Below are 57,671 nucleotides of genomic sequence, written 5' to 3' on the forward strand. Positions count from 1 at the left end.
ATGAGAAAAAAATGCAAAAAGCTTAACTTAATGACATTGCCCGTAGGGACTACACTTTATTAACTAGCAACTTGAATTAATTAGTTTACGATTTAACCAAAATAAAATACGCATTAATATATTAACTCAAATAGAATAATCATGAAAATTAGTTATTTGTTTATTATAAGTTTACTATCTTTTTTTAGTGTAAACGCACAGCAATATTCTTATAAGAATCCTGCTCTTAGTTCATCAGAACGTGCAAAAGATTTAATTTCCAGATTAACGCTTGAAGAAAAAACGGCGTTAATGTGCGACCAGAGTGATCCGATACCCAGACTTGGCATTAAAAAATTCAATTGGTGGAGCGAAGCCCTGCACGGTTACGCGAACAATGATAATGTTACCGTTTTTCCGGAACCTATTGGTATGGCAGCCTCTTTTGATGATCAGTTGGTTTATAATGTTTTTGATGCAGTTTCTGATGAAGCCCGTGCAAAATACAACCAATGGATTAAGGGCGGCAATGAAAACAAACGATTTTTAAGCTTATCGGTTTGGACACCAAACGTCAATATTTTCAGGGATCCGCGTTGGGGACGCGGTCAGGAAACGTATGGAGAAGATCCGTATTTAACTTCCCGAATGGGAATTTCTGTGGTAAAAGGATTGCAAGGTCCTGCCGATGCCAAATACCGCAAACTTTTGGCCTGCGCCAAACATTTTGCCGTGCATTCTGGTCCGGAATGGAGCCGACATGAACTGAATTTGAATAATATAAATCCCCGTGAATTATACGAAACCTATTTGCCTGCCTTTAAGGCATTGGTACAAGATGCCGATGTGCGTCAGGTGATGTGTGCGTATCAGCGTCTGGATGATGAACCTTGCTGCAGTAACACACGTTTATTACAGCGAATTTTGCGTGACGAATGGGGTTTTAAATATCTTGTAGTTTCAGATTGCGGTGCTGTTACCGATTTTTATACCACGCATAAAGTTTCTTCAGATGCAACACACGCTGCCTCAAAAGCCGTTTTGGCAGGAACGGATGTTGAATGTGTTTGGGAGAAATATCCGTTTAAAAACCTTCCGGAAGCCGTTGAGAAAGATTTAATTAAAGAATCTGATATTGATAAAAGTCTGCTTCGTGTTTTAACGGGCCGTTTTGATCTGGGCGAAATGGATGATGATGCCATCGTACCGTGGGCCCAAATTCCGGCTTCTGTACTTAACAGTAAGAAACATCAGCAATTAGCGCTCGAAATGGCGCAAAAATCGATGACTCTTTTACAAAATAAAAACAATATTTTGCCTTTAAATAAAGCCATCAACAAAGTGGCAGTAATTGGCCCGAATGCAGATAATGAACCGATGTTATGGGGAAATTACAATGGAACCCCCGTTAAAACCATCACTATTAAAAGCGGTATAGAATCAAAAGTTGCACAAAATAAAATCGTGTACGACAAAGGCTGCGATTTAGTCGAAGATAAAGTCAACCAAAGTTATTTTGACCAGATTTCATTTGAAGGCAAAAAAGGAATGAAAGCCACTTATTGGAACAATCCAAACAGAGAAGGGAATAGTGTGGCAACGCAGCAAATTATAAATCCGATAAAAATGACTACTGCCGGACAGCATGAATTTGCTTCGGGTGTTAAACTGGAAGGATTTTCTGCCAGATACGAAACGGAATTTCTGGCGAAAGAAAAGGATAGTCTTGTTTTTAAAACCGGAGCTACCGGAGCTTTTGAATTATTGGTTAATGGAAAATCTATAGCAAAATATACCAATTGGCGCACTGTTCCCGGAAAAATTGCTTTTGGAGTTGAGGCGGGCAAAAAATATAAAATCGAAATTCTATATGCGCAATCCAACAATTGGCAGGCAAATCTTGAATTTGATTTTGGGAAAGAACACGATATCAATTTCGCGGCATTAATTCAAAAATTAAAAGACATCGATACTGTAATTTTCGTGGGCGGACTTTCTACACTTCTTGAAGGGGAGGAGATGCCGGTTTCTTTTCCAGGTTTTAAAGGGGGCGACAGAACCAATATTGAACTTCCCGCCGTTCAGAGAAAATGTTTGCAGGAGCTTAAAGCTGCCGGTAAAAAAGTAGTTTTTGTAAACTGCTCCGGTTCTGCCATTGCTTTTGCACCAGAAACAGCCAGTTGTGATGCTATTCTGCAAGCGTGGTATCCGGGCGAATCAGGTGGTCAGGCTGTCGCCGATGTGCTGTTTGGAGATTATAACCCTGCGGGAAAACTGCCGGTTTCTTTTTATAAAAATTCAGACATTTTAGGCGATTTTGAAGATTATTCAATGAAAGGGCGTACGTATAGATATACTACAAATGTTTTGTTTCCGTTTGGTTTTGGTTTAAGTTATTCAAAGTTTCAAATTGGTACGGCAAATCTCAGTAAGACAAAAATAAAATCAAATGAAAATACACAATTGAATTTTTCAATAAAGAACATCAGTAAAAGAGAAGGAACAGAGATTGTGCAGGTATATGTTCGAAAAGTGAATGATAAAGATGGTCCTTTAAAAACATTGAAAGCTTTTAAAAGAATCAATTTAAAAGCCGGCGAAAAGCAGGATGTCACTATTGATTTACCTGCTGCTTCATTTGAATTTTATGACGAAAGTACGAGAGGAATAAATGTAACTTCGGGTCAATATGAAGTGTATTACGGTACGAGTTCAGATGGAAAAGATTTAAAAACGACAAAACTATTTGTACAATAAGATTTCATCTTTATAATTAAAAAATAAACAAGTAATCAAAATCTGTTTTATTCATTGAAAATCAAATGATAAGTTTCGGTTAAAAGAGCATATATTTATTTTAATTTACTAACCATTTTATAATGTCCCAAAAAAAATATTTTAGAGCCCTTGTTATCTTATTTTTTGCAATTAATAGTCTGTTTTCTCAAAATACATTTGAAGACTATCAATTTCGGTTATTAAATAAGGAGACCTCAAAAAGTGGTATATATACCATTACCCAGGATCAGTCCGGGTTTTTGTGGATTGGGACTAATGGCGCGGGTTTATTTAAATATGATGGGATAAATTATGTTGCATATGAGCAAAACTCTAAACTTAGTAATGCTATCAATAGTAATCTTATATATGTTACTTATGTAGATACTCACAATAGGCTGTGGGTAGGAACAGATGAAGGATTATGTCTGTATAACAGGAATTTAAATACCTTTGAAAGTATTGATATTCAAAAAAAGATTAAAAAAGAAACGGTAATTTCTGTAAAAAGTATCATCGAAGACAATAATGGAAATCTTTTTCTGGGAACATTTAATAGTGATTTGCTGAAATTAAATATTAAAACCCGCGAAATAACCAAGATTAAAACGAATGTTTCAAATACAGAAAATTACCTGATCAATTGTTTGGTAAAGGATAAAAAAGGGACTATTTATCTGGGGACTAATTTTGGTTTAAAAGCAGTTGACCCGATAAAAAATGAGATTAAAAAAGTAAACATTGGAAAAAATAATGAAAAGCTCTCCTTAAATATTATTTCCATGTTTATAGACCGCACACAAAACCTCTGGATTGGCAATGGATTTAAGGGACTTGTAAAGGTTGATTTAAATTCTAAAACGAAAGAAGCCGCTTACTATCCTATTACCAGAAAAAGAATCATGTCAATATTGGCAACAGATCCTAAAACAATTCTTTGTGCGACAGAAAATGATGGTTTAATCATTGTTAACGATCAGGGTATTGTTCAAAAAAAATATGCAAACAGTAAATACAATAATCGCAGTTTAGGTTCCAATTCTGTCTGGTCGTTATTTTTAGATAAAGAAAATAGAATTTGGCTGGGTTATTACAATAAAGGTTTAGGTGTTTTTGATAAAATAAACAGCAAAGTAAGTATCATCGAAAGTTTGCCCGGAAATTTACAGTCTTTACAAACCAATTGTGTTACCGGTATTGCAAAAGACCAGCAAGATCAGTTGTGGATTTCTATGGAAGGCGGAGGAGTGGATGTTTACAATACGATTACTAAAAGTTTTAAACATATTACCAAATCTGATCGAAGTTTTTATTCTGGATTAACCAATGATAATATAACGAATGTATTTATTGATAAAAAGCAAAACATTTGGTTATCAAGCTGGAATGAAGGGGTTTTTGTTTTAAAAAAGGGAAGCAATAAATTTATTAACTATAGCACAAAAAACACTCCCGGTTTTGCATCAGACAATATCATGAGTATTGCCGAAGATTCCAGAGGTGTAATCTGGATTGGAACTTTTTCAAAAGGACTGCATTATTATACTCCATCGGATGGTCAATTTCATCATTGTAATTCTAAACCGTTTTACACCAGTGGAATAATAAATTCAGACATCAGGAAAATAATAGTAGATTCAGATGATGCCGTTTGGGTGGGTTCGACAACAGGTTTGTACAGGGTTAATACAAATGATTTAGTTTCTTTTACAGTAACTTCTTTTAGGGATAAAATGTCTGAAAAGCTTAGAAATCATAAAAGTACCCATACTATTAATACTTTATACGAAGCCAAAAACAAAGAAATTTGGATTGGTACTGATGGAGCCGGATTATTTAGCTATGATAAAAAAAAAGGCAATATAAAATGGTATATCAACTTTAAAGGGCTGAACGAAAAATCAATATCGTCTATTGTAGAATCAAATGACGGGAGTATTTGGTTAAGCGGAAAAAAAGGAATTACAAAACTGGATTTAAAAAACAATACTACCGCTAATTATTCGATCTATGACGGTTTATTGGGAAATGATTTTAATAATAACGCTGTCCTGAAAGACGAAAAAGGATTGCTATATTTTGGAAGTTATGAAGGCTTAAATTATTTTAATCCTGCCAGCTTGGTTAAAAGCAAAAAACAGCTGCCGGTTTACTTAACAGATCTGAAACTTTTTAATAAATCAGTAGGTCCGCTCGAAAAAAACTCACCCTTAATAAAAGTAATATCGCAGACAAAAAAGATCATTCTTAAGCACGATCAGTCTGTATTTACAATTGATTTTATTGCTGTAAATTATTCTTTTCCAGCCAGAAATGAATTCGCTTATTATTTAGAAGGATTTGAAGATTCATGGAATTATGTTGGCAGTAAACGCTCGGCCACCTATACAAACTTAGCGCCGGGAAAGTATATTTTTAAGGTAAAAGCGTCAGAAAAAAATGGAGTCTGGAATCAAAATCCGCTGGAATTACAAATTGAAATTTTGCCGCCCTGGTGGAAAACACCTTTTGCGTATTTATTTTATTCCTTATTACTATTAGCTGCAATTTATTTTACCAACCAATACTATCAAAATCGTTTTAAACAAAAACAAATGATAGAATTTGAACAGAAAAAAGCAATTCAGATTGAAAAATTAAATAATAAAAAACTACAATTTTTTACCAATATCTCGCATGAATTCAGAACGCCGCTTACTTTAATTTTAAATCCGTTAGGAGATATAATGAAGAACCATAACCTGGATTTACCGCAAAGTGTGTTGAGTAAATTACAGACTATTCAAAAAAGTTCCGACAGGCTTTCAAGATTAATCAATGAGCTGATGGACTTCAATCAGCTGCAATTTAATAAAATGCCGCTAAAAGTGCAGTTTGTTGAATTAGTTGGTTTTACAAAGGAAATTGCCAGTTATTTTGATGAAGAAGCGTTAAGTCGGGGAATTGAATTGCATTATGAATCCAATAAAAAAACATTTAAAGATTGGATAGATCCAAAGATGTTCGAAAAAATTATTTTTAACGTTATTTCAAATGCCTTTAAAGTAACTCCTGATAATGGAAAAATAATAATAAAAATATTGGTTAACGAAGAATTAGTTCATTTTCCTTTGATAAATTCAACCAACGCCACTCCTTGTTTTGAAGTTATTATTGAAGACACAGGTTCAGGATTAGATAAAAAAGATATTAAGAAAATTTTTGACCGTTTCTATCAGGTTAATAATTTGAATAAAGCGTATTACGGAAGCACAGGAATCGGACTGGAGGTTGTTCGCGGATTTGTAGAGTTGCATAAAGGAAAGATCGAAGTAGAAAGTAAATTAGGGTTTGGTACCACTTTTAGATTACTATTTCCACTCGGAAAGGAATTCTTTAATGAAAACGAAGTGATGCTGGAGGAATTTAAAAAAGAGAAAAAAATAAGTTTCACACCCATTGCCGAAGAAACTGCCATTCCATCAGCAGATGCTCAGGATAAACAAGAACGAATTTACACCATTTTGATTGTTGAAGATAATGCCGAATTACGAAATTATTTAAAAAACGAACTCAAAAAGGAGTACAAAGTTTTAACAGCAGAAAATGGTCAGGTTGGTTTAGAATTAGCGCTGCAAAAACTGCCTGATTTGATTTTAACAGATGTCATTATGCCGGTTATGAATGGTTTAGAATTGTGTGCAAGTATTAAAGCAGATTTGACAACCAGCCATATTCCGTTGATGATGCTGTCTGCAAAAGCATTGATTAAGGACAGGTTAGAAGGTATTGATTCCGGTGCCGATATTTATTTGAGCAAACCTTTTGATATGGATATTCTGCGTTCCAGTTTAATTCAGCTTATCAAAAGCAGACAGATTATGTTTAATAAATTTTACAACGGAATTACTCCAAAAGCAAAAGAAAAAACAACTACTCTGGATAATGAATTTATAAAAAATGTACTGAATTACATCAATCAAAATATTAGTGAATACGAATTGAGTGTCGAGGTTCTGGCCTCAAAAGTGTTTTTAAGCAGAAGCCAATTGTATCGAAAAATAAAAACATTAACAGGTGTAACAGTAAATGAATTTATACGTAATGTTCGTTTAGAAAAAGCAAAAGAACTTATAGAGCTGGGTAATGATAATATGTCTGAGATTAGTATCAAGGTTGGTTTTAGTTCCCCTTCTTATTTTACAAAATGTTATAAAGAAAAATTTGGCTATCTGCCAACACACAATAAGAAGCAATAATAGTATTGAAGTAAAAAAAAGTTTCAAAACACCATTTAAAAAATTGAATATTTAATTGCCGTTTTGATTAAAGTCCGGATAAAAAAGATGAGAAGCTGTGTCACTTATTTGTGAGACAGCTTTTTTGCTTTAACAAAAAACCGATTTCAATTTATGAGCAGGCATTATAATCAATTTGTTTAAGACGTAATGAATTAACATGAAACATAAATTTTAGATAATTATTAAAAACACTTAAATAATGTTTAATTTTTATTTCATACTCAAAAAAAAGATTACAATATTATGAATACCTTATTCTTGCTGTTTTATAGTTAAATATTTGATAAATAGGGCATTGTGTGTTTTTTGAAGGTTTCGTGCTACAAATTTGATAGTTTTTGCAACATTTTTAATATGTGAAATTTATGTTAACCTTATATTTTTGGGTTCTAATAAAACCAAATATTCAAAGAAGTAAGTATTAACATTTTTTAAAAAATTACAGTATGAAATGAAATCAAGAATTATTTATTGTAAGACTTTTTTTTATTCAATTAAAGGATCGAAAATAGTTACAAGCTAATTTGATGATCAAAACAATAAATAAACTTTACAACCAAACAACTATTTAAACTAATCAAAAAAACCACTAAAAATGATTTTAAAATTTAGAATTGCAATAATCACATTGCTAATAATCGGCAGTCAGAATTTGATTGCACAATCAAAGACGGTACAGGGGATAATTACCGATCCTTCAGGATTTCCTTTGCCTGGAGCCAGTGTGAATGTAGAGGGATCAAAAAATAGCGCATCAACAGATTTTGATGGTAAATACTCCTTAAGTGACGTGAACCCTACAGATAAGATCACTTATTCCTTTGTAGGCTTGATTTCGCAAACCATAACAGTGGGTACGAGAACCAGAATTGATGTTGTATTAGCACTATCGACACAAAACTTAAATGAAGTGATAGTAGGTTACGGTAGTCAAAAGAGAACTAAAGTTACCGGAGCCATTTCGACAGTAAGTTCAAAAGATATTGTGGCCGTGCCTATTACTAATGCAGAGTCAGCTTTACAGGGTAGGGCTGCAGGTGTTACCGTTGTAAATGGTGCTCCTGGTTCTAATCCTACAGTGACCATTAGAGGTTTGGCCACCATGGGAAATAGTGCTCCATTATATGTAATTGATGGTGTTCTAACAGGAAACTTATCAGGATTAAGCCCTAATGACATAGAATCGATGTCGGTTCTAAAAGATGCTTCGACAACAGCTTTATATGGTTCAAAAGCTTTTAATGGAGTAATTATGGTTACTACTAAAAAAGGAAAAAAAGGACCGGGCCAATTGAATTTTAGTACTTACGCCGGTTTTCAGACTATTACAAAAAGATATGATGTTTTAAATACACAACAATATCTTCAATACGCTAAAGATCTGGGTAGTGATTTGACGGCAAGAGCTGCTGAGTTTGGAAATATAAATACCAATTGGCAGGATCAGATTTTTCAAAGCGGTGTGATGCAGGATTATAATTTAAGTTTCTCAAATGGTACAGAAACATCTACTTCCCGCTATTCTGCTGAATATTTAAAACAGGAAGGAGCCGTTATTAATACTGGGTTTGAGCGTTACTCTTTTAGAGCCAATAACACACAGGATATTGGAAAACTTAAAGTAGGCAGTAACATCGGGATTTCTTTTAGTACAATCAATCCGGAGCGTAGTGCAGGAGGAAGAACATTATTGGAACACGCTATTAAAATGGCACCTTACTTACCTATTTATAATAATAGTGAAACAAGTGTAGGCGGCTATCAGGGACCTAGTGCTATAGACGGTAATGATGCCGAGAATCCTGTACGTGTGGCAAATTTAGGCTATCAAAAAATTAATAATTTATCTATAATAGGAAATATCTACGCTGAATTGGAAATCTTTAAGGGCTTAAAATTCAGATCACAAGTTTCATTAGATTACTATACTGGTAAAGATCATACTTTTGTTCCCAGCTACAGTGATGGTTCTGCTCATAATCAGGCATTTTCTACCACAAATGAAACAAACACTCAGGGACAAACCATTGTTTTTGATAATAGTTTAACCTATAAAACGACTATTGCTGCCAAACACAACATTGAAGTTTTAGGTGTTATAACGAAAATTGACGGAAAATCACAAAATTTAATCGCAGGAAGCCGTTATAATATTTCAAATGATATAGATCAGCTGAGATATAATGAGGGAAATTTAAGCTCTGCTAATTATGTAGAGAAAAATATTGGATATATTGCCCGTATCAACTACGATTATGATGATAAATACATCTTCGCTGCTTCTGGCCGTAGGGATGCTTCTTCACGCTTTGGAGCTAATAATCGCTGGGGTAATTTCTACTCATTTGCTTTGGGTTGGAATATAGCCAAAGAAAGTTTTATGGCAAATTCTGTTTTTAGTACCTTAAAACTTAGAGCAAGTACGGGAACAACAGGAAATGACAGAATAGACAATTATCAGTATGCTGCTACATTACTTGCTGATTACAATTATCCTATTAATGGAGGAAATGCACAAGGAGTTTCCAGTGGAGTAGCTTCTAATCCTGACTTGAAATGGGAGTCTAAAAAAGACAGAAATATAGGTTTGGATTTTGGTTTCTTTGATGAAAAATTTACAGGATCTGTTGAGTATTTCAACAATAAAAGCAGTGACATTCTTTTTGCTGTTCCATTAGCAGCTTCTGTAGGATCTGCCGGCGGAGGAACTCAACTTCAAAATGTTGCCGATGTAAAAGTATCAGGTTACGAAATATCATTAGGTTATAATGATCGAAAAGGAGATTTTACATGGTCAGCCTTAGCTAATCTAGGAACAAGTAAAAATGAAGTGACAGGTTTAGCGCCGGGACTTACCAGCGTATTGGGCGGCCCATCGGCAAGAGCTGGTTTAGAAAATTTCTCAAGACTGGAAGTAGGCCAGCCATTATTCTACTTTTACGGTTATGAAACCAATGGAATTTATCAAAATCAAGCAGAAGTAGACGCTGTTTTTGGACCAGGGCAAACGATCATAAAACCGGGTGATATTAGAATTATAGATCGTGACGGTAACAAAATCATTAATTCAAATGATAAAACAAATATTGGAAATCCTTATCCGGATTTTACATACGGTTTAAACCTTACAGCAGCGTATAAAAAGTTCGATTTTAACTGTTTCATTACAGGAGTTCAAGGGAATGATATTTATAATGCAAATACTTTTGATTTAACAGGAATGAATCGTTTGTTTAATGCCAGTACGGACGTTTTAGGCAGAGCAAATGTTGTAAACGGTGTTGTTACGAATCCATCAGCTACTTTACCAAGAGCTCAGGGTGCAGATATAAACTGGTCTTCAGCTAATCAGCGTTATATAGAAGATGGTTCTTATACCCGATTGAAAAATGTTACTTTAGGATATACGCTTTCTGGAGAAACGTTTGGCAGTTATTTTTCTAATATAAGATTCTATGTAAGCGGACAAAACCTTATTACGATTACGAAATATTCCGGTTTAGATCCTGAAATTGCCCGTACAGATGGTAATGCCAATTCTGCAGGTATTGACTTGGGAAGATACCCACAGCCTAAATCAGTAATTTTTGGACTTGATGTTAAATTTTAATTTATAAGATGATGAAAAAAATAAAATATATAGTTGCAGTAACGTTGGGAATTTTAACCCTAAATTCATGTGACACCGCAGATTTAGAATTGACAAACCCAAACACGCTATCGCCGGACACTTTCTTTACGACAGCAGCGCAGGTCGAATCTTCTGTAAATGCTGCCTATGCCAATTTGCAGACAAGAGGATTATATGCCAGAAATTTTGCCTTTGCAATGGATCTAATGGGGCAGGATGCTGCAGGAAACCCACAATTAGAAGGAAATAAAAAACCTTTTCAGGATTTTTCTTTTAATGCAGGAAACGATATTATTCAGTATTATTGGGAATCCTGTTATTTAGGTATATCCAGAGCTAATTTTGTTTTAGATAATGAAGCAAAAATTAATGCTTTACCAACTCTTATTTTATCACAAGAACAAAAAAATAAATTTTTAGGCGAAGCCCACTTTTTAAGAGCCTATTATTATTTTCTTTTAGTGAAACGTTTTGGTGATTTACCAATTTATAAAACAGGAACTATCATAGGTGTTGCAAGAAGTCCTAAAGCAGAAGTTTATGACTTGATTAGAACAGACATGGAATTTGCTTCTCAAAATTTATTATCAAAAAGCGTCGAAGTAACAGGTCGTGCTACCAAAGAAGCCGCTTACGCATACTTGGGTAAAATACTATTATACCAAAAAAAGTATGATGAAGCTTTAGTTGCATTTAATGGGGTTACAGGATTTAGTCTTGAAGACAAAGGCAATTTCTATAATAACTTTATGGAGGAAACCGAACATGGTAAAGAATCCATTTTTGAAATTGAATTTAATGAAAATAACGGAACAGGTAATAAATGGGATGATGCCGGTAACAGCGGCGGAACTGGTTTTGCTGAGTCGACTCTTAGAGGTCAGGAATATGGTAATTTAAGTTGGTATAATGTTTATCCGCCAGACAATCTTTTAAATTCTTTTGAGGCAGGAGATTTGCGTTTTGGAGACACCTTTTATGTACCGGGCTCAAAATATTTAAACGGAAAAGCTACTATGACAGCGCAAAACTTTAATACCTCAGCAGGTCTTAGAAATGCAGGCTGGAAAAAATACCAAAACTATTACAAAAAAGCAGATGAAGCGACGCAGTCCAGTATAAATTTCAAAGTTATGCGTTATTCAGATATACTGCTTATGAAAGCAGAATGTGAAAACCAAAGAGATGGAGGTTCTCAAACAACTGCCATAGCGTATATCAAAGAAGTTAGAGACAGAGCAGGTTTAACCACTACAATTGCTGCAACAAAAGACGATGTTTTTAAAGCAATTATTCATGAACGCAAAGTAGAGTTTGCCGGTGAACAAAGCCGATTTGATGATATTATAAGATGGGGTATTGCGAGTACAGAATTAGCTGGTACTGGTTTTCAGGCTGGAAAAAATGAATTATGGCCAATACCAAACAGAGAAACATCTTCAAATCCTAATATAAAACCAAGTGATAATAATCCTGGTTACTAAAAAGACAAATTTTGGTAGTTTGAGTTGAGTTAGTATTTGGCAAACAGCGCATTTTTTAATGCGCTGTTTGTTGTTTTATATGTACCGCTTTTTTCTGCTTTACAATCTTTTTATAGACTAAATGTATCTGTGGGAATGAAACTTTAATTAAGGAGTAGTCAAAAAGAGTGCTATAACTGTTTTGATTATGGTATGTTCTCAATTAAACAGCAATATAGAACAAACTATGTGCTTCATTTTATGTAAAAAAAGAGTTAAATAGAATTATAACACTTGCGTATAATGCTTATTTAAAATGCCTAAGATGAGGTTTATAAAAGTGATTTTTGCCCTGATAAAGGGAATCAGAAAAGACAAATATTTTTAGCATTCTCTTCTTTCTTTTAAATCTGTTTCAATCTGGATTTCCGTTTTTTTATCTATGTTGTAAAAACACAATAAGACCGCACTCAAAATGAAAATAAAGCCAGGATAGATACTTACTGAAAGTTTAATACCTTCTACTGCCGCCGGTATCTGATTGACTTCTTCGGCTATGTAACCGTATTTAGATAAAAAAGCCGCACCTAATGCGCCGCCAATACTTATGCCAATTTTTAGCCCGAAAATCATTACCGAAAAAACAGTTGCAGTCGCTCTTCGGTTGTTTATCCATTCACTGTAATCGGCCACATCAGCAATCATGGTCCACAATAAAGGAATTGTTATTCCGTAAATAAAGCCATGTGCCAATTGGGTCAAAAAAACCATTGCAATAGCCGTTCTATTATAGAAATTAAATAACAAAAGACTCAGAGCAGATAAAAAAATAAAAGCGATATAAATATTTCTTTTACCAAAAGAATCTGCCAGAAGCTTTGAAAACATAATGCCAAAAATCATAAAAATAATTCCTCCGGCATTAAAAAGACTAAATGCAGAAGTAGCCGCATCTTTTGGCCACTGAAAATTAACAAATCCCATTCCCGTCAATAAATTATTAAGGTCGTCAATAAAGGCATTAAACCCAATGTCATTCAAAAAAATACTTTGTGCAACAGGATCTAAATAATATTTAAAGTAAAAAACATACATGCCACCTTTTAAAGACAAGGTTATAAATACCAGAACGGTAACCAGTAACATAACAATCCAGGGTCCGTTTTTTGATAAATCAATAAAATCCTGTTTAATGGAAGATTCCTGATTCTTTGCAGGTATAATTCTTTCTTTGGTAGTAAAAAAAGTAATCAATAAGCAAATAACTCCTGTAATAGCAAATAAGATCATTGTATTTTGAAATCCAACTGCTTTATCGCCATGTCCCAGTATAGAAACCAATGGTAATAAAAGCGACTGAATGATAAATTGGGCAATCATTACAGCTACAAAGCGATAGGAGGAAAGACTGTTCCTTTCTTTCATGTCGCCCGTTAAAACACCACTTAAAGCAACATAGGGTAAATTGCTTGCTGAATAAATTAACATCAGAAAAAAGTAAGTCAGCAAGGTGTAGATTATTTTGCCGTTTTCGCTAAAATTTGGAGTTAAAAAAGATAGAACAGCCGCAATTCCAAAGGGCAAGGCCGTCCATAATATCCACGGTCTGAATTTTCCCCATTGCGTTTGGGTTCGATCCGCAATTACGCCCATAATGATATTAAAAAAAGCGCCAATAAAACCGCCTGTAAAGATAATTATGCTTGCGGTGCCGGCAGGAATTTTATAAACATCAGTGTAAAAAAAAGCAAGGAAAGTCAGCAAAGTCTGAAAAATTAAGTTCGCAGCAAAATCACCTAAACCATAACCTATTTTTTCTAGTATAGAAAGCTTTTGCGATGTATTACGAATCACTATAGCTGCTGTTCTTTTTTTGCTTTTCACCATTTCGCTTGTTGAGAATTATGTTATAGAATACTTTTATCAAAAGCGAATACTTCTTTTTGCTTCTATAATTTAATAAAAATCTTAGACGTAAAAATAACTGGAAAGTTGAAATAAAGATTGTCAATTTTGAAGCTATTAATAGCATATTTGAAGCATTATTTTTGTTTCTGCAACAGCTAAAAAAGAAGTTTTATTTGTATTAAAAGAAACGCTACTTTTTTATTGGTTGCTTTTTTGAAAGATATACTTGTAATTATTGCAGAAGATACAATTATTTCATTTTTCGATCTGTTGTAATTTTTTGGATTAGCTTTTCTGAAACTTATAGATTTCGATTTAAAATAATTCACTCTAATTTATTTTCAGATATAAAATAGGGTGATATTTCTTTTTATTATGATTTATTTTTAAAGTAAAAAAAAGTTAAACAACCGATTGTGTATTTACAATTTTGTTTATATTTGTAATACATACACTTATTAATAATCACAATGACAAATTTGTTCTTGAAATTAATTTATAAGTATAATTTATTACAATACACTGATGGTTAGTGTTAGTTTTTTAATTAAAAGCCGGAAGTTAAGCCCCTTTCGGCTTTTTTTTATTTTAAAATTATGTAAGTCTACCGTTTTGCCAGTAGAGAAAATAATAGGTAATAATGATCTGTTCAAAGTTCAAAAAATATAATAGTATTTTTTAACTTTTAGGTTACTTCAATCCATGCACCAAAGTATGAGTCATAAATTCTAAGTGACGAGAAAACGAATTGATAGAATTGAATTAAAATAGGATTCAAATCGTAGTACTTCAGTAACGATAAATTAAACCAAATATAAAAAAGAGAAATATGGTTATGAATAAATGTTTTACAAGTCAATACAAAGTTAGAATTCGGGTTTTGATACTTCTTTTTGTTTTAATTGTTCCTATTATGTCATTTAGCCAAAAAACGGGAAGAATACAAAAATCAGAATCCCAAAAGCCGGAATACCGCAATCTTTTTGCAGCAGCGGGTTACAGCCAAGCCGATATAGATAAGAAATTAGCGAAAGCTTATTATGATATTTTTGAAGGACCTAATAAAGTTTATTTTGAAGAAGGCGATGCATTAGGATATGTTTCTGATGTAAAGAATAACGACGCCCGTACCGAGGGAATGTCTTACGGAATGATGGTCGCGGTTCAACTCGATAAGAAGGAAGTTTTCGATCGCATCTGGCGATGGTCTGTAAAATATATGCAGCATCAGGACGGACCAAGAGAAGGGTATTTTGCTTGGAGTGTAAATCCTCAAACAAAAAAACAAAACTCAGCAGGTTCTGCCTCAGATGGAGAATTGTATTACATTACCAGTTTGCTTTTTGCTTCTAACAAATGGGGCAATGCTACCGGAATTCATTACTACAATGAAGCCAGAAGAATATTGGATGCCATGTGGAAAAAAGACGGTACCGGTAACATTCATAATATTATAAACACAGAGCACAAGCAAATATCTTTCGTGCCGGAAGGAGGAGGATACAATTGGACAGACCCTTCGTATCATGTTCCTGCATTTTATGAAATATGGGCTTTATATGCTAAAGATGGCCATGAGCAGTTTTATAAAGAATGTGCAGATGTTTCCCGTAAATTTTTGCATAAAGCCTGTCATCCTGTAACAGGACTGACCTCAGATTACACCGAATTTACAGGAGAACCGCATCCTACACCCTGGATGCCTGGAGGATTTCGTTACGATTCCTGGCGTGTTCCTATGAATATTGCAATGGATTATACCTGGTACGGAAAAGATAAAAAATGGCAGGAAGATTATGCTAAACGATTTCAAAATTTCCTGAGATCGAAAGGAATGGAAACGTACGTAGATCAATACAATCTCGACGGTTCTACGCCAGATTTTATTCTTCAGGCCGGTCCGGTTAAAAAACTCAGACACTCGATAGGATTAATAGGAACTTCTGCTACCGCGTCACTCGTTAATCCTGATAAAGAAAGTATAGATTTTGTTCATGCTGTCTGGAACGCCAAACTCGAACCTTATGAGGATGGTTATTTTGACCCTTACTACGATGGTCTGATGTATCTTTTTAGTCTCATGCATCTTAGCGGAAACTACCGCATTATAACACCATCAATTAATTAGATAGCTAAAATAAGTACCGAAGTGATTGGGAAGTTTGCCGCAGTTGATGTTTTTTTTAAGGTTATGATGCAACGTTTTAATTTTAAAATTCGTCTATGATAATAAAACCTTATTTATTGACTATTATGACATCAAAATTGCAAAATTCCCGGACACTCTGGCTGGATTATTTAAAATCATTCATTACCGTATTGGTGGTAGCTCATCATAGCTCGTTAGCCTATACAACTTTTGCCTGGTTTGACAGCAGTGCTTACATCAATTCTACAGCCCCAATTGTAGATCATAACAGATGGATTGGGATGGATATATTCGAGAATTATAACGATATTTTCTTTATGTTCCTTATGTTTTTTATTGGCGGTCTTTTTTTGGTAAAAAGCATAGAGAAAAAGGGGACCACATATTTTGTTAGGGACAGAATTAAACGGCTCTTTATTCCGTTTCTTTTTTTAGGTACATTTTTAATGCTTTTGTCTTATTTTCCGGCTTATTATGTAGCGCACCAAAGTACTACTATTGCAGATTATGTAATTGATTTTTTTACCATTGAAAATTGGCCTCCGGGTCCGCCTTGGTTTATAGGAGTACTTTTTTTCTTTAATTTAATTCTAGGAGTTGTATATCCTTTTATAAAAGAAAAATTAAATAGATGTTCTGATAAAATCTCGTTTTTCACTAATCGTCCTGTAGCTGTTTTTGCGGTTTTATTTGGTCTCACTTTTATTCTGTATGTACCCATAGCGTATTGCATTGGAGCTGGAAAGTGGGTGTCTTTTGGACCGCTTGATTTCCAGCTGAGTAGATTAGTTGCCTATTTTGGGTATTTTTTATTAGGTGCTGTGGTCGGTAACAGTGATTTTGATCGTCATATTTTTTCATCCAATTCGCGTTTTGTTCTTCAATGGAAGTACTGGTTTATTGCGTCTCTTGTTTTTTATAGTGCAGTAACGTACCATAACAGAACGGATATTCTGGGCCAATTTGTAGATAATGGAATCATGCCTGAATTTGTGGCATGGATGATTTATTACACCTTGTATGTGGGTTCCTGTACCGCTTCTTGCATGGCTTGTATTGGTTTTTTTAGAACTATTGTAAAACATAGTTACAGATTATGGAATTCATTAGCTGAAAATGCTTACTTAATTTATCTTCTTCATTACTTTTTTGTGCTTTGGGGACAGTTTTTTTTATTGAAATACGAATTACATGCATTATGGAAATTCTGGATAGTATTTTTGTTTTCTTTGGCCGCCAGTTGGATTACAAGTATTTGCATGCGAAAAATAAGTATTATAAAAAGATACTTATAAAAATAGTACTGAGATAATTTAGTAATTGTTTCGAGATGAGGAGTTGAATAGGTTGAGCTTAATAGTAAAGTAAATAACTAATCGTATTTTCAATTTAATTTTAAATTCCTTTTCTCGAATTGCAGAGCGGTTTTATAAAAAGAACTAATCCGGAAACATTCTTCGTTTTTTTAGTAGAAGTAATCAGTTTGATTTATTGGGTTATATAAATACATCATTTGTTTTATATAATGCTTCAAATTTACTACTCCTTTTGTCACTGGAAAACTACATTTACAATCCTGAATTCTAAAAAATTACTGGAATATAACTTTTAAAGTTAGTATTCAGAATAGATCATGACAAAAAACTAATGTATTATTTCTAACTAATTTCTAAACCTCTGTACTAAAATTAAACCACAATGATGAAAAAACAAATTAAAAAATATTCCTTTTTACTGCTTATCGTTTTTACAAACGGATATGCTCAGACCAAAAAATATATGGACACAAAGAAACCTGTTGAAGAGCGCATTACACTTTTGATGAAAGAAATGACTCTGGAGGAAAAAGTGGGACAAATGAATCAATACAACGGATTTTGGGATGTAACGGGACCGGCTCCAAAAGGAGGAAGTGCTGAACTGAAATACGAACATTTACGAAAAGGCTGGGTAGGTTCGATGCTTACAGTTCGTGGAGTAAAAGAAGTTCGAACGGTACAGAAAATTGCGGTAGAAGAAACCCGATTGGGAATCCCGTTGATTATAGGTTTTGATGTAATTCACGGTTATAAAACGTTAAGTCCGATTCCGTTGGCAGAAGCGGCCAGTTGGGATTTGGAAGCGATAAAAAAATCGGCTGCGATTGCTGCAGATGAAGCTTCGGCATCTGGTATTAACTGGACTTTTGCACCCAATGTCGATATTACAAATGATGCTCGTTGGGGACGTGTGATGGAAGGTGCGGGTGAAGATCCTTATCTTGGAAGTAAAATAGGTTATGCAAGAATAAAAGGTTTTCAGGGAGAAACTGTTGCAGATTTGGCTAAAGTAAATACTATTGCAGCATGTGCCAAACACTTTGCAGCATACGGTTTTGTCGAAGCAGGATTAGAATATAATATGGTAGATATTAGTAATTCTAAATTATACAACTCTGTTTTACCTCCTTTTGAAGCCACTGTACAAGCGGGAGTTCGTACTTTTATGAATTCCTTTAATACCTTAAATGGCGTTCCGGCAACGGGAAATGCATTTTTGCAAAGAGATATCCTGAAAGGAAAATGGAAGTTTGACGGTTTTGTAATTTCTGATTATGCTTCGATTCGCGAAATGATCGCGCACGGTTATGCCAAAGATGAAGCAGATGCAACTGCAAAAGCGGTTATTGCAGGTTCTGATATGGATATGGAATCGTATTTGTATGTGGCAAAATTAGTTGGTTTGGTAAAAGAAGGAAAAGTAAAAGAATCCTTGGTTGATGATGCCGTTCGCAGAATTCTACGCGTGAAATTTGAATTGGGTTTGTTTGATGATCCGTACAGATATTGCGACGAAAAGCGCGAAAAAGAAGTTGTTGGCAGTAAAGCCAATAATGAAGGCGTTCTGGATATGGCGAAAAAATCGATCGTATTATTAAAGAATGACAAAAACTTGCTTCCGCTAAAAAAATCCGGACAAAAAATCGCTCTGATTGGCGCTTTGGCAAACGATAAAAACAGTCCGTTGGGAAGCTGGAGAATTGCAGCAGATGACAATACTGCCATTTCGGTTTTAGAAGGAATGCAGCAATACAAAGACAATCAATTGGTTTTTGAAAAAGGGACAGATTTACTTTCGCAAAAAGCTACTTTTTTAACAGAAACAGTTTTTAATACAACAGACAGATCCGGTTTTGAAGCTGCCAAAAAAGCCGCAAAAAATGCAGATGTTGTCGTGATGGTTCTGGGAGAATACGGATTTCAAAGCGGAGAAGCCAGAAGCAGAACCGATTTGAACTTACCGGGATTACAGCAGGAATTATTAGAGGAAATTTATAAAGTGAATCCAAATATTGTTTTGGTTTTAAATAATGGTCGTCCGTTGAGTATTCCGTGGGCTGCAGAAAATATCCCAACAATTGTAGAAGCATGGCAATTAGGAACCCAAACCGGAAATGCAGTAGCTCAGGTTTTATACGGCGACTACAACCCAAGTGGAAAATTGCCAATCTCTTTCCCAAGAAATGTGGGTCAGGTTCCTATTTATTACAACAAATACAACACAGGAAGACCAATTGACAGTGATAAAAACGTTTTCTGGTCGCATTATATGGATGTGGAGAAAACGCCTCAGTTCCCGTTTGGTTTTGGTTTGAGCTACACGAAATTCGATTATAAAAATCTAAAAATCAACAAAACAACTTTTGCAAAAGGAGAAAAAATCCAAGTAAGTGTTGACGTTACCAACTCTGGAAATTATGATGGTAAAGAAGTAGTTCAGTTGTATATAAATGACGCTGTTGCGAGTATTGTAAGACCCGTAAAAGAATTAAAAGGTTTTGAACTTGTTGCATTAAAAAAGGGAGAAACTAAAACCATTCAATTTACATTGACAGAAAAGGAACTTGGTTTTTATGACAATGAAGGCAAATTTTTAACAGAGCCTGGCTTTTTCAATATAATGGTTGGATGGAATTCTAATGAAGGACTTACCAGTAAATTTGAATTAAAATAAAATCTTTTAAAAAAAATTAAACACAGAGAAACATAGGTTATATAGAAAAAAGTTGTCGAAAAGAGAAACAAGTTTCTTTCACATAGTCCTAAAGTATTGAGATTTTTAACGCAGATTTAAAAAGATTTAAGCCGATTATTATTAAAATTAAATCGGCGTAGATCTGCTAAATCTGTGTGAAACAAAATCTTTTCAATTACTTAAAAGTTTAATCAGGAAAGTAATTAGAAAAATCCGTTTTTATCAGCGTTTTCGCTTTAGCGAATCAGTAAAATCAGCGTCTAATTTTGACGCGGATAAAACATATTTACTTCGTAAAAACGCGGATAAAAACGGATTTGATTTGCAATAATTTTATTTTTTAAAAACTTAACTTAATGACATTATCCGAAGCGCAATGTCATTAATTAAGGGAGAGTATATAATGCTACAGTGAATAAATCTCGCAAAGACGCAAAAATCGTAAAGATTTTGTCATTTCGACGAAGGAGAAATCCTCGTAAGTGACTCCGCAACGAAAATCCAATCTTTGTCGAGCTTCTCGCGAGGATTTCTCCTTCGTCGAAATGACAATATTGTGTTTAAGCTTTGCGGTTTTGCGAGATTAAATTTTAGTTTATAAAAACTTAACTTAATGACATTGGCCGAAGCACCGGGATTTATTCTTAAGTCAACAACCTAATAACCTGAGTACGATTACTTAATAATCGAGCTCAGGTTTTTGGCAATATGATAAAATTTATACCTAAAAACTTTATTTCATGTTTAGTTTTATTAATATTGTTTATATATACGTAAAACAGGATCAATCCTAAAAACTTGTGGAGATAAAAAAAATACCACAGAGAACGCAAAGTTTTTTAAATATATTAAGTTTAGAAAAAAACACAAAGTTCACAAAGCTTTGTGGACTTAGATTGTGTAAACACGACTTAAATCTTAGTGAACTCTGCGATAAACCTTTGCGTTCTCTGCGTTAAAAAATAATTAGGGAATATAAAATTTTTAATGTTTCTCCACAACATTTAGTGTTGATACATAAACAGAAGTTAATTTTCAAATTTAATTTTCAGAGCAAATTGATAATAATACTATTAAATGAAAAATATTAAATATATTCTTGTATGCTTTTTTGTGTATGCAAATTGCTTGTTTGCTCAGGACAAATTTGACAACTACCAATTTAGAAGCATACAGGAAACTACTTCAAAAAGAGCCATTTCTTCAATTATTCAGGATAAAAATGGATTTATCTGGATAGGTACAAACGGCACGGGTTTGTATCGATATGATGGTGTAAATTATTTTGGATATGAATACAATAAAAAGCCCGGTTCACTAAACAGTAACTTTATTTATGCAACCTTTATTGATTCTGATAATAACTTATGGGTGGGTACCGATGATGGTTTATGCTTGTACAACAGGGATTTAGATAATTTTACTAAAATCAATATTGAAGATGTAATCAGAAAAGGTTATGACGAGCCTATTACCGTAAAGACAATTATTGAGGATAATAATGGTAATTTAATTCTGGGAACTTATGGTTTTGGATTATTCAAACTCAATAAAAAAACTTTAAAAACTACTCTGATTCCGTCAAAGGTGTTGGACAAATTTAATTTTCTAATAAAATCTTCGGTAAAAAATAAACGGGGTATTATTTATCTGGGAACAAGTTATGGACTTTTAGAACTTGATTTAAACGGAAAACTCAAGCAGGTTTATAAAGACAAATTTAAAAGAGAACCATTATTAGATGATATCGAAAATCTTGTTATAGATAAATACGGATATATATGGCTGGGAACGACTGAAAGCGGCCTGATAAAAATTAAACCTGAAACAGATAATTACCAATTTGAGAATTATGCTATTACCAAAAACAAAATCTTATCGATTATAGAAAGCAGTCACGACTATATCATTTGCGGTACAGAAAATGACGGATTATTGGTTGTCAATTATAAAGGACAAGTACTCCAAAAATATTTGCATAGTAAGTATAATGACTTTAGTTTAAAATCCAATTCGGTTTGGTCTTTATACGAGGATAAAGAAAAACGACTTTGGTTGGGCTATTTTAATAAAGGACTTGGCGTATTTGACAAACCCAATAACAAATTCAATTCGCTTGAATCACAGGTAAATAACGATAATTCACTTCAAACCAGTTATGTAACTTCGATTATAAAAGATAAAAAAGGAAATCTGTTAATCAGTAATGAAGGCGGAGGTCTTGATATTTATAATCTTAGCAATAAAAGTTACATTCATGTCAACAAAAACAATCAAAGCTACTATTCTGGTTTAGATGCTGTTGATATTCAGTCCATATTTATAGACAGTAAACAAAATATCTGGATAGGAAGCTGGGATCGCGGCATCTACTTTTTGAAAAATGGCACTACGCGATTCATAAACTACAATACAGCAAACACTCCAGGATTAAAATCGAATCGCGTTTTTAGTTTTTCTGAAGATTCAAATGGCCGAATCTGGATTGGAACTTTTATAAAAGGATTGCATTATTATGATAATAAGAACAATACATTTGTTCATTGTGAGTCGAAATCATTTATAGAAAATGCTTTAGACAACGCTTTTATTCGTAAAGTTTTTGTAGACTCTGATAATGTTTTGTGGGTAGGAACCATCTTAGGCTTGTATCAGGTAAGTTTAAAAAACGACTCTGATTTTAAAGTGACCAATATGCGTGATGCCATGTTCAAAGACAAAACGAAGTACAACAGCATTCAGACTATTTTATCGATTTATGAGTCTAACGATAAAACGATATGGATAGGAACAGATGGCGAAGGATTGTTTAATTATAATAAAAAACACAGGACGTTTTCGAACTATAATAACTTTCCGGGTTTTAAAGAAAAATCGGTTCGCGCTATAATTTCTGATAACAACGGATCTTTATGGATAAGCGGCGGATCGGGTTTAACAAAACTTGATTTCAAAAATAAAAAAAGCACCAATTTTACTAAAGATGATGGTCTTGTTGATAACGATTTCAATAATAATGCGGTTTTTAAAGATGGAAATGGAGAGTTGTATTTTGGCAGTTATGAAGGAGTAAATTATTTTAATCCTAACGAGATCAAAAAAACAGAAAAAGCGCCAAAATTATATTTCAGCGATTTCAAATTGTTCAATAAATCTGTAAAACCAAATGAAGATTCCTCTCCCTTAAGTAAAGTAATTTCCCAAACTAAAGAAATTATTCTCAACTACACACAATCGGTTTTTACGATTGAATATGTGGGAATTAACTATAATTATTCTAAAAAAAATCAATATGCCTATTATCTGCAAGGCTTTGAAAAAGACTGGAATTATGTAGGCAATAACAGAACCGCAACGTATACCAATCTGGCTCCCGGCGATTATGTTTTTAAAGTAAAATCGGCAAATGCAGATGGTTCCTGGAGCAATACTCCATTAGAATTAAAAATAAAAATCCTGCCTCCGTGGTGGAAAACTTTTTGGGCTTATTTATTATATACTTCTATTATAATTTTCCTGATTATATACCTGAATAAAATTTATCAAAATCGTTTTAAAGCCAAACAAGCCATAATTTTAGAAAAAGAAAAAAACATTCAGTCTGAGAAATTAAACAATAAGAAATTGCAGTTTTTTACTAATATTTCACATGAATTCAGAACACCGTTAACACTAATTATTAATCCTCTTGAAGATATTTTAAGAACTAAAAATCTATCTCCGGAGATTCATAATAAATTAAAAATAGTACACAAAAGTTCCGACAGGCTTTCAAGACTGATCAATGAGCTTATGGATTTTAATAAATTAGAGTTTAATAAAATCTTCCTTCAGGCCAAAAAAATTGAAGTTGTAGCCTTTACACAGGGAATCATTGGTTATTTTGATGAGGAAGCCGCTGCCCGAAACATCACCATTCATTTTGAATCTGCATTTGATGAGCTTGAAGACTGGCTGGATCCTAAAATGTTAGAGAAAATACTATTTAATATTATTTCAAATGCATTTAAGTTTACTCCGGATAATGGCATCATTACCGTTTCTGTCAATACATCAGATGCCAATAGTTCGCTTTTGATAAATGGCAGTGAAGTTCCTTCCTTTTCGATAACTATTACAGATACCGGTTCAGGCATTCGTAAAAAAGATTTAAACCGAATCTTTGATCGATTCTATCAGGTCAATAATGTAAACAAAGATTATTATGGAAGTACAGGAATTGGTCTGGAGGTTGTAAAAGAATTTATTGAGCTGCATAAAGGTAAAATTGATGTTGAAAGTGAGGTAGGAGAAGGGACAAAATTTACGGTAACTTTTCCTTTGGGTAAATCTTTTTATAAAAAAAGCGAAATAGTTGACGAGGTTTTTAAAATTGAAAAAAATAAAAATAAATTTTTGTATGAACCCAATAAAAACACATCTGAAGATGAGGATTTTACGAATCAATCTATCGAAGATGCTATAGTGGAAACTGCAAAAACACACACTGTTTTAATTGTTGAAGACAATCCTGAATTAAGAAATTACCTCAAACACGAACTAAGCAAATTATACAAAGTTATTGTGGCCGAAAATGGTCAGAAAGGTTATGAGCTTGCCGTTCAGAAATTACCTGATTTAATCGTTACAGATGTTATTATGCCGGTAATGGATGGATTACAATTGTGTAAAAACATAAAGGGAGATTTAAAAACAAGCCATATTCCCTTATTAATGCTCTCGGCAAAAGCAATGGTAAAAGACCGACTGGAAGGAATCGATTCCGGCGCTGATATGTATTTGAGCAAACCATTTGAGCTGGATATTTTAAAATCGAGTCTCGCCCAGCTTATTACAAGCAGACAGATCATGTTCAAGAAATTTTATAGCGGAATCACCAAAGACGGTAAAGAAAAAACAACTTCACTCGATAATGAATTCATTCAAAAAATCCTGCATTTTATTAATGAAAATATCAGTGAACCTGAATTGACTGTGGAACTTTTGTCTTCTAAAATCTTTTTGAGCAGAAGTCAGTTGTATCGAAAAATAAAAACACTAACAGGAGTTTCTGTTAATGAGTTTATTAGAAATGTACGATTAGAAAAAGCCAAACAATTGATCGAAAAAGGAAATAATAATATTAATGAAATTAGCTATAAAGTTGGTTTTACTTCGCCTTCCTATTTTGCAAAATGTTATAAAATTAAATACGGACATTTACCTACACAGGAAAGAAGAACAAAAGATTAAAGTAATTCTTTTAATTATTAATGATATTATAAAGAGCTTCGATTGTAAAATTGAAGCTCTTTTTTTATGAGGTAATTTCCTTAAAAAACGAATGGTTTTGAAACCCAATAAAAAGCTATATATTAAAAATATTATCTCTTTTTTTAAACTAACAATATTTTTTAACCAAAAATTTTAGCAATATCTCAGCGACTGTTTTCTTGTTTTTAGGCGCTTTTTGAGCCGTAAAAGGGTATCATATGTTCTTTTTGCATCATCTGTTGCACAATATGCTTCATCTATTCTACAATAGCACTCCTCTACATTCTACTTTCGTTAAGAAATATTTAAGAAAAAAATCTGTCGTCATTTTTTCTCATGATGAGCTTACAACAGACCTTCTATTAAATGTTTTCCAACTAATTATTTAACTTAAACTCTAAACCAAATTTTATGCAGAAAAGAACATTAAAAAAACTATTGTGTTTAATAGTATGTATGTGGGGAAATTTTTTCTTTGCTCAAACTATTAAAGGTAAAGTAACATCGGGGGGAGCCAGCCTACCGGGTGTTAGTGTAATAGTACAAGGAACAAAAAACGCAACAGTTACCGATTTTGACGGTAGTTTTGTTTTAAATAATGTAGAACCTAAGGCACTGTTGCTTTTTAGTTATGTAGGATATAAAAATTTATCATTGCCGGCAGACCCTAAATCTGTGATGCAGGTAGTTATGGTAAGCGACCTCGAAAAATTAAATGAAGTAGTGGTTATAGGTTACGGAACTTCAAAAAGAAAAGATATAAATGGTGCAGTTTCCTCTATTAAGGCTTCTGAAATTCAGGACAAGCCCTTTACGTCTATTGATCAGGCACTTGTAGGTAAAGCTGCAGGTGTAAATGTTACTCAAAATTCAGGGACGCCAGGAGGAGGGATTTCTGTTCAAATTCGTGGAATCACTTCTATCAATGGTAATGAACCGTTATATGTTATTGACGGAACACCTGTTTTTGCAGATAAAAACAACGACTCATTTTCTTTCAGCGCATTAGGGGGAGGAAACGGGCAAACTAAAAACTCAGCTTTATCGGGTTTAAACATTTCGGATATCGAAACTATTGATATCTTAAAAGATGCATCGGCTACAGCAATATATGGTGCGAATGGTGCAAATGGAGTTGTTTTGATTACCACTAAAAAAGGAAAAAAAGGAAAATCAAAATTTACTTATGAAACCTATTTGGCTACGCAGCAGGTAACCAATACTGTTGATGTTTTAAACTTACCTGAATATGCTAAGTATCAGGCAAAAATATTCAAATTAAACGGAGAGCCTGTTCCTTTTCAGTACCAAAAACCAGATTTATTGGGTAATGGAACAGACTGGCAGGATGAACTTTTTAGAACTGCTACATTGTACAACCATCAATTATCATTCTCTGGAGAAAAAGATGGAACGCGTTATTATACTTCTTTAAATTATTTTGATCAGGAAGGAATTGTTTCCAATTCTAATTTTAACAGATTATCTATGCGATTAAATGTAGATTCTAATGTGAAATCATGGCTGAAAATTGGTAACAACTTATCGGTAAGTAAATCATCGCAACAAGTAGTAAGAAATGACGACAGAGGTGGTTTAGTAATGAATGCGTTAAGACAATCTCCAGAATTGCCGGTTAGAACTTCTGATGGTTCTTATGCCGGACCAGTAAGCGGTTTAGGTTCTTCTGCAAATGAGGCAACAAACCCAATTGCTTTGGCAGAATATAATAATTCGACTACAGAAAGATTTAAAATTAATGGTAATTTGTTTGCCGATTTTACGATCATCAAAGGATTGGTTTTCAGATCAGAATTAGGATACGATCTGAATTTTGCAAAAAGCAGCACTTTTGTACCTAAATACACTTTAGGAAACGTATCTGAACTTTTAAACAAATCATTCAAACAACAAGATCAAAGTTATTATTGGAACATTAAAAACTACCTGACTTATAATAAAACGATCAGTGAGAAACACAATTTTACTTTTTTATTAGGCCAGGAAGCTCAGGAAAGCCGATATGAATACCTAAGCGGTTACAGAACGGGTGAGTTTTTAAATAAAGATTTCACGAACTTAAATATTGGTGATATTGATACTGCGCTTAACGGGAATGGTTCTGGCAGATGGTCTATGGCATCTTATATTACGAGATTAAATTATAGTTTTTCTGATCGATATTCTTTTACCGCTTCTTTAAGAGCAGATGCTTCTTCCAACTTTGGACCTAATAACAAATGGGGTTATTTTCCTTCTTTTTCCGGAGGTTGGACGGTTAGTAACGAAAAATTCTTTGAGCCTTTAACAAGGAACATTAATTATTTAAAATTTAGAGCAGGTTACGGTCTCGTAGGAAACCAAAATATTCCGGCAAACAGATACCAGACTATTTTATCATTGCTTTCATCTCCTTTTGGAGGCGTATCTCCAACAATAGACAACTTAGGAAATCCGGATATAAAATGGGAGTCACTAAAATCTTTCAATGCTGGTTTTGAAATAGCAATGGTGAATAACAGAGTAAAATTAGATTTTGATTATTACATCAAAAATTCATCTGATTTCCTTACGAAACAAATCAATGACGAATCGAATCAAAGTGCACTAAATTATTACCTGAATACGGGTGAAATTGTAACTAAAGGAATCGAACTTACTTTGAATACAAGAAATATCTTAACCGAAAATTTCACCTGGGACAGTACCATTATTTTTTCAAAATACAATAATGAACTTACTCGTTTTCAAGGCGAAGGAAAATCATTATTAGGAAAAGTGCAATTTGATTTGTACAACGTTACCAGAACGACTGAAGGACAGCCGGTAGGACAATTTTATGGTTATAAGACCGACGGATTATTTAAAAATGCAGCTGAATTAGCAGCAGGGCCAATCCAGGAAACAGGAACAGGAATTGGAGATGTTCGTTTTAAAGATTTGAACAACGATGGCAAAATCGATGCTAAAGATCAAACCGCGATAGGAGATGCAATTCCTGATTTTACTTATGCATTTACGAACAACTTTAAATACAAAAACCTTAGTTTATCTGTGGTCTTAACAGGAAGTCAGGGCAACCAGATTTACAATTTTACACGTCATTATACTGATGGTATTTATCCGGGATTTGGAGACCGATTTGGAAATGTTAGTACCGAAGTATCAAATGCTTTTGAAGCTGGTGTAAACGAAAATACCACTGTACCAAGAATTACGCTTAACGACCCAAATGGTAATGGCCGAATCTCGAATAGATTTGTGGAAGATGGTTCTTATTTAAGAATTCAAAACGTTTCTTTAAGCTACGATTTACCAAGCAAAATATTCGATAATTCTTTTATATCCAAAGTAAGATTGTATGTGAATGTTCAGAACCTGTACACATTCACCAAATATTCAGGTTTCGACCCTGCACTAGGAAACTTAGACCAAAACATAACGCTAAGCGGTATTGATTTAGGACGTTATCCTGTGCCAAGAACAACTTCTCTGGGATTGAATCTGGAATTTTAAAATTGATAAAAAACACATTTAACTTCATCGTTAACATAAAAAAATAGTTATGAAAAAACTTTTTAAACTTTTTATGATGGGAATGCTCATACCATTGCTGTCTTTATTTTCCTGTTCAGATGATTTTTTGGATGCGCCATCTGAAAATCAATTAACACCAGCCGATTTGCCCGAAGGAGTTACAGCTTTTGACGGAATCGCCGAGAGTTTGTATTTTAAACCATGGTTTACCTTTAATGATAAATTCCTGATTGCTGTAGGCGATATGTACGCCGGCAACGCCTTTACATTTGATGGTGCTTATTCACAATTTAAAGATGCTCAGGTAACCTCGCAAAACCCAATCCTGACAGAAGGATACGTTTCACTGTTTTCGGTTATCGATCAGTCTAATAATTTAATGAGTTTAGTCGAAGACAGAAAAAGCGAATTGCCTGAAGCATCGTATAAAAATGCTATTGCGATATCACGATTTATGAGAGCAAATGCTTATTTCTATCTGGTAAGAACTTTTGGTGCAGTGCCTATCATTAGCAAAGCAGGTTCTGCAGCACAACCAAAAAGAAATCTTGTTGCAGATGTTTACAAATTCATCAAACGGGATTTAGAATTTGCTGTCGCAAATTTACCTGAAAAATCAGTAAAAAAAGGATACGTGACCAAATTTACTGCCATGGGGATTCTTGCAAAAGTGCATTTAACTTTGAATGAATATGCAGAATGTGCCGCTTTAACACAGCAAATTATTGGAAACCAATATACCTTAATTCAGGACTACGGAAACTTATTTAGCAGTCCGGAAAATAATAATAGTAACGAGAGCATGTTTGCCCTGCAATGGAAAGCAATTGCAACAGAATGGGGAACGCAAAATACCAATCAGGCATATATAGTTCCAGGAGGTACAGGAATTACTGGTGGTGGTGACGGCTGGGGAGTTTATCTTCCTTCTATTTCATTGCAAGGTAGCTTTGAGCCAAATGATACGAGAAAAAAGAATACCATCATGACAGATGGAGACTATTATCCTGAATTATTAAAAAGTCAAGGCGGTTTTCTTTATAAAAAAATATACTCTTCGACAGCAGCTAATTTCAGAAAATACATTGTAGGTTCTGCTGCCGAAAGAAACGATGTGTTTTTTATGAGAACATCACAAAACACCATTATATTACGATATTCTGACGTTTTATTAATGAATTCTGAGGCGATTATGGCAGGAGCACCTTCTACAACTTCTGCTGCTGCTTTAAGCACTTTTAATCAAGTAAGATCGAGAGCAGGATTACCTCCTAAAATGATACTTACAAGAAATGATTTATTTAATGAAAGAAGAGTGGAGTTTGCTCTTGAAGGACAATATTTCTTCGATTTAAAACGTCGTGGACTTGCCGAGGCAACAGCAGTTATTTCGCAGCAGGAAGCTGGTTTTTATTCCAATGATGACAGAACCGATTTGGTTTCTGTAAAAATAACTCCCGGAAGTAATTATTTCGAACTTCCATTACCGCAGTCTGCTATTGATACTAATCCATCATTATTAGAGGCTCCGGTTCCTTTTAACTTTAATTAATTTACACTATGATTAATAAAATAAAATATAGCATTTTAATTCTTTTGACATTAGTTTCTTTTACAGCTTGTCAAAATGACGACGCAGTTACTGCAAATGTAGACGCAATGGTTGCTGAACCGGGAGATTTACTCAATCAGGCATTTCCATCCAATAAAGTCAGAGTCGAAGGGAAGGGCTTAGAGGGCTTAAAAAAGATTACGCTCGACAATAAAATTGATATCGGTTTCAATATCAATTACAATTCTGATAAATCGTTTATTTTCACCATTCCTTTTGATGATAAACTAGGCAGCCGATTTGGAGTACAGCCCATTACATTTGTAACAGCAACAGGTTCTGTAACTAAAAACATTGAGCTTTTACAACCCGTTCCAACACTTACAAAAACAGATCCTGCTATAGCAACTCCGGGATTTCCGTTAGAAATTCAGGGAACGTGGTTCTATAATATTTCATCGGTAACCTTAGCAGGAAAACCAGTAAGTTATACGCTAAAATCATCTTCTTCAATCATTATTGGAGTACCAGAAGATGCTGTTTTTGGTTCAGAATTAATACTTACTACACCGGGAGGTATCGCAAAAAAAGTAATACAGCTTCTACCTCCTGTTACTCCGGAAATTATTGTTATTGTATCTGATTTTGACGGAAATGGTACAAGAACGAATTGGGATGCTTATGGAGATAAAGATAGTTTTAACGCAAGTACTGCAAATGGGCCAACAGGTAATTATGCAACTCTTGTGTGGGCTGGCTCAAATGCTAATGGCTATAACGGAAGCAGTGCAGGCGGTGGAGCTAATTTCCTAAGCGCCGCGAATAATGATGCAACAAAAACATTTATTGATATTGATGTAAGTGCCAATGTTGTAGGAGCACAATTTGCCATTCAATTAAATACGATTGATAATAAAAACTATGGCTATAATTTTAAAATAACCGATGTTAACTGGACTACCAAGACCCTAACTTTAGCTGATTTTAAAGATAATTATGGCTTTGGAGATCCTGCCACTACGCTGGATGCTTCTAAAGTTAATGAAATCAAAGTAGGTATAGTGCAATCAGACACACCTAATCCAACCATAATAAAATACGATAATATTAAAGTTCGTTACAAATAAGTAATGATTGTATTTTAAGCTCTAAAGAAAAAAGAGGCTGTGATCAAAAAAGCAGCCTCTTCATAAAACAGAAATTATAAAACAAGAGTATTCGACATAATAAAGGATATTCTAAAATAAAAAAACAGTATGAAAATTAAATTTTTATTAGTGCTGGCCAGCTTTTTCTTTTTTCTAAATGCCTGCTCTAAAGACGACAACGAAACTGTTGCTGCTTTAGAAACGCCAGTTGCAAATGCACCAAAAGACGTAAACGATCATGGTTTTAAAGCCAAATGGAACTACGTCTCGAATTCAAAAAGCTATCTTTTGGATGTTTCTACAAACGAAAATTTCAGCACTTTTGTTTCCAACTATCAAGCAAAACCAGTGACCGATTTAAACGAAGTTGTGGTTGGATTAGCAGGCGGAACTCAATATTATTATAGAGTGAGAGCCAAAACAGAGACTGAAATTTCAGGATATTCAAATGTTATCAGTGTTGTAACTACAGGTTCCAGCGACATTCCTGAAGATCCTACATTTTTAAAAGTAAAAGCCAATAAACTGGCTAATCCGTTTTTTATTGGTATGGCGATAAAAGCTTCGCAATTGACTACAGGAAGTCCTTATGATGTTATTTTAAAAAATGAATTCAGTAGTATTTCTGCCGAATACGAAATGAAAATGGATCAGATTTCAACCGCAAGCGGTGTTTACAACTGGACTGTAGCAGATAAAATTGTTGCTTACGGAAATACAAACGGAATCAATGTTCACGGTCATGCTTTGGTATGGCATAATTCAGTACCAACCTGGTTGAAGAATTTTTCAGGTACCGATGCCGAATTTGCAGCAGAAGTTAAAAAGTACATTACAGATGTGGTTACACATTATGCAGGAAAAGTAAAATCCTGGGATGTGGTTAACGAAGCTGTAGATGACAATGGCGGTGCAATGAGAAATACTATTTTTCTTCAGAGAATGGGAGCCAATTATGTGAAAGATTGTTTTCAGTGGGCCAGAAATGCAGCTGTTGCAGCGGGCGATACCCAATTATTGTTGTTTTATAATGATTATGCAACTTCAACGAATATCCCAAAACAAGATAAAGTTTTTAGTATTGTAGATGATTTAAAAGCAGGTAATAGTATCGATGGTGTTGGTTTTCAAATGCATAATACCTATTTAAGCCCAACAAAAGCACAAATAGAAACTGATCTTAACAGGGCTGCAGCAAAAGGTCTGAAAATTCATGTTTCGGAATTAGACATACAAGTCAATCAGTCTAATGACATTACGACTTTTACCAACGAAAGAAGACTGGCTCAAAAAGAAAAATACAAGGAGATTGTAAAACTTTATAATGCGCTTCCTGCAGCAAATAAATATGCCTTAACTATTTGGGGAATGAAAGATAACGAATCATGGATTCCTTTTAGTACAGAACTTAACCATCCTGGAAATGACTGGCCTTTATTGTATGACTCCAATTTTGCAATTAAAAGCGCTCATACAGGATTTCTGGAAGGCTTAGATTAATTACCTAAAAGATAATGCTTTACTTCAACTATTAATTAACCAAAAAATTAAATTATGAAAAAATTAAATTTAATAGCATTAACAGTGACCTGTGTATTAAGTTTAGGATTTGCTTCCTGCGCAGATGACGTAAGTCCAACTGCAAAAGAGCAATCAGCAAGCTTAAATACAAAAAGTAGTACAAACAAAGTAGCAGGTGCGCCATGGGTCAAACAATTTGAAGATACATTTAATGTAGGCTCAAGTTTGTCTCAATGGACAAAGGAACAACGTGCAGATTATAATTCGTGGTATTGCGATTATTCAAGCTCAGTTCCAACGACACAATGGAGAGACGGAAAACAATGTTTGGAAATCAAGACAACAAAATTGAGCACGTACAAGTATCAATCCGGGTTCATTTCGTCTAATTACCAATACAAACCTGAAAATAATACAGAGTATATGCTTTCTGCCAATATTAAACTAGTAGCGATGGAGGGCGGAACTTATAAATCATTTACAGAAACTTACGGTGCCTGGCCTGCGTTCTGGTCTGTGCAGCAAAATGGATGGCCAACCAAAGGAGAAATCGATATTTTGGAAGCTTACTCTTTTGCACCCAATGCAAGTCGTTATACATCCAATGTTTTTTATGGAACTTCTCCAGGAGCAAATCTATTAGGAAACTCCGCAGAAAGAAACTATCCTGCTAATTTTAATTTAAACGGAAATAACGGATGGCATTTATATGAGTCCTTCTGGAAAATGAAAAACAATGTTGTAACGGTAACCATAAAGGTTGACAATGTCACTGTTGCAGAATATACTAACAGCAGCGTTTCTAATCTTAATTTTAATAATTTTGGAAATCATTCTATTATTTTCAATATGAATGTAGGATCCAAAGATTCTAATTTCATTGACCCTAATAAAATTAAATTATTTTCAACTGTAATGATGTGGGTAGATGATGTAACTGTTTATAAAAGAGCAATTTAATTAATACTGAATCAGTATATGTTTAAAAAATATTTTTTTAGATAAAGTAGAAACCTCCATAAATCATTTTTGATTTTTGGAGGTTTTTTATATGATCCAATTTTAGAATTGCCCTCTTAATGCCAATGTTTTGGTCAATTATTTCACCAAATATTTTTTCTGAATTTGTTTTTTGACTTTTTTATCAATGCCATATTCTACTAATAGCATTTTATCAATACTGCCATATTTCTTGATAGCCGCATTCCAGGCTGATTCCAGGTAAGCTTGTTTTACGCCCATTAATTTTGCCATTCTTTCTTCCGGAATTCCGTAGGCTTTGTATTTGCTTAAATCTGTTTTTGCGATGGCCTCATTAGATCTTAAATAATCTTTCATGATTTCTTCATCAGATACATCTAAAACATGCAACAATAAAGAAGAAGCAAATCCAGTTCTGTCTTTACCAGCTGTACAATGAAACAAAACCACAGTTTCTTTTTTCTTCACTTCATCAAAGAAAGGCTTAAAGTCTTTTGCGCTTTCTGCAAATCCTTGGTTAGCAACAATCATTAGAGAATCTACCTGAGCTTCGTTGAATGTTGGTGCCATCATTACTTTCATAAATTGCCCCATTTCTTTACCATTAATAGAACCGATATTAGCTCTTTTAATTTCAATTTTTTCCCCTGCCGGAATAAAATCAGGATCTTTTTTTATTTCGTCATCGTTTCTAAAATCTACTATTGTATTGATGTGTAAAGCATCAAATTTGGCAACATCTGAAGGTGTTAATTTGGAGAAGTTTCCAGAGCGATAAATAATTCCTTCCTTGATTTTTTTGCCTTCTTTATTTTGAATTCCCGATAGTGATCTAAAATTTGGACTGTTTTCGATATCCATATTTTTTTGAGCCTGCCCTTGAAAAGCAATGATTAAAAAGAGTGCTGTAGTACGTAAAAGAGTTTGAGTTTTCATATTTAATTATTTTGAAATTAGAAATTAGAATTTTAATGCAAACTGAAAATAGCAGCTTGCATATAGTATTATTTAAAAGTGTTTGAAAAGAAATGAATCTTATAAAATCTGGTATTTAAAACCTAACTGACCATTGATAGATGACCATTCGCTGTTGGTGATTCTACCTTCGTTATTCCCCAGAAATTGTTTGAATGGCTCATTAGTAAGATTTCTAACTTCCATAAAAACTTTGATTTTATTGCTGATAGAATAATCTGCAGAGAAATCAACTGTGAAATTTTGCATAGCAGAAATATAATAATCCGGACCTAAATTTTGATTGATCGTTTCTACTGATTTTCCTCTGTAATTTCCTGCGATTCTAAACATGAAACCATATTTTTCGTAGAAAAGCGAAGAGTTAAACAACAACTTAGATTGATTTGGAAGTGTAGTTTCATCTGTAGCAGTTACATTTCCTTGTGCATCATATCGGGAAACTTCTAATTTTGATTTAATAATTGAAGTATTAAAATCGATTCCAAATCCGCCCCAGAAGCCATTCCATTCTGTAAATCTTTTGGTGATTCCAAATTCAAAGCCTAATAAACTGGCGTCCTTAATGTTTTTTGGCTGCGTAACGATATAATTAACGTTATTGATTCTTTCTGCTGAAATATCCCTGAAAATATAGTCGCTAATATCTTTATAGAAAACACCCGCCGTAATCAATCCAATATCTTTTAAGAAATACTCTCCCATAAAATCTAAATTATTAGAAAAAGTAGGTTTTAAATCTGTATTTCCTCTGGTAATTTTTGGAACTCCAGCGGTCACATCAATAATTTCACTCGGATTTAAATCGGGTAAATTTGGTCTTGAAAAAGTTCTGGTATAAGCCGCTCTGAAATTGATGTTTTCATTGAAAGCATATTTCAAATGTACCATTGGCAAGAACGCATTATACGATGATGTTTTGGTAATTGGTGTCGCTACTTTAGTTTGCGAATCATAAGCGGTACTGCTCATCGTCACATTTGTTTCTTCGTTTCTGGCGCCTGCAATGATTTTTGTTTTTTCAGATAAATCATAAACTCCCATAACATAAGCGCTGAAAACATTTTCTTCGCCTTTAAACTTTGTTGTTACATTAGAGGCCGGAGAATAATCTGCAAAGCCATTTGCTTTTAAGTAGGATGGCGTGAAAATATCAAACAATTGATTTTTTGTAATTGGGTTTACAATTAAATTATTGAATGGATTTCCAATTTCTGAAAAGTAATTATTTGCATTTGGATAAGGTTCTGTTTGTAAATTGCTCATCGGAAGTAAGGCTGGCGAACCCGGAATTCCTAAAGCGGCACCTGGCAAATAAACGATTGGCGTTTGCTGTCCTTGATAATCCTTGAATCTTAATTTTGAACCTGCTTTAATTATAAATCTGTCGGTAGCATCATAATTAAAATTAATTTGCCCCACTTTATCATGATCTCTTTGGTCCAATTGGGTAATGACCAATTGTTGTAAAGTTAATCTTGTCGGATCCATAACATCCGTTGGATTCGTCAATTTTGGATCGATGTTGTAAATGTTTACACCATTTCCATCAGGAGAATCAAAAGTATTATATACCGCTCCGTCAGATGATCTTACACCAAAATCGCCAACCAACTTTTGAGAAAACTGTGCAATTGGTAATCCTCTCATATCCGAAGGCATGTTTGGAGGAGTGTCTAAAAGATACGTCATTTCGTTATTGGCAAACGACCAGTCAAATTTCAATTTAGAACCAATTCTGTGTTCTCCGCCAATTTCTACTCCATTTAAATCTGTTTTATAATCAGAATAACGGTAGCTAAAAGTGTATCTCTTTTTAGCAAAGTCATAGAAAGATTCATAAACCGGACGCACATCCCTGAATTTATCATACAAGAATTTTCCGAAAAACTTATTCTTATCGTTCAATTCAAAATCAATTCCACCGCTTATTGCTTTTGTAGTTCTTTGCCCAAAATATCTTTTAGCATTAACGGTATTAATGCCATATTTTTGAGATTGAACGGGCGCATTAATGTTGTAATCAACCACCATTTCATCGGTAGCAAAATTTCTGTCCCAAATAGAAGCCGCCAATACAATCCCCAATTTATCTTTAAAGAATCTTTGTCCGTAAACTAAAGAGGCATTATAAGAACCTTTTTCAGCTTTTTGATTGTAACCGCCTCCAAGACTCGCGTTCAGCATTGTTTTTTTAGGAGCCGTTCTGGAGATAAAATTCACAGATCCTCCAATGGCATCGCCTTCCATATCAGGAGTTATCGCTTTTGATAACTGAATGTACTGAATCATTTCAGTCGGAATAGCATCCAGAAGTGTGTTTCTCGTTCCCATTACAGAGGCACTTGGCAATCTTGTTCCGTTGTATAAAGTCGATGTCCATCCATAAGGCGTTCCTCGAACACTCACCTGATTGGCTTCTCCGTGGTAACGGTTTACACTAACACTTGGCATTCTTTGCACCGCTTCAGCAGCGTTGCGGTCTGGTAGTTTTCCAACAGCATCTGCAGAAAGCACATCCATAATGGCCAAGGATTTCTTTTTCATGCTTAAGGCTTTAATTTGAGAAGGTCCGGTAAAACCTTTTACAATAATTTCTTTTAATGCTCCTTCTTCTGCAGCAAGAGTAACCGTTCCCAGATTATTAATACCCGAAACTAATTTTATTTCTTTGGTAATCGTTTGGTATCCCATATAACTAAATGAGACTGTAAGCTTTTCTCCGGATAAATTCGAAACTTGGAAATTACCATCAAAGTCTGTCGAGGTTCCCGTTTTTCTTTCTAAAATAGAAATATTTACTCCTGGTAAAAACGTTTTTCCATCAGAAACTTTTCCGATCATTGAAGCATAATTTTGCGCTATAAGTTGATTTCCGGATAAAATCAAAGCAAATAACAATAGTAGTTTTTTCATTGTGTGTAGTTAATTTTTATTTTCTGCTGCAAAACTATCTGATGGTTATTTTCCGGAAGTCTTTTTAAATTTAGGCGTACAAAAAAGACTAAAATTGTTTTTAAGTAATTGATTATTAGTTATTTGTGAATAATATCAAATGGTTAACTAAATATGAAGGACTTGTTATTCTGAAATTCAATTGGATATGGAAATACTTTTCTTATAAAAAAACAGGCTTTACGAGAATGCATTTTCTGATGATAAAGCTTCTTCAAGTACTTTTTTGTAATCACTTGGAGTTGCTCCGGTAATTTGTTTGAAATATTTATAAAAAGTCGATTTGTTTTTAAATCCGCTTTCGTAACCAATCGTAACAAAATTGGCGTCTTGTTTTTTATCAATTAATCTTTTGGCTTCTTCAACTCTTAATGAGTTTATATATTGATAGAAATTAGTTTTCAATTCGACATTGAGCGCTTGAGTGATTTTTACTTTCGAAATATTTAAATCGGAAGAAAGTTTGTCCAGATTAAATTCAGAATCAAGATGGCCTTTTTTGGTTTTGAAATAAGATTGAACGGCGTTGATAATCTCATTCATTTCATCTGATTTCAATTCGTAGTTTTTATATTTTTCTTCGTTTTTAAGTTCAATGACCAGTTTTTGAATCTCAAAAAATATCGCAAAGCGTATGTGAATGACGTAAATGAAGATAAAGAGCATCAGGCAATAATAAACAAAACGAAGGTTTATGATCATCTCCATATTAAAAGCCAAAAGCAAAAGTCCCAAAACAGTTAATATTCCTAAAGAACAGTAAACACTTCCAATAACTTTTACGATGCTGATTTTTAAATTAAAGATTCGGGAAGGATCTGGTTGCGAAGAGCGGATATACTTCAAACAATAAATACTATAACCCAGGAAAGTGGGAATTAAAAGCAGCATCACGATAAGGTTAGAAAGTTTGATGATTTTTGGGAATACCGGATTGCTTACCGCAATAAAGACTATAATAATATTGAAGGCAAAACCTATAAAGAACGGAATGCAATGGTAACAGATTTTTCGGGTTGAAATGGGTTTACCAAAGACCGAAAGCATATAAAAATAAAGCAACGGACCGTAGAGGAAAGAGAAACTCCCGTGCAGTTTTTCAAACAGATTGGCATCCTGATAAAAGAAGAGTATGGAGATCTTATATATAAGGTGAAAGAATATTGTTCCGAAAAAGAGACTAAGGTAAAAATCTTCCTGCCTGAATTTTTTATTAAAAAAGATTAATAAAGCAGTAATTAAGGATTGAATCGAGGTTAAGTAAAGAAGGAATAACATAATAAGTTGTATTGATAAACAAAGCTAGGCTATGATAATTATCAAAAGGTTACCAAAAGATTAAGCTACCTGAACGTTAGCTATTAGACAGTCATTTTAGTTTTCATTTTTGAGGAAATTTATAAAAATGAAATTGCAGTAAAAATCCTTTTTGAGGACAATATCAAAAAACATTTTGATTTATTTTAGTTTAATCACATGATTAATTAAATTTGATGTTAAAAACATTAAGAAAGTAGAAAAGCTTTTTTAGATAATAGTAAATACATGGAGTTATTAGAAAATAAAGACCTCTTTCATACCATTTTAAACTCTGCCTCAAATGGCATGACAGTAATGCAGCCCATGTACAATTACGAAAGTAAGATCGACGATTTTTTAATTCTCCATTCTAATTCTTACATGCTTAATCTGACGGGAAAAACCGATTACAACGGCAGGCGTTATAGTGAATTTTTTTCCAATCTAAAAGATGCTGATATCCTCGAAAAAATTATTAAAGTAGCTGAAAGTGGAGTTGCCGCTAGTTTTGAAAAATGCTTTGATGATACAGATAAAATACAATGGCTTCAATTTACAGCGTTAAAGCAGGCTGAATTGATAATACTCACAACAGAAGATATAAGCGAGAGAAAACAAACAGCTATTGTAATAGAAAATTTGCTTAATGCCGCAGAAAAACAAAAACGATTTTACGATTCTATTACAAATAATACTCCTGATCTGGTCTATGTTTTTGACTTATCTTATCAATTTACTTATGCCAACAAGGCTTTGCTTACCATGTGGGGTAAATCAGAGCAGGATGCCATTGGTCGCGGTTTAAGAGAGAACGGTTATGAGGAATGGCATGCACAGATGCACGAAAGAGAAATTGATGAAGTAGTTGCTACAAAAAGAACCGTTAGGGGAACAGTATCTTTTCCTCATGCTGAATTAGGCAGCCGTATTTATGATTATATCCTGGCCCCGGTTTTGAATGAACAAGGCGAAGTAGAAGCTGTTGCCGGAACTACCCGTGATATTACAGAGATAAAGCAAGCAGAGGAAAAACTGCAGAAAAGTGAGACGCGCTTTCGTAATATGATTCAGCAGGCACCGGTGGCCATGCTGCTTTCTAAAGGAGAAGATGTAATTATAGAAAGTATAAATAAACCAATGCTGCAGTTCATGAATAAAGAAAATGCAGCAGAAGCCCTTGGCAAAAAAATGACTGAAGCGCTGCCTGAACTGATTGGTCAGCCGGCGCTCCAAACTGTTATTAACGTACAGAAAACGGGTATTCCTTTTAAAGGAGATGAGCAGCCTGTAGACTTAATAATTGATGGCAAACTCGAGCGACGTTATTTTAATTTTTCCTATGACTGTATTGATGAAATGGAAGAAAGTCCGGCTGTATTGCACATGGCCATTGATGTAACAGAACAAGTACTGGCCAGACGCAAGCTGGAAGATAGCCAGAGCAGATTAAAATCAATGATTGATCAGACGCCTTCACCGACTTTGGTACTGATGGGCGATGATTTGGTAATAGAGCAGATTAATAAGCACATGCTTGAAATGATTGGCCGCGGTCAGGAAGTTATTGGCAGTCCATTAATTGATGTTTTGCCTGAACTCAAGGGGCAATATGTATGGAAACAAGTTCAAAACGTTTACAATAAGGGAATTCCTTTTGATCAAAATGAAGTGCTTGTCTCACACAGTCGTAATGGAGTAGTGCAGGACTATTATTATAATCTCGCGTACCGCTCATTAATTGAAAACGGTCAGACAACGGGGATGATCCAGGTAGCAATCGATGTCACTGAGCAAGTGACATCACGAAAAAAACTAGAGGAAAGTGAGGGCCGTTTCCGGGCGTTGGTTAATGCTTCATCAGATGTGGTATATCGAATGAATGCCGACTGGACGGTAATGCGTAATTTGGAGGGACATGGTTTTCTTTCCGATACCGGGAAACCTATTGTCAACTGGATAGATAAATATATTCATCCCAACGATAAAGAAAGGATTTTGAGTAGTATTTATGAATCTATTTCCAGCAAAAGAATAATTGAATTGGAGCATAGGGTTTTAAATACCGATGGTACTTTTGGATGGGCGCTTTCAAGAGCAGTCCCTATTCTGGATGATCATGGTAATGTAATTGAATGGTTTGGTTCGGCAAGCGATATTACTTCACAAAAAGAGCTGCAGCAGGTTATTAAGGAAAGTGAAGAGAAATTTAGACAGTTGGCAGATCTTGTACCACAAATTATCTGGACAAGCAGACCAGATGGCTTTATTGATTATTATAATAAACGTTGGTACGAGTACACAGGATTTGAAGAAAGTGAATTTGGTGATTCCAGCTGGATTCCGATACTGCACCCTGATGATGTTGCCATTGTAACCCAATATTGGTATCAGAGCGTTCAGACAGGATCAACCTATCAGATTGAATTTAGGTTGAAGAATGGAGCAACGGGTGAATATCGTTGGTTTTTAAGTAAAGCTGTGCCTATAAGAGACAAAACAGGAATTATCACCAAATGGTTTGGTACTTGTAATGATATTCACCAGCATAAGACGATCAACTATAGCCTGGAAAGTCTTGTACAGGATCGAACCAAAGAGCTCCAGCGCTCTAACGAAGATTTACAGCAATTTGCACATGTTGCTTCACACGACTTAAAAGAGCCGGTGCGAAAAATCAAAACTTTTACCAGCCGCCTGGAAGATCATCTTAAAGGGCAGTTAGATGAATCTGCTATGAAATTCATTGACAGGATTCACGTGGCCACTGATCGTATGTACAACATGATTGATGGTGTTTTGGCCTATTCTAAAATCAACGCAGATTTAGAAAAGCCAACCATGGTTGATTTGAATGAAATTATAAAGAATATTGAAACAGATTTGGAAATAGCGCTTCAGAAAAGCGGTGGAAATATCCAACATTCTGATCTTCCAACTTTACAAGGCGCGCAAGTACTGTTATACCAGTTATTCTATAATCTTATCAATAACTCAATTAAATTTGCAAAAAAAGATGTACCTTCAACAATAACTTTGGTTTCAAAAACAATAATTGAAGAGGGTAATAGCTTTGCAGTAATCACATTAGAGGATAACGGAATAGGTTTTGAGCCAAAGCAGGCAGAGCAGATATTTGAAACTTTTACCAGACTTAATTCTAAAGATAGTTATGAAGGTACGGGTCTTGGTTTATCACTTTGTAAAAAAATTGTAGAGAGGCATGGAGGAAGTATTGTTGCTATTGGCAGTCTTGCCAAAGGAGCTACGTTTATTATAAAACTTCCACTGTTGCAAAAAGAAAATGAAATTTAGTATGGAAAACAAGACAATCTTAATGGCTGATGACGACATCGATGATACAGAAATGTTTTGTGAAGCATTAGAAGATTTAAGCGAAGATATAATTTGCCACTGCGCAATAAATGGCAATGAGGTGATAGAGATACTTCGTAATCTTGCTGAAAAACCACAGCTTATTTTTCTAGATCTTAATATGCCTGTTATGAATGGCTGGGAATGCGTAAAGTTGCTGAAAGAAGACGACTTGCATAAGGATATACCAGTTATTATGATCTCCACTTCTTCTCACAAAAATGATATAGAAACGGCCTTAAATAGCGGAGCAATAGGCTATCTGGTTAAGCCAAATAATTTTAATGATTTAAAAATTGTACTGCATTCTATTACATCAAATCTTGGAAAAGATTTAAAAGAGGCGATTTTTAATTTACAGGCTAATGGTCAGAATCATATTTATACTAAGTAGGCATGACGGTAAGTGTTCCATGCTATATAAACAGAAACAAGAATCCCAGTTAAAATATTTCAACTGGGATTCTTTGTTTTATTTTGTTATGTTTTTTGATGTGTAAGAAATAGGTTTTAATAGCTAGTTATAAAGAGTAGGCTTGTAATGTTTTTTTTGCCCATTTTCCCCAATCTTTCAAAGCATCCAATAGTATTTTGTTTAGTCCTTTATTGTCAGTAGGTTTACCTTTGATTGGCGGGGCTAAATCTTTGTCAGAAACTGGAATTTCTGTAACTTTTGTAGCAAACCATGTCATATTTTCGTGAGGCATAGCCAATCCTAAAATTGTTCCGGGTAAGCCTGTAAAAGATTCAGGTCCACCAGCAAATGGAATTTGAATAGTGTAATAGGCAACAACATAAACAGAATCGAGCACTATAGCATTTGCTCTGCGGCATTCATAACCCGCTATTTCTCTGGTTTCATCGGTGATTTTCCAGTCAATTTTGCGTAAACTGTCTTTAACTAAGTATAAATCATCATAAACATTTTTTTGTGTAATACTGGTTTTCGTATCAAGATCTGTGGCGATAACATTTTTTAAATTAGCCATTGCATCGTCAGCAATCCAACTGTTGCTTGTTGACTGATTTGTTTCATCCCATTTGTATAAACTCTTGTTTTTCGAAAAACTGAGAATGCTTTTTGTAGTTTTAAATTGTGGATTGGTTTTTTTATAACTTTCAAAAGCAGCTTGATAATAACTATCAGTTTCTCCTTTTAGTTTTTTTGTAATCAAAGCATACATATTCGATTTTTTCTCAAATTCGATTACGCCATTTTGCACAAAGTGGTCATTTTGCGCAAAAGTATTGCAGCTTGTTAATACAATTATTAAAATTAAGATGCGATTTATTATTGTTTTCATGGTTTTAGTTTTGTTTAATTTCTCCTCCGCCCATCTTGCTGAAATCCCAGCTTACAGAGAATAAAAAGTATCTTTGGATAGTGGTATAAGTACTTTGGTTGATGTTTCCATTATAGGCCGAACGATTAAATCCTACATTTTGGTTCAAAAGATCTCTTCCCGTTATAGAAACTCGCAAATTATCGGTTTTAAAGAATTTTTTGGTGATAGATGCATTCCAGATAAAACGTTCAAAAGTTTCCTGAATCACTTGCGTTTTTCCATTATATTGATAATTACCATCTGTGCTAATTTCCAGTTTAAAAGGTAATTCTATACTCGTCCAGAAATTTCCATTAAAACCCCAGCCATCGCTATTACTATTTTCGTTGATGCTTGCATTAGCAACGTTATAAGTGGGTCCGAAGCTGGTATTAAAATTGTATTTTTTTTCTTTATACTTTGATAAATTTAAATTAAAGGAATAAGTTGAATTTTTAGTTTCATTCAGTTTTGTATTGATGTAATTATAGTTTACATTTTTGTTGGCGCTTAAACCAATTCCTGCGTTCATGTCTATAGCTTTGATTGTTTTGCCAAAATTAGTATTCAAAAAATAACCTGTTGTAGCTTTGTCTTTTAGGTTTACAAATTGAGAGATACTTTGTCCTCTATCATTTGTAACCACATTACTTATTATTGGATTTATCGTAAAATTGTACGTTGCATTAACCGAAAAATATTGATTGCTAAGTACTTTATACGAATAGTAACTTCCTCTAAAAATATTTCTAAAAGAAGGATCTAAATCTGGATTACCCAAAATCGTATTCAATTGGTTTTGATTGTTTCGTATCGGTTGTATTTGTTCTAATGTTGGCTGATCGGTGTTTCCGTTATACGACAAACGCAGTACTTCTCTTTGTTTAAAATTATATTGATAGTTGATCTGAGGCATGTAGTTGATAAATTTTCGTGTAAAATTTTCATCTGTATAAACATTATACTGTTTAAAGTTGACGCCGCTAAATTTAGAACCAAAAGAAAAAACAGTTTTATTTTTTTTGTAATTAAAAATCCCCCCAAGTTGATTTATCGTTTGGTCTAATTCATAATTATTACTAAAGACGGAATCCAGAACATTATAATTTCCATCCTTGGATTGATTAAAAGATTTACGATCAGATTTTCCGTTACTTATGTTGAAGCCATAATTAAGAATTAAAGTCAGGCTTTTAGATAACGGTTCGGTATAGATTAAATTTGATTTAAAAGCTGTATTGGTAATATTATTGACTTTATTTTGATCGACTACTTTGGTGCTGTCCGGACTAATTACGGATGTTGTAAAAAATTCAGCTTTGGAATTTAAATAACCATCACTTTTGCTATTTGTACTCGACTGGCTTAAATTAAGAGATAATGTTCGGCCCGTTTTTTTAAGTCTTTTGGTTAATAAAGTATTTATATTAAATATTTTATCATCAACATCATTTGTAGTTGTCTGTTTTAGATTATTCAATTGGTTACCTTGTTCATCAGTACCTTTTCGCATTTCTGCTTCACTTGAATTACTGTTTTTAAATAATCCATCTACGTTTAATTTTAAAGTTAAAGTAGTATCAATTTTAATTTCATAAGCCAGATCAAGTTTATTTTTAGTCATGTTTTTCTCAAAACTCTTGTCTGAATTATTGTAAATGCTGCTGGAACTTAAATTTTGCTGGTTAATATCATTGCGATCTCCTGAAAGTTTGATATCGCCAATTTTATAATTTACATTGATAGATTCTTTATCGTTGTTCCATTTATTGTCAAAATGTATTCCGCCAGTTTGAGCTACCGGAATTCCTTCACCATTAAATTGACCATCCCAGCTATCTAATTCATCATTTCCGCTACTTGTAAAATTAATACCGCCGTCATCAGCTACTTGATAACTGTTTTGGCCATATTTATCTTTGTCTCCCCATCCTAATCCTACTTGTCCTGTATTCCCAAAAATGCCATAAGCTGCTATTTTTTTCTTATCCCAAAACTTATTAAACATGGCTTGACCTTTGTAAAAATTATCAGTTCCTCCTCCGAGTTCTACTTTCCCGAAATGACCATTTTTTTTGTCTTCTTTAAGTTTAACATTTAGCGTTTTGGTTTTCTGGCCATCATCAATTCCTGTAAAAGCGGCCTGATCACTTTTTTTGTCGTACAATTGTACTTTATCAACCATGTCCGCACGTAGATTTTTTGTAACTAAAGTGGGATCATCACCAAAAAATTCTTCACCATCAACCAAAACTTTGGTTACAGTTTCGCCTTGAGCGGTAATTTTTCCATCCTTATCAATTTGTATTCCCGGGAACTGTTTTATCAGATCTTCCACTTTTGCATTAGGTTCTATTTTAAAAGCTTTTGGATCGAATTCTAACGTATCTCCTTTGATTTTCATGGCGGCTCTATTGCCTTTTATAATTATTTCGGATAGTAATCTTCCTTTATCAGCCAAATTAATTTTACCATAATCTTTGAGTAACTTTGTAGAATCAACAGAAAATTGATCTACAAAATCAGCATATTTGGGATAAGAAACAAGTAAAATAAATTTACCGGCTTTAATATTATTCAATTCAAAATAACCATTTTCTTTGGCTCGGGTAAATTTTAGTAAAATGGAATCTTTTGCTCTTAACAAAGAAACTGATGCATTCGTTAAATTAGAATTGTTTATCGTATCTGTTACATATCCTTTAACTGTGCCTGATATTTGTGCCTGTAAAGTATTTGATAAAAAAAGAAAGCAACATAATAATAGTATTGTTTGTCTCATTAATGGGTTGTGGTTTTTTGAAAAGTAGACATTATTGTTCTATTCTATTTTTTGAGAAATAGAACTAAAATGCACTTGTTGCGTGATTTATTTTTGGATTAAGCAAGATTGTAGATTCTACAATAGAGATTGAAATAGCACCTTTTGATACAGGTTTGCTGAAGTATAGTGGCTTGATTTTATGATATTCATATTTTTTTTGCGAGGTTTTGGTTGTTAGTGCTGTAAGTTTTAACGATTTTGATTAATGATCGTTACTATAATAGTTAAATTTTAATATAGGCCAAAAGTAAATAAAAATACTACAATATTAAAAAAGACTTTACTTTTATTGTCATGATTAATTATTTAGATTAACAATCATGTTTTTTACCCATATATTTTCAATGTTAAGTTTAAATTCTTTGTTGAAAGTTCATCTATGTTGATTTTCGATTTCGTCCTGATTATAATATTTTAGATGGTTATGTTCTTCCACTTGATCTAATAAAATTATATAGTATAATAATGAATTTAGTACTCGGGCCATAATTTTGAAACCAAGTAAATATTGGGTGGTTAATTGCTGCATCGGAGAGATGCAGATTCGAACTTAAACATTTTAGACTTTGATTTTAGGATATTTAGTCTTTACAAAATGGCTTGTGCCCCGATTGTGTGACAAAACTAAACGGGTGAAATATCTTTAAAAACCGCCTTAACTTTTTGTGGTAGAAAAGGTATCAACTTCATTTTTCGTTATTCGCTCATACCTTTTTCGTTAGTATTTTAATTGCTTTTTAAGTTGCGATTTGCTCTTTAAATTCTATTTGATTTTTTGGAAGGATTTTGGCTTGGTTCCGATATGTTGTTCAAAAACTTTAGCAAAATGACTTAAATTAGAAAATCCCAGACTAAAACCAACTTGTGAAACAGACATTTCGTTTTCTTTTAGCAATCGGGCAGCTTCTTTCATTCTAAATTTTTGGTAATAACTAAAAAAACTGTCTCCAAATATTTGTTTAAATAACCTTTTAAACTTTGATTCGCTCATTCCTATTTGAGAAGCAAGATCTTTAATAATCGGAGGTTCACTAATTTCAGTTAAAATTTGATCTCTCACTTTATAAATTTTTTGAACATCGATTTGGTTCAGGGCGTGCGTGGTAGGATTTTCTCTTTTAAAAAGCTCTTTTAAAGTGAGATATATTAATTCTTCGGCTTTAATTTTAAAGAAAAAATCACTCAAAGAATCCCGAATTTCAGCTTGAATAATTTCCAAAGCTACTTGTTGAATTTTTGGAGAAATTACCTCTTCAAAAAGAATGGATTGTTCACTATCAATAATATTTTTAAAAATTTCATTATCGATATGTAATCCTAAAGTTTTGGCTAATTTATCTGAATCAATTCCAATAAAAATAGAATTGAATTTGGTTCTGCCGGGATAAAATGTTTCAATATTTAGTTTTCCTTTAAAAATTTGAATCGAAGGCAAATCTTCTCTTGAATATTTATTTTTTGAATTAGCATCCGGAAAAATATTATTAAAAGAAAACAGTATTCTATTTAATGTATTTTGACTTCCAAATCTCTTGGCAAGCAGATTATCATTAAACTCATAAAAACTTACAAGCATATTTATTGAATTGTCTAATCTAAATCCCATCAAATATCCTTTGCCTTTAGTTTCGGGTATTACTAATATTCCATTTTTTACTTCGGTACCTAATAAATCAGCAAAACCAGCTAAAAAACCGAATTCCTTTCTAACATTTAATTCCATTTATTTTGACCTTTTAGAGCTTTTTTTGTGTCAAATGTAGCTATTTTAACCCTTATTGATTAGATAATTTTGCCAAAAGATAATTTAAAAAACTACAAAATGACTACTACTAAAAGTAAAGCCATTATAAACGCGAATGTTTTTGATGGTAAAAATGTGATTGGTAAAAAAAACGTTGTTTTTATTGACGGTGTAATTATTTCTGTTTCTAATGAATTGCCACATGATATAGATGAGGTGATCGATGGAACGGGATGTACTCTTCTTCCGGGTTTAATAGATGCTCATGTTCATACGTCAGTTGAATTTTTAAAAGATGCATTAAAATTTGGTATAACAACCGAGTTAGAAATGATGGGAGGTTTTACCAAAAAGGGACGTGATACGCAATTAAAAGGAATCACTGATGCTGCTGATGTTCGTTCTGCGGGAATGGGTCTGACAGCTCCCGGGGGTCATCCTGACGAACTGATTCCTAAAGGGAATGGAATCCCTGAATTTGTATTAAAAGAAATGGAGAAAATGAGCGAAGAAGAAAAGGCTGTATTTATAGCTGCTCACCAGGCCCAGAAAGAAGAAGAGGAATTAAGTCCCGATGTTACTTCACTTGAAGGAGCGATAGATTTTGTGAATCGTCAGGTAAATAATGGTGCAGATTATTTCAAAATAATGATTGAGGAAGGAACCGTAATGAATGCACCGGGTTTGCCTGTTATTGAAACTCACGTATTAAAAGCAGCAATAGAAGAAGCCCATAAATTAGGTAAAATTGCCATAGCGCACGTTTTAACAGCCGAAGCAGCAAAAACAGCAGTTGAAATTGGTGTAGATGGCCTGGCGCATTTATTTATCGATAGACCGGATTGGACGAAAGATCTTATCGAATCCATCGCCAGTAAAGGAATTTTCGTAACACCCTGTCTGGTATTGAATTCATCGATTATAGGAAATTCTGCCTGTCATGTTGCCCATGATGAAAGAGTTGAAAATAAATTAAATGAAGACTGGAAAATGACTATGTGTTCTTGTTTCAATACTTTTCCGGAAGGCAATATGGAAGATAACTTTAATAATGTGAAAGATTTACGAGATGCAGGCGTAGATATACTTGTAGGAACAGATGTATCAGTACCGATGCCCCATTTAGGCGGCCTTGCACATGGCGTGAGCGTTCATCATGAAATGCAGCTGTTGGTAGAAGCGGGATTAAGCCCAATTGAGGCATTAAGATCTGCGACATCAGTAACTTCCAAACGATTTAATTTATCAGACAGGGGATTAATTGCAGAAGGAATGAGAGCCGATTTACTATTAGTTAAAGGTGATCCAATTGTAAATATTTCAGATTCTCTGTCTATAGTGGGTATATGGAAAGAAGGGGAATCTTATCATAACTAGTCTCGCAGGATTTTATACTCCATAATACTGATAACTCCACTTTTGTCCACTTCATTACTCCGTTTGTCCGTTCGGGCTGTATTGTCATTTCAATACAAGGAATGCCTTGGTACTTTTGACAAGAAAATTAATAAATCAACAAATTAAATAAAACTAAAAACATGAAAACTTTAAATTTTGCATCGACCGCAGTTTCTGCCCTTAGCCTTTTAGCATTCATTTTTACAAGTACTGCTTCTGCACAACAATCAGGAATAAAACGGACTGATTTACAACGTTATGATCTTAGTGTTCCCGGATATGAAACGGTTCAGGCACGAATTGATTTTGAAGCTCATACCGCTTTTGGAAAGCATTCTCACCCGGGTGAGGAAGTTATTTATGTCCTTGATGGCGTATTAGAGTATGAAGTTGAAGGTCAGTCTCCTGTTACTTTAAAGGCTGGAGAAGTACTTTTTATTCCGGCAGGCGTAGTGCACTCTGCAAGAAATAACAGCCACGCAAAAGCTTCGGAACTGGCAACATATATAGTAGAAAAAGGAAAGCCAATTCTGGTAATGAAAAAATAAATTATAAATAAAATTTATAAATACTAAAAATTATTAATTTGATTTATGATTAAGAAAACCGCAATTTTGTCCTGTCAATAAGAAATGACAGAAATAAAAATCAAAATTTTAAAATAACAATTAAAACACAAAAGAAATGAAAACCAATTTAAAAACAATCGTAACAACAAGCTTCGCCATTTTTTTATTAGCAGTAACAACTGCATTCTCTCAAAGCCAAAGAAAACCTGCAAGCCTTGGAAGAGAAGAGTATATTGAAGTAGAAAAAAATGTAAAATTGCATGTTACTGATTTAGGAGAAGGAAAACCAGTAGTACTAATTCACGGATGGCCATTGAGTGATGCCATGTACGAGTACCAATATGCAGAACTTATCCAGAAAGGATACCGCGTTATCGGAATTACCTTAAGAGGTTTTGGATTATCAGACAAACCGGGTGGGGCATATAACTATGATGTTTATGCAGATGATATTAAAGTGATTCTGGACAAACTTAAAATTGAAGGAGCAACAATCGGCGGATTCTCTATGGGAGGCGCAACAGTGATTCATTATGTAGCCAAATACAATGCAGCCCACGTTTCAAAACTGGCATTGTTTGGTGCAGCAGCTCCGTTATGGACTAAAAGAGCCGACTTTAATTATGGTTTTTGGACAAAAGAAGATGTAAACGGTCTTATTGCCCTTAATAATACTAACAGACCACAATTGTTTGAGAATTTTGGAAAAATTTTCCCGGCCAATGAAACAAGCGTATCTGCAGGACAAGGTGAATGGCTTGGAACTATTCAGGCACAGGCTTCTCCATATGCAATGGCAGAATCTATGAAAGCGCTTCGTGATACTGATTTAAGAGAAGATTTGAAAAAAATCAAAATTCCAACTCTTATCCTTCACGGAACACAAGACAAAATATGTTCTTATGAATTGGCTGAGCAAATGCATAAATCAATTGCCAATTCAACTTTGGTTCCATTCGAGAAAAGCGGTCATGCCTTGTTTATTGAAGAGCTTCCGAAATTCAATGCCGAATTGATCAAATTCATAAAATAAATAAAAGCAAAATCAGGAAAGCTGTCTTTATATGATGGCTTTTCTTTTTTAATAAATAAAAATAAACAATGAAAAATATAACAACCTTTGTATTACTACTATTGAGTTTTAATTTGTTCGCACAAACTCCCGAGCAAAAAATAAAGCAGTTGGAAATTGAGTTGCCACAAATACCAGAATCGTTAGGAAGTTATCAGGATATGGTAAAAGTTGGAGATCTTGTATTCCTTTCGGGAAAAGGACCATTTAAAGCAGATGGTAAATATATTACAGGTAAAGTAGGGCAAGACTTAACTGCGAATGAAGGTTATCAGGCTGCCAGGTTATCGGCTATAAATCAGCTGGCGATACTTAAGCAGACTTTTGGAAGTCTTGACAAAATAAAAAGGATAATCAAAGTAAATGGTTATGTACATACTGCCGATTCCTTTACGGACCAATCAAAAGTAATGAATGGTTTTTCGGATTTATTAATTGAAGTATTTGGCGAGCAGGGCAGACATGCGCGTACTTCTGTTGGTGTATTTACACTTCCGCAAAATATGGCAGTTGAAGTAGAAATGATTGTTGAGATAAAATAACTGCTGAATTTCTAGTTTTCAAAAACACCATTTGCCACGATTCTGCCACAAAACTCAAAGTGTAGCTTTCTGTCCTTATTAATGATCTATGAATTTGTATCATATGTACTTTAGCATTTTATATTATTTATATTACGAAACTAATTTATGGAAGTATTATTTGTAACCTTATAAGCTTCTTTAAACAATCGTATTGGCATGTGACATCGAAGAGGATAACAGAGTAAATCTATATATTGCGATATTTTTTCTTATAAAAAAATCTTTACTATAGAATCAAACTTACCAATTTACATAATCAATTATAATGCGTAAATTCTTTTTTGATGGGTATTTTTACTTAGACACACACTAACTTCTCACACTTGCCAGAAGGTCATGAGGGTACCCCAAAGTAATAGCGCTCAATTGATCCAATTGTTGAATCTGTTCAGTTGTTAATTCTATTGAAGACGCTTTTATTCCGTCATAAAAATGATCAAGTGTACGAGCGCCTAATATTGGAAAAGCTCCTTTAGATTTTACCCAGCTAAAGGCTACTTGCCCGGGCGTTGCACCAATTTCTTGCGCAACGACAAAAAGCTGATCCAGAATTGTTTTTGTTTTCTCATCTTCCAGATAATCAGAATTGCTAAGCGTTATTCGTCCGGTTTCTCCTTTTCGGTATTTTCCGGTTAGTGTGCCGCCTGCCAAAGGCGAATACATCATCGTTCCTAATCCTAATTGTTCTGCCATTGGAATAAATTCACGATCTGGAGTACGCTGCAATAAATTATATTCGATTTGAACAGCAGTCAATTTGGTAGAAGCGGCTATGGCAGCTACTTTCCACGCAGGAAAATTAGTCAAGCCTGTATATAAAACCTTTCCGCTTTTAACTAAATCTTCCAGACCTCTACTAATTTCGTCAAGCGGTGTAACATCATCATCAAAATGTGGCATATAGATATCAATATAATCAGTCTTTAGGCGTTTCAAGCTTGATTCTACAGCTTGTCTCATTGCTTTGCGATGATTTCCAAAATTGCTGATTTTAGGGTTGGCTTCACTGCTTTGGGTATATTTTGTACAGATGATAAAATTATTGCGCTGATGTTCTATAAACCGACCTATTAGTTCTTCAGATTCTCCAAGCTGGTAACGATCAGAGGTATCTATAAAATTTCCGCCCGCATTCGCATAAGCAGTTAATATTTTATGAACTTCTTCGGGGTTTGTTCCGTGTCCTTTGCGCGTTCCAAAGCTAGCTGCACCCAATATAATCTCGCTTGAATATAAGCCCGTTCCTGTGCCGAATAATTTGTATTTCATGATATTTTTATTTTTGTAAAGCTACAAACCGCTTTTAAATCAATCAAGTACGGCTAAATTCAGCCGTATAAGATTTATCATTTTTATACTTTACCTTTGGCATTCAATTCAATTAATTATGTACAAAAAGAAGATTCCTGTAGACTTAAACTGTGGACTGCATTTGTTTATGGAAGTCATTCAGGGTAAGTGGAAAATCAGTCTGATCTGGTGTATTTACTCAGGCATAAAACGTCCAGGTGAACTTCAGCGCAAAATACCAAAAGCATCCAGAAGACTGCTCGATAATCAGTTAAATGAGCTTGTTAATCACGGCATTTTAACCAAAATCACTTTTAACGAACGCCCTTTAAAGGTCGAGTATAAATTGACTTCTTTAGGAAAATCACTTATTCCTGCAATTGAATTCACGGCACAATGGGGCGAAGATAACCGTGAAGAATTAGAAAAATTAATCGTTAAAACTCAACTCTGAAGGCAGCTTATAACAATAAAGAAGACATAAAAATATCATGGTAAACGATTATAAAAAACACGATCTATACGGCAAGACGCTGATTCAGAAAATTGAATTGACACCGCCGTTTAAATTTGATTTTCCGGTTACAGAACAGGCTTGTTTTTTATATGTGAAAGGAGGTGAGCTTGAATATCAGATCGATGACGAACAAATTAATATCGCTATGAATTATTCGTTATTGCTAAATTGTATAAATTCAGGAAAACAGATTTACAATTCAAGTTCAAAAAGTAATTGTGAAATTGTGATTGTGACCTTTTATCCGGAGATATTAAAAAAGATATACGACAGGGAACTTCCATTATTGCTCAGGAAACCAAAGAATATAATATCGAATAAATCAAGTGAAAAAATAAACAACGATTTTCTTATTCAGAAATACATCGAAGGATTATTGTTTTATTTTGAAAATCCTTCTTTGATCAACGAAGATATCCTGATTTTGAAAGTAAGAGAGATTATCCTTTTGCTGTCACAAACACAAAATGCAGAATCCATACAAGTAATATTATCACAGCTTTTTTCTCCCACAACTTACACTTTCAAACAAATAATTGAAGCAAATTTATTTTCAAAGCTCACAATTGAAGAACTCGCGCAACAAAATAATTTGAGTGTGTCATCATTCAAACGTGAATTTGCAAAATTATACAACGATACACCTGCCAATTATATTAAAGCTAGGAAGCTGGAGAAAGCCGCCGAATTGCTTCAGGTTTCGGATCAGCGTATTACTGAAATAGCGTTTGACTGCGGTTTTAATGATCTTGCAAATTTCACCAAAAGTTTTACCAGCAAATACAGTGTTAGTCCAACAAACTACCGACAGAAGCAGAATAACAAGCACTAATTATAAGTTCAGGTTTCTAATCATCCTTAAATAGTTATTTTAGGGATGCTTTTTTTATGAACTAAATTGCCAAATAATTGGACTAATTCACAAAATGAATCCCCTCGATCTATCGGAAGTTTGTACTGTATTATCAAACAAATTTAAATCAATATAAAATGGGATTATCAAGTTTAGGAATTTTTCATACTATCATTGGTGTTGCCGCAATTATAGCAGCATTAACAGGCTTTATCAAATACGGTAAAATCAATTTGAACGCATTATCCGGTAAAATCTATTTTTACGGAACAGTCGTTACCTCACTAACCTCATTGGGCATTTCAAAACATGGCGGGTTCAATCCCGGACATGTTTTTGCTGTTTTTATTATCATTCTGGCGTTAGCAGCTTATTTTCTGAATTCAAAAAAGAAAAACAGCGGGAGAGCACGTTATTTTGAAAATTTCTGGCTGTCGTTTAGTTTTTTCCTGTCTCTTGTTCCAACTGTTAATGAAACTTTTACCAGAGTTCCGGTAGGACATCCCTTAGCAAAGGACATAAAAGATCCGGTAATAGCGACTACACTTCTTGTTTTATTGGTACTTTTTACTGCAGGATCTATATATCAGTTTAGAAGACAGAGCTTTATCAATTCGTCATTAGTGGCTTAACTTTACAGCTTCAGCTTGAAGAACAGCTTATGTGTTGATTAACTTTTTCGAACTGGTAGTTCTTTCTAAGTTGGACACTTTTTACCTTAGGGAAATGCAACTTACTGATCCGTTTAAGACATATTTAAAAAACCTCCAAATTTGAATTTTGGAGTTTTTTTATCAGAAATAGTTTTCTTTCAATCATTGCGGCCAAGAGGATTTTGCTGTCAGGTCTGCAAAACAAAGGTAAGCCTACATTGTAAATAGCATGAATTAAAAGTTCTTTGGCAGGTATACGTTAAATACGGCTCCATTTTCATTGCTTTGCAGGGCATCAATCTCACCATGATGGTTCTGGATAATTTTCTTGCACATTGCCAGCCCGATTCCTGTGCCTGCAAATTCACTTTTTCTGTGCAATTTTTGAAATATATCAAAAATTTTCTGGGTGTCTTCGGGTTTCATGCCGATGCCATTATCGGTAAACTGAATTTTATAATAGGATATTCCTTCTTTTAGATTTACTGACCGGGCTTCCTCTGGGGAAGCAATAGTACAATGGATATGAATTTTAGGCTTTACGCCGGGGCGTATAAATTTTAAGGCATTGCCTATGAGATTAAAAAACAGCTGGGACATCTGAAGTGGTATGCCTTTGATGACCGGCAGCGTGTTCCATGTGACTTCAGCCCCTGTGCGCTCCATGAGCAAATCATAATCTTCAAGCGCATTTTTGGCGGTATCTTCAAGATTGACTGCAACAAAGGACTCATCGTCTTTTGGCAGGGCAGAGTAGGCGAGTACATCGCGGATAAGTTTGCCCATACGAGCAGTGGCATCTTTTATTTTATCTATGTAGCCTAGTGTTTTTGGGTCAAGATGCTCTGTGATTTTGCCCTCGAGAAGCTGCACAAAAGTGCTGATTTTGCGAAGCGGTTCCTGCAGGTCATGGGAAGCTATGTAGGCAAACTGTTCGAGTTCCTCATTGGAATGTATGAGTTGCACGTTGGTCTGTTCCAATTCTTCATTTGTAGCCCTTAATTCCTCAATAACAGCGGCAATCTCTTCGGTACGCTGCTGTATCTGGTTTTCCAGCTCCATCTGCAGTTCCATCTGGATGGTAATATCCTGTGCGGTTCCGTTCATGCGTACCGGGTTCCCCTCGGGATCAAAAACAGTTTTTCCCTGGGCATGCAATATTCTTTTCTTTCCGGTTGTGGGATGGATCACCGTATAGATTTCATCATAGACTCCTCCTGATTCCGGATTCAGTGCCCATGCCACGGCATTTGCAACCCTTTGCTGGTCTTCCTCCAGCAGTATCGGTATAACTTCATTATAGTCCTGTGCGGCAGGGTCATAACCAAACCATTCGATCAGGCGGTCGGAATATGTAAGACCGTTTGACGCCACATCAATGCTCCATGTACCGAGCTGTGCAAGTTCAACAGCACCTCTCATGTTTTGTTCGGCCTCTGCCAGCTTGTTGCTGGCCACTACCTCTTCTGTTACATCAATTGCAGTGCAAATGACACCATAGATCTTACCTTTCGCATCGTATAGCGGTTTGTATGTGTAATCATAATAACCGTAATAAGGTAAGCCATTTTGGATGAACATGATCCGGGAGGCCGTTTGGGAATGAATTTCTCCTGTATTTAAAACATTGCTATAGGCCCCGAACAAATGCGTCTCCCTAAGCTCGGGTACTGCTTCCATGATGGGCAAGCCGATAATGGAATCACCCTTGCCGAATATTTCCAGCATTTTCTCATTGGCTGCGCGCAGAACCATATCAGGTCCTGTGTAAACCAATTTAGCCACAGGAGAATTATAAAAAACGGTATTCGCAAATTTTTCGCTTTCTTCTACTTTTTGCCTTTGTATGACCTGCGTGGTATTATCCATTGCCCATACTGCCACTTTTTTTACCTGCCCGGCTGTATCTTTTAAGGGGGCGTATACTAAAGTCATATAAACAGTTTCTTCCTTACCGTGCCTGATCACCTTGCGTTGGGCTTCACTGGCAGTGTAAGGATTCCCGTCAGAAATAACATCCGCCAGGGCGCTTTCATAGTATGGGCGC

Annotated in this window: 31 protein-coding genes (1 of these 31 cut by a window edge); 22 read left to right on the top strand and 9 right to left on the bottom strand. The window is 34.3% G+C overall.

Features of this window, described 5'->3' with window-relative positions; genetic code table 11:
* The first annotated feature begins 141 nt into the window (after window positions 1-141).
* The 4 genes from xyl3A (at window position 142) to FLP_RS05255 (ending at window position 12,152) form a co-directional block, all read left to right on the top strand.
* Window positions 142-2,736, top strand: a complete 2,595-nt coding sequence (gene xyl3A / locus FLP_RS05240) for a xylan 1,4-beta-xylosidase (protein WP_065448470.1) — start codon at window positions 142-144, stop codon at window positions 2,734-2,736.
* A 122-nt stretch (window positions 2,737-2,858) separates the two neighbouring features.
* On the top strand, window positions 2,859-6,995 hold the full coding sequence (locus FLP_RS05245; protein ID WP_065448471.1) for a hybrid sensor histidine kinase/response regulator transcription factor: 4,137 nt from the start codon (window positions 2,859-2,861) through the stop codon (window positions 6,993-6,995).
* A gap of 637 nt (window positions 6,996-7,632) precedes the next feature.
* On the top strand, window positions 7,633-10,647 hold the full coding sequence (locus FLP_RS05250; RefSeq protein ID WP_065448472.1) for a SusC/RagA family TonB-linked outer membrane protein: 3,015 nt from the start codon (window positions 7,633-7,635) through the stop codon (window positions 10,645-10,647).
* A gap of 11 nt (window positions 10,648-10,658) precedes the next feature.
* On the top strand, window positions 10,659-12,152 hold the full coding sequence (locus tag FLP_RS05255; protein WP_065448473.1) for a RagB/SusD family nutrient uptake outer membrane protein: 1,494 nt from the start codon (window positions 10,659-10,661) through the stop codon (window positions 12,150-12,152).
* Window positions 12,153-12,515: 363 nt separating this feature from the next.
* Here FLP_RS05255 and FLP_RS05260 read toward each other — a convergent pair whose 3' ends face one another.
* A complete protein-coding gene (locus tag FLP_RS05260) occupies window positions 12,516-14,018 on the bottom strand; it encodes an MFS transporter (RefSeq protein ID WP_083195798.1) in 1,503 nt (500 codons plus the stop codon).
* Window positions 14,019-14,874: 856 nt separating this feature from the next.
* On the opposite strand from FLP_RS05260, the gene FLP_RS05265 reads away from it, so the two are divergent.
* The 9 genes from FLP_RS05265 to FLP_RS05305 all read left to right on the top strand — a co-directional run bounded on the left by FLP_RS05265 (window position 14,875) and on the right by FLP_RS05305 (window position 34,173).
* Window positions 14,875-16,167: a family 8 glycosyl hydrolase gene (locus FLP_RS05265; RefSeq protein ID WP_243397517.1), complete on the top strand. Its 1,293-nt coding sequence runs from the start codon at window positions 14,875-14,877 to the stop codon at window positions 16,165-16,167.
* 95 nt (window positions 16,168-16,262) lie between these two features.
* Entirely contained in the window at window positions 16,263-17,483 is a 1,221-nt protein-coding gene (locus FLP_RS05270) for an acyltransferase family protein (RefSeq protein ID WP_207797815.1), read from the top strand.
* 406 nt (window positions 17,484-17,889) lie between these two features.
* Window positions 17,890-20,181 (top strand): beta-glucosidase BglX, encoded by a 2,292-nt coding sequence (bglX, locus tag FLP_RS05275; RefSeq protein ID WP_065448475.1) that lies wholly within the window; start codon window positions 17,890-17,892, stop codon window positions 20,179-20,181.
* Between the two features lie 1,098 nt (window positions 20,182-21,279).
* Entirely contained in the window at window positions 21,280-25,434 is a 4,155-nt protein-coding gene (locus FLP_RS05280; RefSeq protein ID WP_065448476.1) for a two-component regulator propeller domain-containing protein, read from the top strand.
* Window positions 25,435-25,866: 432 nt separating this feature from the next.
* On the top strand, window positions 25,867-28,971 hold the full coding sequence (locus FLP_RS05285) for a SusC/RagA family TonB-linked outer membrane protein (RefSeq protein WP_065448477.1): 3,105 nt from the start codon (window positions 25,867-25,869) through the stop codon (window positions 28,969-28,971).
* 49 nt (window positions 28,972-29,020) lie between these two features.
* Window positions 29,021-30,544 carry a RagB/SusD family nutrient uptake outer membrane protein gene (locus FLP_RS05290; RefSeq protein WP_065448478.1) on the top strand — a complete coding sequence of 508 codons (1,524 nt, stop codon included), beginning with the start codon at window positions 29,021-29,023 and terminating at the stop codon, window positions 30,542-30,544.
* A gap of 8 nt (window positions 30,545-30,552) precedes the next feature.
* Entirely contained in the window at window positions 30,553-31,671 is a 1,119-nt protein-coding gene (locus tag FLP_RS05295) for a hypothetical protein (RefSeq protein WP_065448479.1), read from the top strand.
* 129 nt (window positions 31,672-31,800) lie between these two features.
* On the top strand, window positions 31,801-33,192 hold the full coding sequence (locus FLP_RS05300; protein WP_065448480.1) for an endo-1,4-beta-xylanase: 1,392 nt from the start codon (window positions 31,801-31,803) through the stop codon (window positions 33,190-33,192).
* Window positions 33,193-33,246: 54 nt separating this feature from the next.
* A complete protein-coding gene (locus FLP_RS05305; protein WP_065448481.1) occupies window positions 33,247-34,173 on the top strand; it encodes a glycoside hydrolase family 16 protein in 927 nt (308 codons plus the stop codon).
* 138 nt (window positions 34,174-34,311) lie between these two features.
* Here FLP_RS05305 and FLP_RS05310 read toward each other — a convergent pair whose 3' ends face one another.
* The 3 genes from FLP_RS05310 to FLP_RS05320 all read right to left on the bottom strand — a co-directional run bounded on the left by FLP_RS05310 (window position 34,312) and on the right by FLP_RS05320 (window position 39,402).
* On the bottom strand, window positions 34,312-35,130 hold the full coding sequence (locus FLP_RS05310) for a tyrosine-protein phosphatase (protein WP_065448482.1): 819 nt from the start codon (window positions 35,128-35,130) through the stop codon (window positions 34,312-34,314).
* Window positions 35,131-35,229: 99 nt separating this feature from the next.
* On the bottom strand, window positions 35,230-38,085 hold the full coding sequence (locus FLP_RS05315) for a TonB-dependent receptor (RefSeq protein WP_065448483.1): 2,856 nt from the start codon (window positions 38,083-38,085) through the stop codon (window positions 35,230-35,232).
* Between the two features lie 219 nt (window positions 38,086-38,304).
* Window positions 38,305-39,402: an AraC family transcriptional regulator gene (locus FLP_RS05320; protein ID WP_083195799.1), complete on the bottom strand. Its 1,098-nt coding sequence runs from the start codon at window positions 39,400-39,402 to the stop codon at window positions 38,305-38,307.
* 327 nt (window positions 39,403-39,729) lie between these two features.
* Between FLP_RS05320 and FLP_RS05325 the strand changes: the two genes are divergently transcribed.
* Window positions 39,730-42,735, top strand: a complete 3,006-nt coding sequence (locus FLP_RS05325) for a PAS domain S-box protein (protein ID WP_165606647.1) — start codon at window positions 39,730-39,732, stop codon at window positions 42,733-42,735.
* 1 nt (window position 42,736) lies between these two features.
* Window positions 42,737-43,189 carry a response regulator gene (locus FLP_RS05330; protein ID WP_065448529.1) on the top strand — a complete coding sequence of 151 codons (453 nt, stop codon included), beginning with the start codon at window positions 42,737-42,739 and terminating at the stop codon, window positions 43,187-43,189.
* A gap of 127 nt (window positions 43,190-43,316) precedes the next feature.
* Here FLP_RS05330 and FLP_RS05335 read toward each other — a convergent pair whose 3' ends face one another.
* From FLP_RS05335 to FLP_RS05345, 3 genes are all read right to left on the bottom strand, one after another.
* Complete coding sequence (locus tag FLP_RS05335; protein ID WP_065448486.1) at window positions 43,317-44,099, bottom strand: GLPGLI family protein; 783 nt, start codon at window positions 44,097-44,099, stop codon at window positions 43,317-43,319.
* A gap of 4 nt (window positions 44,100-44,103) precedes the next feature.
* Window positions 44,104-46,902, bottom strand: coding sequence for an outer membrane beta-barrel family protein (locus FLP_RS05340; protein ID WP_065448487.1), 2,799 nt, complete (start codon window positions 46,900-46,902; stop codon window positions 44,104-44,106).
* An 805-nt stretch (window positions 46,903-47,707) separates the two neighbouring features.
* Window positions 47,708-48,667 (bottom strand): helix-turn-helix transcriptional regulator, encoded by a 960-nt coding sequence (locus FLP_RS05345; protein ID WP_065448488.1) that lies wholly within the window; start codon window positions 48,665-48,667, stop codon window positions 47,708-47,710.
* Window positions 48,668-48,766: 99 nt separating this feature from the next.
* On the opposite strand from FLP_RS05345, the gene FLP_RS05350 reads away from it, so the two are divergent.
* From FLP_RS05350 to FLP_RS05365, 4 genes are all read left to right on the top strand, one after another.
* The gene (locus FLP_RS05350; RefSeq protein WP_065448530.1) at window positions 48,767-50,065 is read left to right on the top strand and encodes an amidohydrolase family protein; all 1,299 of its coding nucleotides are present in this window, start codon (window positions 48,767-48,769) and stop codon (window positions 50,063-50,065) included.
* 161 nt (window positions 50,066-50,226) lie between these two features.
* Entirely contained in the window at window positions 50,227-50,634 is a 408-nt protein-coding gene (locus FLP_RS05355) for a cupin domain-containing protein (RefSeq protein ID WP_065448489.1), read from the top strand.
* Between the two features lie 136 nt (window positions 50,635-50,770).
* Window positions 50,771-51,688: an alpha/beta fold hydrolase gene (locus FLP_RS05360; RefSeq protein ID WP_083195800.1), complete on the top strand. Its 918-nt coding sequence runs from the start codon at window positions 50,771-50,773 to the stop codon at window positions 51,686-51,688.
* A gap of 68 nt (window positions 51,689-51,756) precedes the next feature.
* Window positions 51,757-52,269: a RidA family protein gene (locus FLP_RS05365; protein WP_065448490.1), complete on the top strand. Its 513-nt coding sequence runs from the start codon at window positions 51,757-51,759 to the stop codon at window positions 52,267-52,269.
* A gap of 351 nt (window positions 52,270-52,620) precedes the next feature.
* Here the strand turns inward: FLP_RS05365 and FLP_RS05370 are convergent, their stop codons facing one another.
* Window positions 52,621-53,580: an aldo/keto reductase gene (locus FLP_RS05370; RefSeq protein WP_065448491.1), complete on the bottom strand. Its 960-nt coding sequence runs from the start codon at window positions 53,578-53,580 to the stop codon at window positions 52,621-52,623.
* A gap of 118 nt (window positions 53,581-53,698) precedes the next feature.
* On the opposite strand from FLP_RS05370, the gene FLP_RS05375 reads away from it, so the two are divergent.
* The 3 genes from FLP_RS05375 (at window position 53,699) to FLP_RS05385 (ending at window position 55,603) form a co-directional block, all read left to right on the top strand.
* Complete coding sequence (locus FLP_RS05375; protein ID WP_065448492.1) at window positions 53,699-54,055, top strand: winged helix-turn-helix transcriptional regulator; 357 nt, start codon at window positions 53,699-53,701, stop codon at window positions 54,053-54,055.
* A gap of 37 nt (window positions 54,056-54,092) precedes the next feature.
* Entirely contained in the window at window positions 54,093-54,950 is an 858-nt protein-coding gene (locus FLP_RS05380; protein ID WP_065448493.1) for an AraC family transcriptional regulator, read from the top strand.
* Between the two features lie 158 nt (window positions 54,951-55,108).
* Complete coding sequence (locus FLP_RS05385) at window positions 55,109-55,603, top strand: hypothetical protein (RefSeq protein WP_065448494.1); 495 nt, start codon at window positions 55,109-55,111, stop codon at window positions 55,601-55,603.
* A 255-nt stretch (window positions 55,604-55,858) separates the two neighbouring features.
* Here FLP_RS05385 and FLP_RS05390 read toward each other — a convergent pair whose 3' ends face one another.
* A protein-coding gene (locus FLP_RS05390; protein ID WP_065448495.1) for an ATP-binding protein crosses the window boundary here: on the bottom strand, window positions 55,859-57,671 show its 3' portion. 179 nt of this gene lie beyond the right edge of the window; 1,813 of the gene's 1,992 nt are visible here — the last part of the coding sequence; its start codon lies off the right edge, out of view; it ends in the stop codon at window positions 55,859-55,861.

It is taken from the genome of Flavobacterium piscis, from assembly GCF_001686925.1.
Lineage (GTDB): Bacteria > Bacteroidota > Bacteroidia > Flavobacteriales > Flavobacteriaceae > Flavobacterium > Flavobacterium piscis.

Coding starts and splice junctions, on each gene's coding strand:
- xyl3A (WP_065448470.1), top strand. CDS start 142: ATGAAAATTAGTTATTTGTTTATTATAAGTTTACTATCTTTTTTTAGT.
- FLP_RS05245 (WP_065448471.1), top strand. CDS start 2,859: ATGTCCCAAAAAAAATATTTTAGAGCCCTTGTTATCTTATTTTTTGCA.
- FLP_RS05250 (WP_065448472.1), top strand. CDS start 7,633: ATGATTTTAAAATTTAGAATTGCAATAATCACATTGCTAATAATCGGC.
- FLP_RS05255 (WP_065448473.1), top strand. CDS start 10,659: ATGAAAAAAATAAAATATATAGTTGCAGTAACGTTGGGAATTTTAACC.
- FLP_RS05260 (WP_083195798.1), bottom strand. CDS start 14,018: ATGGTGAAAAGCAAAAAAAGAACAGCAGCTATAGTGATTCGTAATACA.
- FLP_RS05265 (WP_243397517.1), top strand. CDS start 14,875: ATGAATAAATGTTTTACAAGTCAATACAAAGTTAGAATTCGGGTTTTG.
- FLP_RS05270 (WP_207797815.1), top strand. CDS start 16,263: ATGATAATAAAACCTTATTTATTGACTATTATGACATCAAAATTGCAA.
- bglX (WP_065448475.1), top strand. CDS start 17,890: ATGAAAAAACAAATTAAAAAATATTCCTTTTTACTGCTTATCGTTTTT.
- FLP_RS05280 (WP_065448476.1), top strand. CDS start 21,280: ATGAAAAATATTAAATATATTCTTGTATGCTTTTTTGTGTATGCAAAT.
- FLP_RS05285 (WP_065448477.1), top strand. CDS start 25,867: ATGCAGAAAAGAACATTAAAAAAACTATTGTGTTTAATAGTATGTATG.
- FLP_RS05290 (WP_065448478.1), top strand. CDS start 29,021: ATGAAAAAACTTTTTAAACTTTTTATGATGGGAATGCTCATACCATTG.
- FLP_RS05295 (WP_065448479.1), top strand. CDS start 30,553: ATGATTAATAAAATAAAATATAGCATTTTAATTCTTTTGACATTAGTT.
- FLP_RS05300 (WP_065448480.1), top strand. CDS start 31,801: ATGAAAATTAAATTTTTATTAGTGCTGGCCAGCTTTTTCTTTTTTCTA.
- FLP_RS05305 (WP_065448481.1), top strand. CDS start 33,247: ATGAAAAAATTAAATTTAATAGCATTAACAGTGACCTGTGTATTAAGT.
- FLP_RS05310 (WP_065448482.1), bottom strand. CDS start 35,130: ATGAAAACTCAAACTCTTTTACGTACTACAGCACTCTTTTTAATCATT.
- FLP_RS05315 (WP_065448483.1), bottom strand. CDS start 38,085: ATGAAAAAACTACTATTGTTATTTGCTTTGATTTTATCCGGAAATCAA.
- FLP_RS05320 (WP_083195799.1), bottom strand. CDS start 39,402: ATGTTATTCCTTCTTTACTTAACCTCGATTCAATCCTTAATTACTGCT.
- FLP_RS05325 (WP_165606647.1), top strand. CDS start 39,730: ATGACAGTAATGCAGCCCATGTACAATTACGAAAGTAAGATCGACGAT.
- FLP_RS05330 (WP_065448529.1), top strand. CDS start 42,737: ATGGAAAACAAGACAATCTTAATGGCTGATGACGACATCGATGATACA.
- FLP_RS05335 (WP_065448486.1), bottom strand. CDS start 44,099: ATGAAAACAATAATAAATCGCATCTTAATTTTAATAATTGTATTAACA.
- FLP_RS05340 (WP_065448487.1), bottom strand. CDS start 46,902: ATGAGACAAACAATACTATTATTATGTTGCTTTCTTTTTTTATCAAAT.
- FLP_RS05345 (WP_065448488.1), bottom strand. CDS start 48,667: ATGGAATTAAATGTTAGAAAGGAATTCGGTTTTTTAGCTGGTTTTGCT.
- FLP_RS05350 (WP_065448530.1), top strand. CDS start 48,767: ATGACTACTACTAAAAGTAAAGCCATTATAAACGCGAATGTTTTTGAT.
- FLP_RS05355 (WP_065448489.1), top strand. CDS start 50,227: ATGAAAACTTTAAATTTTGCATCGACCGCAGTTTCTGCCCTTAGCCTT.
- FLP_RS05360 (WP_083195800.1), top strand. CDS start 50,771: ATGAAAACCAATTTAAAAACAATCGTAACAACAAGCTTCGCCATTTTT.
- FLP_RS05365 (WP_065448490.1), top strand. CDS start 51,757: ATGAAAAATATAACAACCTTTGTATTACTACTATTGAGTTTTAATTTG.
- FLP_RS05370 (WP_065448491.1), bottom strand. CDS start 53,580: ATGAAATACAAATTATTCGGCACAGGAACGGGCTTATATTCAAGCGAG.
- FLP_RS05375 (WP_065448492.1), top strand. CDS start 53,699: ATGTACAAAAAGAAGATTCCTGTAGACTTAAACTGTGGACTGCATTTG.
- FLP_RS05380 (WP_065448493.1), top strand. CDS start 54,093: ATGGTAAACGATTATAAAAAACACGATCTATACGGCAAGACGCTGATT.
- FLP_RS05385 (WP_065448494.1), top strand. CDS start 55,109: ATGGGATTATCAAGTTTAGGAATTTTTCATACTATCATTGGTGTTGCC.